Annotated in this window: 46 protein-coding genes (1 of these 46 running past the window's edge); 24 read left to right on the top strand and 22 right to left on the bottom strand. The window is 59.2% G+C overall.

The window, feature by feature from the left end; all coding sequences use genetic code 11:
* The 6 genes from VH599_05585 to VH599_05560 all read left to right on the top strand — a co-directional run.
* Positions 1 to 1,358, top strand: the 3' portion of a protein-coding gene (locus VH599_05585; GenBank protein HEY7347771.1) for an ABC transporter substrate-binding protein. Its footprint begins 334 nt before the window's first position; 1,358 of the gene's 1,692 nt are visible here — the last part of the coding sequence; the start codon falls outside the window, past its left edge; it ends in the stop codon at positions 1,356 to 1,358.
* Between the two features lie 91 nt (positions 1,359 to 1,449).
* Positions 1,450 to 2,430, top strand: coding sequence for an ABC transporter permease (locus VH599_05580; GenBank protein ID HEY7347770.1), 981 nt, complete (start codon positions 1,450 to 1,452; stop codon positions 2,428 to 2,430).
* Positions 2,431 to 2,437: 7 nt separating this feature from the next.
* Positions 2,438 to 3,388 carry an ABC transporter permease gene (locus tag VH599_05575; GenBank protein ID HEY7347769.1) on the top strand — a complete coding sequence of 317 codons (951 nt, stop codon included), beginning with the start codon at positions 2,438 to 2,440 and terminating at the stop codon, positions 3,386 to 3,388.
* A complete protein-coding gene (locus VH599_05570; GenBank protein ID HEY7347768.1) occupies positions 3,388 to 4,479 on the top strand; it encodes an ABC transporter ATP-binding protein in 1,092 nt (363 codons plus the stop codon). The genes VH599_05575 and VH599_05570 overlap by 1 nt, the downstream gene beginning before the upstream one ends.
* Positions 4,480 to 4,493: 14 nt before the next feature.
* On the top strand, positions 4,494 to 5,792 hold the full coding sequence (locus tag VH599_05565; GenBank protein HEY7347767.1) for a hypothetical protein: 1,299 nt from the start codon (positions 4,494 to 4,496) through the stop codon (positions 5,790 to 5,792).
* Positions 5,793 to 5,820: 28 nt separating this feature from the next.
* Complete coding sequence (locus VH599_05560; protein HEY7347766.1) at positions 5,821 to 6,900, top strand: BadF/BadG/BcrA/BcrD ATPase family protein; 1,080 nt, start codon at positions 5,821 to 5,823, stop codon at positions 6,898 to 6,900.
* On the opposite strand, the gene fgd is transcribed toward VH599_05560, so the two are convergent.
* Both fgd and VH599_05550 read right to left on the bottom strand, forming a co-directional pair.
* A complete protein-coding gene (gene fgd, locus VH599_05555) occupies positions 6,881 to 7,894 on the bottom strand; it encodes a glucose-6-phosphate dehydrogenase (coenzyme-F420) (GenBank protein ID HEY7347765.1) in 1,014 nt (337 codons plus the stop codon). The genes VH599_05560 and fgd overlap by 20 nt on opposite strands.
* Before the next feature lie 163 nt (positions 7,895 to 8,057).
* Entirely contained in the window at positions 8,058 to 8,402 is a 345-nt protein-coding gene (locus VH599_05550) for a hypothetical protein (protein ID HEY7347764.1), read from the bottom strand.
* 274 nt (positions 8,403 to 8,676) lie between these two features.
* Between VH599_05550 and VH599_05545 the strand changes: the two genes are divergently transcribed.
* From VH599_05545 to VH599_05520, 6 genes are all read left to right on the top strand, one after another.
* Complete coding sequence (locus tag VH599_05545) at positions 8,677 to 12,009, top strand: AAA family ATPase (protein ID HEY7347763.1); 3,333 nt, start codon at positions 8,677 to 8,679, stop codon at positions 12,007 to 12,009.
* A 210-nt stretch (positions 12,010 to 12,219) separates the two neighbouring features.
* Positions 12,220 to 13,374, top strand: coding sequence for an iron-containing alcohol dehydrogenase (locus VH599_05540; protein HEY7347762.1), 1,155 nt, complete (start codon positions 12,220 to 12,222; stop codon positions 13,372 to 13,374).
* Positions 13,375 to 13,461: 87 nt separating this feature from the next.
* A complete protein-coding gene (locus tag VH599_05535; protein ID HEY7347761.1) occupies positions 13,462 to 14,283 on the top strand; it encodes a maleylpyruvate isomerase N-terminal domain-containing protein in 822 nt (273 codons plus the stop codon).
* Positions 14,284 to 14,328: 45 nt separating this feature from the next.
* Positions 14,329 to 14,901 carry a VOC family protein gene (locus VH599_05530; GenBank protein ID HEY7347760.1) on the top strand — a complete coding sequence of 191 codons (573 nt, stop codon included), beginning with the start codon at positions 14,329 to 14,331 and terminating at the stop codon, positions 14,899 to 14,901.
* A gap of 5 nt (positions 14,902 to 14,906) precedes the next feature.
* Complete coding sequence (locus tag VH599_05525; GenBank protein ID HEY7347759.1) at positions 14,907 to 15,521, top strand: GNAT family N-acetyltransferase; 615 nt, start codon at positions 14,907 to 14,909, stop codon at positions 15,519 to 15,521.
* Positions 15,522 to 15,523: 2 nt separating this feature from the next.
* Positions 15,524 to 16,198, top strand: coding sequence for a phospholipase (locus VH599_05520; protein ID HEY7347758.1), 675 nt, complete (start codon positions 15,524 to 15,526; stop codon positions 16,196 to 16,198).
* A 133-nt stretch (positions 16,199 to 16,331) separates the two neighbouring features.
* Here VH599_05520 and VH599_05515 read toward each other — a convergent pair whose 3' ends face one another.
* From VH599_05515 to VH599_05495, 5 genes are all read right to left on the bottom strand, one after another.
* On the bottom strand, positions 16,332 to 16,940 hold the full coding sequence (locus tag VH599_05515) for a hypothetical protein (protein HEY7347757.1): 609 nt from the start codon (positions 16,938 to 16,940) through the stop codon (positions 16,332 to 16,334).
* A gap of 132 nt (positions 16,941 to 17,072) precedes the next feature.
* Complete coding sequence (locus VH599_05510) at positions 17,073 to 18,434, bottom strand: cytochrome P450 (protein ID HEY7347756.1); 1,362 nt, start codon at positions 18,432 to 18,434, stop codon at positions 17,073 to 17,075.
* A gap of 117 nt (positions 18,435 to 18,551) precedes the next feature.
* On the bottom strand, positions 18,552 to 19,112 hold the full coding sequence (locus VH599_05505; GenBank protein ID HEY7347755.1) for a histidine phosphatase family protein: 561 nt from the start codon (positions 19,110 to 19,112) through the stop codon (positions 18,552 to 18,554).
* A 39-nt stretch (positions 19,113 to 19,151) separates the two neighbouring features.
* Entirely contained in the window at positions 19,152 to 20,078 is a 927-nt protein-coding gene (locus VH599_05500) for an SAM-dependent chlorinase/fluorinase (GenBank protein ID HEY7347754.1), read from the bottom strand.
* 33 nt (positions 20,079 to 20,111) lie between these two features.
* Positions 20,112 to 22,685, bottom strand: coding sequence for a tetratricopeptide repeat protein (locus VH599_05495; protein ID HEY7347753.1), 2,574 nt, complete (start codon positions 22,683 to 22,685; stop codon positions 20,112 to 20,114).
* A gap of 707 nt (positions 22,686 to 23,392) precedes the next feature.
* Here VH599_05495 and VH599_05490 point away from each other — a divergent pair.
* Both VH599_05490 and VH599_05485 read left to right on the top strand, forming a co-directional pair.
* Entirely contained in the window at positions 23,393 to 23,734 is a 342-nt protein-coding gene (locus VH599_05490; protein HEY7347752.1) for a hypothetical protein, read from the top strand.
* Between the two features lie 220 nt (positions 23,735 to 23,954).
* Positions 23,955 to 25,250 (top strand): hypothetical protein, encoded by a 1,296-nt coding sequence (locus VH599_05485; GenBank protein HEY7347751.1) that lies wholly within the window; start codon positions 23,955 to 23,957, stop codon positions 25,248 to 25,250.
* A 30-nt stretch (positions 25,251 to 25,280) separates the two neighbouring features.
* Here the strand turns inward: VH599_05485 and VH599_05480 are convergent, their stop codons facing one another.
* The 4 genes from VH599_05480 to VH599_05465 form a co-directional block, all read right to left on the bottom strand.
* Entirely contained in the window at positions 25,281 to 26,027 is a 747-nt protein-coding gene (locus VH599_05480) for a hypothetical protein (protein HEY7347750.1), read from the bottom strand.
* 264 nt (positions 26,028 to 26,291) lie between these two features.
* Positions 26,292 to 28,526 carry an ATP-binding protein gene (locus VH599_05475; protein ID HEY7347749.1) on the bottom strand — a complete coding sequence of 745 codons (2,235 nt, stop codon included), beginning with the start codon at positions 28,524 to 28,526 and terminating at the stop codon, positions 26,292 to 26,294.
* A 4-nt stretch (positions 28,527 to 28,530) separates the two neighbouring features.
* Positions 28,531 to 29,277, bottom strand: coding sequence for a response regulator transcription factor (locus tag VH599_05470; GenBank protein HEY7347748.1), 747 nt, complete (start codon positions 29,275 to 29,277; stop codon positions 28,531 to 28,533).
* Between the two features lie 104 nt (positions 29,278 to 29,381).
* Positions 29,382 to 30,965 carry an MFS transporter gene (locus VH599_05465; protein HEY7347747.1) on the bottom strand — a complete coding sequence of 528 codons (1,584 nt, stop codon included), beginning with the start codon at positions 30,963 to 30,965 and terminating at the stop codon, positions 29,382 to 29,384.
* A 352-nt stretch (positions 30,966 to 31,317) separates the two neighbouring features.
* On the opposite strand from VH599_05465, the gene VH599_05460 reads away from it, so the two are divergent.
* The gene (locus tag VH599_05460) at positions 31,318 to 32,151 is read left to right on the top strand and encodes a hypothetical protein (protein ID HEY7347746.1); all 834 of its coding nucleotides are present in this window, start codon (positions 31,318 to 31,320) and stop codon (positions 32,149 to 32,151) included.
* 13 nt (positions 32,152 to 32,164) lie between these two features.
* Here the strand turns inward: VH599_05460 and aceB are convergent, their stop codons facing one another.
* Both aceB and aceA read right to left on the bottom strand, forming a co-directional pair.
* On the bottom strand, positions 32,165 to 33,775 hold the full coding sequence (gene aceB / locus VH599_05455; protein HEY7347745.1) for a malate synthase A: 1,611 nt from the start codon (positions 33,773 to 33,775) through the stop codon (positions 32,165 to 32,167).
* A gap of 99 nt (positions 33,776 to 33,874) precedes the next feature.
* Positions 33,875 to 35,149 (bottom strand): isocitrate lyase, encoded by a 1,275-nt coding sequence (aceA, locus tag VH599_05450; GenBank protein HEY7347744.1) that lies wholly within the window; start codon positions 35,147 to 35,149, stop codon positions 33,875 to 33,877.
* A 405-nt stretch (positions 35,150 to 35,554) separates the two neighbouring features.
* Here aceA and VH599_05445 point away from each other — a divergent pair, with 405 nt between their 5' ends.
* The 3 genes from VH599_05445 to VH599_05435 all read left to right on the top strand — a co-directional run bounded on the left by VH599_05445 (position 35,555) and on the right by VH599_05435 (position 38,276).
* Complete coding sequence (locus tag VH599_05445) at positions 35,555 to 36,475, top strand: LysR family transcriptional regulator (GenBank protein HEY7347743.1); 921 nt, start codon at positions 35,555 to 35,557, stop codon at positions 36,473 to 36,475.
* A gap of 74 nt (positions 36,476 to 36,549) precedes the next feature.
* Entirely contained in the window at positions 36,550 to 37,998 is a 1,449-nt protein-coding gene (locus tag VH599_05440; GenBank protein HEY7347742.1) for an alpha-amylase family glycosyl hydrolase, read from the top strand.
* A 152-nt stretch (positions 37,999 to 38,150) separates the two neighbouring features.
* Positions 38,151 to 38,276 carry a hypothetical protein gene (locus VH599_05435; GenBank protein ID HEY7347741.1) on the top strand — a complete coding sequence of 42 codons (126 nt, stop codon included), beginning with the start codon at positions 38,151 to 38,153 and terminating at the stop codon, positions 38,274 to 38,276.
* A 98-nt stretch (positions 38,277 to 38,374) separates the two neighbouring features.
* On the opposite strand, the gene VH599_05430 is transcribed toward VH599_05435, so the two are convergent.
* Entirely contained in the window at positions 38,375 to 38,959 is a 585-nt protein-coding gene (locus VH599_05430; GenBank protein ID HEY7347740.1) for a PadR family transcriptional regulator, read from the bottom strand.
* 209 nt (positions 38,960 to 39,168) lie between these two features.
* Between VH599_05430 and VH599_05425 the strand changes: the two genes are divergently transcribed.
* Positions 39,169 to 39,765: a hypothetical protein gene (locus VH599_05425; protein HEY7347739.1), complete on the top strand. Its 597-nt coding sequence runs from the start codon at positions 39,169 to 39,171 to the stop codon at positions 39,763 to 39,765.
* A 160-nt stretch (positions 39,766 to 39,925) separates the two neighbouring features.
* Here VH599_05425 and VH599_05420 read toward each other — a convergent pair whose 3' ends face one another.
* The 7 genes from VH599_05420 to VH599_05390 all read right to left on the bottom strand — a co-directional run bounded on the left by VH599_05420 (position 39,926) and on the right by VH599_05390 (position 49,098).
* On the bottom strand, positions 39,926 to 40,795 hold the full coding sequence (locus VH599_05420; GenBank protein ID HEY7347738.1) for a TIGR00730 family Rossman fold protein: 870 nt from the start codon (positions 40,793 to 40,795) through the stop codon (positions 39,926 to 39,928).
* Between the two features lie 101 nt (positions 40,796 to 40,896).
* The gene (locus tag VH599_05415; GenBank protein HEY7347737.1) at positions 40,897 to 42,417 is read right to left on the bottom strand and encodes an O-antigen ligase family protein; all 1,521 of its coding nucleotides are present in this window, start codon (positions 42,415 to 42,417) and stop codon (positions 40,897 to 40,899) included.
* Between the two features lie 5 nt (positions 42,418 to 42,422).
* A complete protein-coding gene (locus VH599_05410) occupies positions 42,423 to 43,382 on the bottom strand; it encodes a hypothetical protein (GenBank protein ID HEY7347736.1) in 960 nt (319 codons plus the stop codon).
* 47 nt (positions 43,383 to 43,429) lie between these two features.
* Positions 43,430 to 44,215, bottom strand: a complete 786-nt coding sequence (locus tag VH599_05405) for a class I SAM-dependent methyltransferase (protein ID HEY7347735.1) — start codon at positions 44,213 to 44,215, stop codon at positions 43,430 to 43,432.
* Positions 44,212 to 45,813 (bottom strand): radical SAM protein, encoded by a 1,602-nt coding sequence (locus VH599_05400; GenBank protein HEY7347734.1) that lies wholly within the window; start codon positions 45,811 to 45,813, stop codon positions 44,212 to 44,214. The genes VH599_05405 and VH599_05400 overlap by 4 nt, the downstream gene beginning before the upstream one ends.
* On the bottom strand, positions 45,810 to 47,618 hold the full coding sequence (locus VH599_05395) for an oligosaccharide flippase family protein (protein HEY7347733.1): 1,809 nt from the start codon (positions 47,616 to 47,618) through the stop codon (positions 45,810 to 45,812). The genes VH599_05400 and VH599_05395 overlap by 4 nt, the downstream gene beginning before the upstream one ends.
* Positions 47,608 to 49,098, bottom strand: a complete 1,491-nt coding sequence (locus VH599_05390) for a radical SAM protein (GenBank protein HEY7347732.1) — start codon at positions 49,096 to 49,098, stop codon at positions 47,608 to 47,610. Before VH599_05390 ends, VH599_05395 begins: the two co-directional genes overlap by 11 nt.
* A gap of 230 nt (positions 49,099 to 49,328) precedes the next feature.
* On the opposite strand from VH599_05390, the gene VH599_05385 reads away from it, so the two are divergent.
* The 5 genes from VH599_05385 (at position 49,329) to VH599_05365 (ending at position 56,827) form a co-directional block, all read left to right on the top strand.
* Positions 49,329 to 50,630 (top strand): amidohydrolase family protein, encoded by a 1,302-nt coding sequence (locus VH599_05385; GenBank protein HEY7347731.1) that lies wholly within the window; start codon positions 49,329 to 49,331, stop codon positions 50,628 to 50,630.
* A 110-nt stretch (positions 50,631 to 50,740) separates the two neighbouring features.
* The gene (locus VH599_05380; GenBank protein HEY7347730.1) at positions 50,741 to 52,759 is read left to right on the top strand and encodes a DHH family phosphoesterase; all 2,019 of its coding nucleotides are present in this window, start codon (positions 50,741 to 50,743) and stop codon (positions 52,757 to 52,759) included.
* A 1-nt stretch (position 52,760) separates the two neighbouring features.
* Entirely contained in the window at positions 52,761 to 53,900 is a 1,140-nt protein-coding gene (rnhA, locus tag VH599_05375; GenBank protein HEY7347729.1) for a ribonuclease HI, read from the top strand.
* Positions 53,901 to 53,918: 18 nt separating this feature from the next.
* Positions 53,919 to 56,006, top strand: a complete 2,088-nt coding sequence (locus VH599_05370) for a molybdopterin oxidoreductase family protein (GenBank protein ID HEY7347728.1) — start codon at positions 53,919 to 53,921, stop codon at positions 56,004 to 56,006.
* Between the two features lie 35 nt (positions 56,007 to 56,041).
* Complete coding sequence (locus tag VH599_05365) at positions 56,042 to 56,827, top strand: glycerophosphodiester phosphodiesterase (GenBank protein HEY7347727.1); 786 nt, start codon at positions 56,042 to 56,044, stop codon at positions 56,825 to 56,827.
* On the opposite strand, the gene VH599_05360 is transcribed toward VH599_05365, so the two are convergent.
* Positions 56,817 to 57,464: a response regulator transcription factor gene (locus VH599_05360; protein ID HEY7347726.1), complete on the bottom strand. Its 648-nt coding sequence runs from the start codon at positions 57,462 to 57,464 to the stop codon at positions 56,817 to 56,819. The two genes, VH599_05365 and VH599_05360, sit on opposite strands and share 11 nt — an antisense overlap.
* Positions 57,465 to 57,671: the final 207 nt, after the last annotated feature.

Below are 57,671 nucleotides of genomic sequence, written 5' to 3'. Positions count from 1 at the left end.
ACCAGGGTGTGAATTGGTCAGATGGGAAGCCGTTCACCAGCAAGGATGTGGTGTTTACACTCAATCTCCTCAAGAAATATGATGCCCTGGATACGAACGGCTTATGGTCACAACCGATACTCAGTAATGTCAGCGCGCCTGACGACAATACGGTTGTGGTCACGTTAGCCAGCCCGAACGATGACGCCCTGTTCTCGGTGGGTGGGCAGACCTGGATGGTACCCGAACATATCTGGTCTACGATTGCGGACCCGACCACGTATGCCGATACCCAACCAGTCGGCACAGGGCCATTTATGGTCGAGTCATTCACCCCCCAACTTGTCAAGATGAAGAAGAACCCCAACTACTGGCAGCCGGGCTTGCCGAAAGTGCAAGAGATTCGCTTCCCGGCGTACAAGGACAATTCGACGGCAGAGCTGGCAATGGATCAGGGAAAGGTTGATTGGAACAGCATTTACGCCCCCAACCTGCAAAACACGTTTGTGAAGCGCGACCCGGTTCACAATCACTTCTGGTTCCCGCCCAGCGACGTGTTGTACATTCTGGTGAACCTGACGAAGGCGCCTTTCGATCAGGTTGCGGTTAGGCAGGCGATTAGCCTGGCAATTGACCGCGATAAGTGGTCCAAGATCGCCGAAAGCGGCTATGAAACTCCAGCCCACCCCACCGGCCTCTTACCGGTTGACCAGAAATACCTTGACCCTGCCTACAAAGACCTCAAGTTCACGGTGGACACTGCCAAGGCCATCCAATTGCTTGAAGGCGCTGGCTTCCACAAAGGGTCGGATGGCATCTATGTTGATTCAGCAGGACACAGAATGTCATACTCCTTCGAGATACCAGGGGGGTACTCGGATTGGGTGGCAGGCGCTCCGGTCATAGCAAGCGATCTCAAGGCTATCGGCATTGAACTCAAGGTCAAAACAGTCTCGGAAGACGCTTTCTATACCGATGTAGCGAATGGCGATTACGAAATCTCCATGCAAGGAACCTACGCTGGGCCGTCGCCCTACAACCTGTATTCCTCGCTTTTGCTCTCCACAAACTCAGCGCCCATTGGAGAATCAGCGAATGGTGATTGGGAACGCTGGATAGACCCGACCACAGATCAATTGCTGAATCAGTTCATCACTTCCCGCGACCCTGCTGTTCAGCAGCAAGCGATCTCTGGGATTCAGAAAATCATGGTTGAGCAGATGCCAGCCATTCCGCTGACAAATGAGCCATACTGGTATGAGTACAACAGTACCAACTTCACCGGATGGCCCGACGAGAAAAACGCCTACGCCTTGCCTTCCCCGTATCAATACCCGGACAGTGAGATCGTCCTGTTGCACCTGCAACCGGCTTCTTAGCGACAGTTTTCCCTTCGTTCTACAGAGGGGGATAACGCTCCCGGTTTCCCGTTATCCCCCTCGCATCACTACTTCGCTAAGGAGGGTCGGGATGCGCCACCTGCTACGCCGTCTTCTTTTTTATCTGGTCGCGCTCTGGGTTTCGGTGACGCTCAATTTTCTCTTACCGCGTCTTTCGCCCGGCGACCCTGTGCGGGCGCTGATAGCTCGTCTGCATGGCAGGGTCGGCCCCCAGACGATCCATTCGCTGGAGGTGCTGCTGGGTGTCAATAACCATGACTCGTTGTGGACACAATACCTCCAGTACCTTAACAACCTGGCGCATGGCGACCTGGGCGCCTCGATTACCTATTTGCCCACACCTGTCTCCAAGATTATTGCCCAAGACCTTCCCTGGACACTGATGCTGGTGGGTGTTACGCTGGTTATCAGTTTTGCCTTGGGGACGTTCCTGGGTGTCATTGTCGCCTGGCGGCGTGGCAAAGCGATGGATACGATCTTCCCGCCGGTATTCACGTTTCTCTCAGCTATTCCCTATTTCTGGTTTGCGCTGATTATTCTCTACGTCTTTGGTTTTCTCCTTAACTGGTTTCCTACCCTGGGCGGCTATGACATAGATAACACCGTGCCTGGCTGGAATATGACCTTTATCCTCAGCGCCATTGAGCATGCGATCTTACCAGCCATCACCATCATCGTAAGTTCTATTGCCGGTTGGCTGCTGGGAATGCGCAACATGATGATTACCACGCTCTCTGAAGATTATGTTCTGATGGCTGAAGCGAAAGGTCTGCCAGACCGGCGCATCATGTTTGTGTACGCGGCGCGCAATGCGATCTTGCCAAATATCACCAGCTTCGCGCTCTCACTTGGTTTTGTGGTCAGCGGCGCTTTGCTGACAGAAATTGTTTTTAATTATCCGGGCATTGGCTATGCGTTCCTGGTAGCTGTCAATAATAAAGACTTTGCTCTGATCCAGGGTCTCTTTCTGGTCATTGCCATCGCGGTGCTGGCCGCCAATTTCCTGTCCGATCTGCTCTATGTCGTTCTTGATCCGCGAGTACGCCAGTAAGGAGGGAATGATGATACAAACAGCTTCGCCCTTTGCCCAGGGGCTGAATACCCTCTGGCGGCTGGTAACGCTGAATCGCAAGGTGACATTTGGGGTTGGTATTGTCGGGTTCTTTGTTTTGCTCGCGCTGGTTGGCCCGCTCTTTGTGCGACAAGACCCCATTGCGATTACCGACGATATTTTGGTTCCACCATCATCTGCCCATTGGCTGGGTACCACGCTGAGCGGGCAGGATGTCTTTGCTCAGGTAGTCGTGGGCGCGCGCTTCTCTGTGGCGCTGGGCTTCATCGCGGGGGGCTTGACAACGCTCCTCTCGGTGGTGGTTGGCCTGATCTCTGGCTACTATGGAGGCGTCATTGATGAGATGTTCCAACTAGCTACGAATGTGTTCCTGGTCCTTCCAACGCTGCCGCTCGCTATCTTGCTGGCTGTTTACCTCCCCTTCAATGGGACCGTGACCCTGGGCATTGTGATTATCGTCACCGGTTGGTCCTGGGGAGCAAGAGTCTTGCGCGCGCAGACGCTTTCGATGTGTAGCCGGGACTATGTAGAAGCTGCCCGCGCCAGGGGGGAAGGTTCACTGCGTATCATCTTCTTCGAGATTTTTCCGAACGAGATTGCGCTGGTAGCGGCGGAACTCCTGGGGACGATTATTTATGCTATTCTGGCCGAGACAGGTCTGGAATATATTGGTCTGGGCAATCTCAATGGGATTAGCTGGGGAGTGATGCTCTTTTTTGCACAGAATGGCAGCGCGCTGCTGCAAGGGGCCTGGTGGTGGTTCCTGCCGCCTGGTCTGTGTATCGCCTTGTTGGGCGCAGGACTTGCCTATCTCAATTTTGGAATTGATGAGGTTGCCAACCCTCGGCTGCGCAAAGAATCCACACCGAAATTGGCGCTGCGCAAGGCAATGCAGCGACTTGGGATGCGTAGGGCTACCGTAGAGGAGGCGGCGTAATGACGATTGCTCAGCCAGACGTGCTTTCCGCTTCGTCGCCAGTATTGGAAGCCCGAAACTTACGTAAATATTTCCCTTTGCGGCAGGTCAGGCTTTTTAGTGGACAGAACGTCGTGCATGCTGTCGAGAATACCTCGTTGGCGCTGTATCCGGGCCGCGCGCTGGCGCTGGTGGGGGAAAGCGGCAGTGGCAAAAGCACGATTGCTCGCCTGCTCGCGCGGCTCTATGAACCGACCTCTGGCATCATGACCTTTCGAGGGGAACCTGTGAAACCTGGGAAGGGCGCTGCCCTGCGCGCCTATCGGCGCCATGTGCAGATGGTCTTTCAGGATCCCTTTTCATCGCTCAATCCGGTGCATAGTGTGCGCTATCACCTGTCGCGCCCGCTGCGGCTGCACAAGCTCGCGCGCAGCAAACAGGAGGAGACCGAGCAGATTCTGGCGCTGCTTAATCGGGTAAGCCTCAGCCCTGCCGAACAATTTATTCAGAAATATCCGCACCAGCTCAGCGGAGGCCAGCGCCAGCGTGTAGCTATCGCTCACGCGCTGGCGGCGCGGCCAGAGGTGTTGCTTGCTGACGAGCCGGTTTCGATGCTGGATGTCTCTATCCGCCTGGACATCCTGAACCTGATGCTGCGCCTGAAAGATGAGGAGCAGCTTGCTTTGCTCTTCATCACGCATGATATTGCCAGCGCCCGCTATTTTGCTGAAGATACGCTGGTCATGTATGCCGGGCAGACGGTGGAGGGAGGGCCGAGCGAAGAAGTGATTCAGCGGCCAAAGCACCCCTATACGCAACTCCTGCTCTCCGCTGCGCCAGACCCCGATAGTCTGCAATCGGATGGCAAGGTGAAGTCGCTGCCTGCGCGCGGCGAGATTCCCAGCCTCATCAACCCACCCAGCGGCTGCCGCTTTCATCCACGCTGCCCCTTTGCCATGCCAGTCTGCCGCGAACGCTTTCCTGAACGTACCCTCTTCGAGGACGGACACTGGACGCATTGCTTTCTCTATGGCGATGGAGGAGCAGCGGCTGTGCTCCAGAAGGCACAGAATAACATGGCAACGAGTAGCGATGCTTCAACCCATATTTAGAAAGAGAAACGGTGATGGCACGTATTAAACTGGCGTATATTGGTGGAGGAAGTACCCGCGCTGCTGGCACGATGGCCTCATTTGTCCAGCAGGGCGAAAACTTCAACGGGTCGGAAGTGTCGCTGATTGATCTTGACCCGGATCGGTTGGATGTCGTCCAAACACTTGCTTGCAAGATGGCGCGCGCGCGCGGGCTGGACCTGACGATTACCACGACGACAGATCGGCGCGCGGGCCTGCGCGATTGCAACGCGGTGCTGACCAGTTTCCGGCCTGGCGGGTTCGAGGCGCGTCATCTGGATGAAAGTATTCCGCTCAAGCATGGTGTGATCGGCCAGGAGACGCAGGGACCAGGCGGTTTCTTTATGGCGCTGCGTTCCATTCATGTGATGAAAGACATCATCGCCGATATGGAAGCGGTCTGCCCCCATGCGCGCCTCTTTAATTACACCAACCCGATCAATATTGTTTCGGAAGCGGTGACACACCATACGGCCATCCCGACCATCTCGCTCTGCGAGGGGCCGATTGCCAGCAATCGAGATTACCCGGAGATGATTGGTCTGGACCCTGATAGGCTGGATGCCGTTTCTATCGGGCTGAATCACGGGTCGTGGAGCGTGCGTCACCTGTACGATGGGCACGATTTCATTCCCATCTTGCGCCGGGCGCGCGAGGAACTGCTGCATGATCCTGAGACGCCTGCCTATGAACTGCGCATGATTGATTTGGCCTGTCAGATGGATGCGCTGCCCAATCATTATTTCCAGTATTATTACTTCAGAGAAGAAGTACTGGCGGAACAGCGAGCAAAAGCGACCACGCGCGCACAAGATATTATGGCGAGTGTGCCAGACTATTGGGCGCATTACCGCGAACAAGCCGCTCTAGATTCTCCAGAACTCGATCCGACGCGCTCGCGGGGAGGCATTCACGAGTTGGAACTAGCCATTGATGCGATGGATGCCATCTACAATGACCGTAAAGAAGTGTTATATGTCAATGTGCCCAACCAGGGGGCCATCGCTGATTTCCCGGATGATCTGGTGGTCGAGCTTCCGGGGTTTGTAGATCGTCATGGCGCTGTTCCGTTGATGCAAGGGCATATGCCGCGCCATCTGGTCGGGCTGGTGCAGATGCTTGGCGAATATCAGGCGTTGACTGCCGAGTCCGCCTGGAGCGGAACTCGCATTGACGCGATTCGCGCGCTGGCGAGCCATCCATTGGTGTTCTCGCTGCATACAGCAGAAGCGCTTTATGATGAGATGGCGGCGGCGCATCAGCGTTATTTGCCAGAGCGCCTGCTCCGCTAGCGGAGAAATGAAGCTGGAGAGATGCGTTATGCAATGCGTGCTGGGTGTTGATGGCGGCAATACCAAGACTCTGGCGCTGGTGGTGGCCCTGGACGGAACGATTCTGGGGGTTGGGCGCGGGGGCTGTGGAGACATCTATAACGCTCCAGTGACGCCAGAGTCTGGCGACTCTGCCGCTGCGGCGGTTGCCAATATCGAGCACGCGGTGACGAGCGCGTTGAGCATAGCGCATGTCGAGGCGTCTGATCTGGTGGCGGGTGTGTTCAACATGGCTGGCGCTGACTGGCCGGAAGATTTCGCGCTGCTGCGTGCTGCGCTAGAAGCGCGCGGTTTCGGACGCACGATCATCGTGCAGAATGATGCGCTGGGCGTCTTACACGCGGGTGTCTCTAGCGCGGTCGGTGTCTCGTTGATCTGTGGCACTGGCGCGGCGGTCGGCGCTCGCGCGCCCGATGGCCGCACCTGGCATACCAGCCACTGGCAGGATGATACCCAGGGCAGTCATCAACTCGCGCGGAGTACCCTGGTGGCGGTCTATCGCTCGGAGTTGGGCATTGAACCCCCGACGACGCTCACCGCGCGTGCGCTGGACTTGTTTCACCTTGATTCCGTCGAGGCGCTGCTGCATCTGTTTACGGGCCGCGAGCGTCAGGCTCCCGATCATATGAGTCGCCTGACACCTATCCTGCTGGATGAAGCGCAAGCCGGTGATCTCGTGGCGCGGCGTATCGTGCAGGAGCATGGGCGGGCGCTGGGTGAGTATGTGCTGGCGGCGGCGCGGCGCGTTGGCATAGAAGGGACAGCGTTCCCCCTGGTTCTGGCTGGTGGTGTCTTTCACCATCCCGCGTCTGTCCTGCCAGATGCGGTTCTGGAACGGGTTCGGCAGACAGCGCCCTTTGCGCGCCTGGCGCCCTGCCGCTTCGAGCCGGTAATTGGGGTGGTCTTTGCGGCGCTCGAAGCGGCAGGGGCGCGGGTGGATGAAGTGCTGATAGAGCGCCTGCTCCCGACCATGCCGCCCACGTCATTTTTTACGACTGACCCTGATGATACGCCTCATCCGGCGGCACTGCAAGCGGATGGTGTGTTGTTTAACCCCAACGATTTCTGAGCCGGGGTAAGATGTCTTTCGCGTAGAGTTGTAGGAAGCGGGATTGGTCGTCTCCTGGGGCATGGAAGATCAGATGGGTGAAGCCCAGTTCGATATAGGGACGAATCTGTTCGATATGCTCATCGGGGTCGTTCGAGACGAGCCAGCGGCGATGCGCCTGGTCGGCAACGCTGGCGGCTTTTTGCTCCATCTCGCGTGGGTCGTGAATAGCCACCTTGTCTTCTGCGGGAAGCGCCAGCGCGGCCCAGATGCGCGTATCGGCCATCGCTCGTTCGCGGTCTGTATCATAAGAGACTTTAACCTCAATGGTGCGCTCAATGGCGGCTGGATCGCGCCCTGCTGCTTTCGCCCCTTCCTCCAGCCCTGGCAGGAGTTGATCGCGATAGAGGGCATCGCCTTTTCCAGAGGTGCAGATAAACCCGTCGCCAGCGCGGCCCGCGAACCTGGCGGCGACAGGGCCGCCCGCGCTGATGTAGATGGGGATGGACTGGTCGGGGCGATCATAAATAGTGGCATTGCGCGTTCGATAATAGGTTCCCTCGAAGCTCACAAATTCGTCAGTCCAGAGCCGCCGAATCAACGCAACCGCTTCGCGCAGGCGATCTAACCGTTCTTTCGCTGGCGGCCACTCGGCGGCTGTGACGGCAATCTCATTGAGCGATTCGCCGGTCCCCACGCCCAGGATCACTCTCCCAGGGGTGAGTACGCCCAATGTCCCAAACGCCTGCGCGATGATGGCTGGCGGATAGCGGAAGGTGGGCGTCAGCACGCTCGTCCCCATCAAAATGCGCTCGGTGCGCTGTCCCAAGGCCCCCAGCCAGGAGAGCGCAAAGGGCGCGTGTCCATCGGTGTGTCGCCAGGGCTGGAAATGGTCGCTGATCCAGACGCTATCGAAGCCAAGCTGCTCGGCCTGAATGGAGAAGTCGAGAAGCTGGCGTGGCCCAAACTGCTCTGCCGAAGCCTTATACCCCAACTTCAAGGGGTGGTTGCTCATGATGTACCTTGCCTTTCACAGTGTCATGAGTGGACTGGCACGAGTTCCATTGAACCAGCATATCTCCAAAAAACAAGCTTCGCAAGAGGAAAAAAACCATAAGCAGTGTTTTCCTCAAGGGGGGAACTGCTTATAGCAGGAAAGAGTATCTGAAGCCTATCGCCTATCGAGGCTCGCGGTCATTCAGGGGTCTTTTCACAAAAGATGGCCCGGCTCCTATAGAGTCGGGCCGGGTCTGTGGGGGTTGATTCTTGATACGCTCTGCGTCCTCCCGCTGGAGGATTGGCAGCGCCTGGGCATACGTGCCGTGCCAGACTTTCACATCATGGCCTTCCAGGTCTACCCACCTGATGGTATACGGTGTATTGGCGCTGGGCAGAGGCGACGTTGCTACGGGGTTAGCCTGACTGGCGGCTTTTGCTACAGAGGACGAGGGGAGAACTCCGAGAGCCAGACCATTGAGCGCAATGGCTAATGCCAATACAATGATGAGCTTCTTGTGAAACATGGTGTCTTCCTCCATGAGTTTGCTAGATGTACATCTGGCAAGCGGATAAGCTGGCTCCTACCAACATAGGCAATGATCTTAGACTGTTTGCCTCCTTCCTGCGAGCGCTAATCTACTTCCTCATTCGTACTCTATTCTAACCTGGAGCATATCACCTGTCAATCCCCTCTTGTCAGCCAGCCAACCAGGACAGCAGAGCAAGAACCTCTCTGTGCAGGTCTGAATGTTCGGTGTACAATGGGGAAGCGTTGTTGGAACACCAGGAGGTCTGCTCATGGCTGATGGCCTCACTCCCATTGCAATTCGTTTGTTGGGGGCAGCGCATATCGAGATCGCGGGCGCGCCCCTGGCCCTGCATCACCAGAAAGCGCGGGCGCTGCTGTGCTATCTGGCGGCTACTGGGCATGCCCACACGCGCGATCACCTTGCCGCGCTGCTCTGGAGCGATTCGCTGGAAAAGAATGCGCGCCACTCGCTGCGCTCCAGCCTCTACCATCTGCGCCAGGCACTCCAGGCCAACGGCGCGGATGCCGCGCTAGTTGGGGATGGGGAACTGGTCTCGCTCCAGCTTGCTGAGGACGCCTGTGATGCGGTTCGGTTTCGCCGATTGATCGCCAATGGCGCTGAGGGCGCGCTGGACCAGGCATTCACGCTCTATCACGGCCCCTTCTTGCAAGGCTTTACGCTCGATGATGCCCCGCTGTTTGAGGAATGGATGCGCTTCGAGCAGGCTGAACTGCGCCAGAGCTATCTTGATGCGCTCAATCGCCGGGCTGCTGAGGCGGAGGCCAGCCAGGCATGGGATGCAGCCATCGGCTATCTCCAGCGGATCGTGCAGCTAGAGCCTCTGGCGGAAGAGGCGCAGCAGCGGTTGATTGGCTGCTATCTGCGCGCGCGGGCTGTTGGCCCGGCCCTGCGTCAGTATCGCCAGTTCGAGATGGAACTGAGGCAAGAATTGGGGTTGGCGCCGTCCGCTGAAACGCAGGCGCTCATCCGTGAAGCCTTGACATCGCGCCTGCGAGTGCCGTCGCCTGCTGGAACACCTGCGCGGTTGACCAGCAGCCGCCCGCAGGCGCTCCCGCTGATTGGCCGCGATGCGCTCCTTAAGACACTGCTGACGCTCGGCCAGGGTCCGGCTGCTGGCCGGGGCGCTGCTGTCTTGATTCAAGGCGAGGCTGGCAGTGGCAAGAGCCGCTTGCTGGATGAATTGGTGAGCAGGCTGTCGGAAGAAACGCCGCGCTGGATCATCTTGCAAGGCTCCTGTTCACCGTTCGATGATTTGCTCTCCTATGGGCCGATTCTCGAAGCCTTTCAGAGCGCCGAACTAGGCGATTTGACCGATCTCCTGGCCGACGCTGGCGGTCCGGCCTCCGATAATCAGGAGCGTTTCTTCTGGCGGCTGATGCAGGCGATGCGCATGCTCGCCCGCGATGGGCCGCTGCTGCTGGCTCTTGATGATCTGCATTGGGCCAACAGCTCAACGCTGCATCTGTTCAGCCTGCTCGCCACGCGGCTGCGCAGCCTGCCAGTGCTGCTGGTCGGGACGGTTCAGCGCGCTGAGGCAATTCCCGCGTTGCAGCGATTGGTCCTGTCACGGAGCCATCAGGGCGACCTGCACCTCTTGTCGCTGCCACCCCTCGCGCTCGAAGCGGTGACGGCGCTCCTTCAGTCATCGGGCATCAGCCCCATGTCTGTGGCGCCCGTCGCGGAATGGCTGCATGTGCGTTCAGGGGGCAGCCCCTTTGTCTTGCTGGAAATCCTGGCTCAGTTGCGCGCTGAAGCGGTGCTTACGCCGGTAGGCGATGGCTGGCAGTTGGATATGAGCCGCTGGCTGCGTTGGCGCACGACCAGCGCCCTACCCGATACGATTCATGACCTGCTGGCCTGGCGGCTTGCCAACCTTTCGGATGAAGCGCGCCATGTGTTGGACGTGCTGGCGGTGGCCGACGCGCCGCTGCCGTTCGAGTTGCTGTGCGAGTTCCTGGGCGTCCAGCCCGATCAACTGCTGGCGATTCTGGATGATCTGCTGGCGCGGCAGTTGGTAATTGAGACGAGCAGCGATACCTTCGCTCTGCCCCATCACCTGCTGCGCGAGACGGTTGCCGCTCGCCTGAGCCATCTGCGCCGCAGGAGGATTCACCGTCGGCTGGCCGAGATGCTGGAAGCCTGCCCGGCGCTTCAGCAGCACTTTCCGCTGCGCCAGACAGCCTTGCATGCGGTGCTGGGGGAAGACGTGGACCGCGCTCGGCGGTATGGGCTGCGCGTTCTGGCGGAACTGCCGCGAGAGTACGACGGGGCCGAAGCGTTAGATTTTCTGCGTCACCTGCATGACCTGCTCGCGCCGATGGCTACGGCTGAAGAGATGCTTCAGTTGAGCGCCACGCTGGGGCTGCTGCATCAAGGGCTGGGTCAGCTTGATCTGGCGGCGTACTGGCATCAACAGCGCCTGGAGTGGTCCCGCAAAACCGCAGACGTGGCGGCTCAGGCAAGCGCCCACCTGGAGATGGCTGAACTTGCGCTCGTTACCACCGATTACCAGGGTGCCATTGCGGCGGCTGAGGCTGGTCTGCTCGCCTGCGCGGCGCTTCAGGAGGGCGAGCAAACGGGCCTGGTGGAGCGAGGCCACCGGCTGCTTGGCGCGGCCCTGGCGATGGAGGGGAGCGATCTGCCTGCCGCTGAACGCCATCTTCAGGAAGCTGTCAATGCTCACAAGCTCGCCAATACTTCCGAAGAACTCTACGCCACCCTCTTTGAGCTTGGGAATGTCGCCGCGCAGCGTGGCGAACTCGCACGCGCTGTAGACCTGTACACGGAAGCGGCAAATCATGCCGCGTCGTCGCGCGCGCACTATTTCCAGGCGCTTGCCTATAATAACCTTGCTTATCACAGTCTCTTGCTGGGGCAGCCTGAAGCTGCCCGGCGGGCACTGGCGCAGGGACAGCAGTTGGCCGAGGCTCACGAATTGCTTGGCGCTCTCCTCCATCTTTTAAGCACGCAGGGCGAGATTCACCTGTATCTGGGCGAGTGGGCGGCGGCAACAGAGTGCTTCCAGCGCGGCCTCATGCTTGCTGAAGACCTGGGCCATCTTGAACGGCAGGCTGGGTATCGGGCAGGTCTGGCACTGGCGGCGCGCGGCCAGAACGACCTTGAGCGTGCGAGGACGCTGCTGGAGGAGGCGCTGGCGCTTATCACCGACAAGGGCTACTGGCATTTACGCACGCGCTTGCTGCTCTGGCTTGCCGAGACGCTGCTGCTGGATGATCGTCTGGACGAGGCTGAGCCGCATCTGGATGCGGCGTTGGAGACGTGCCGCGCTCAGGGGCGCGTGCTGTTGTGCATGCAGGCTGAGCGCCTCTGTGCGCGTGCGCTGGCGGCTCGCCGTGTCTGGTCGGATGCCGATACGCTTTTTGCCGGGCTGATGGAGCGTGCAGACAAGCTCAGCCTTCCCCTGGAACGAGCGCGCACCCAGGCAGCGTGGGGCGAGGCGCTGCTTTTCGCTGGCTCATCTGCTCAAGAGGGGCGCATTCTGCTTGGCGAAGCGCGCAAAACGCTTGAGGCGCACCAGGCCCGCGCCGAACTGGCTGCGCTGAGATTGTATCAGGCGTGACGCGGTGGATGACGTTTGGTTGACGCGCTGTCTGTATACTCTAGTTGGCGACGATGTGATTCCGCTTTTTGTGGAAGCAGTCGTAACTGGCGATTGAAACTGCTCCTGGCAATGTCATCCGGCCCGCAAAGCCCTTCCTTTGCAGGTTTGGCAGCCACTGCTTTCAGGAGTGGTTTCAACCGCCAGCCTCCTTGAAGTCGAGGGATGCTGATGCAGGAGTTTCACTACACCAGCTATGCCCAGGAAATTATCTTTGGCGCTGGCGCGCTGGCTCAGCTAGGTCAGACGGTGGATCGCTTTCACTGGCAGCGGCTGATGCTCTGCTCTACGGGTTCACTGCGGCGCAGCGGCCAGCTTGCCGAAGTTCAGCGCGCTCTGGCTGGGCGGTTAGTGGCGACTTACGAACCTATCCAGCCGCATGTCCCTGATTTCCAGGTGGCTGAGGCGCTGGCGCTGGCTGAGACAAACAGGATTGATGCCGTTATTGGGTTTGGCGGCGGCAGCGCGATTGGCATGGCGAAAGCCGTCAGCCAGGCATTGGAGGAAAGGCGCGGCGGGCAGCCCGAAAGCCACGCCTCTTCTATACAGCAGCCGTCGGCGCCGGTCATTGCCATTCCGACGACCTATGCCGGATCAGAGATGACGCCGGTTTATGGCGTCACGCGCCAGGTTGGAGGGGAGTCGCGCAAAATCACCGTCACTGATGCGCGCGTAACGCCCAGGCTCACTCTCTATGATCCGCTGCTGACGCTGAGCCTTTCGCCGGAGTTGACCGCTTCAACGGGCATTAACGCGCTGGCGCACTGCATCGAGGCGCTCTATTCAATCACCCGTAACCCGCTCTCGACGGCTGCGGCGCTCCAGGGGATACGCTTGATTACCTCTGCGCTGCCTCGCTGCTATGCGGTTGGCGATGATACAGAGGCGCGTACCGAGATGTTCAACGGCTCGTTTCTTGCGGCAATGGCTCTGGCGCACGTGACGATGGCGCTGCATCATGGCCTCTGCCATGTGCTGGGAGGGACGGTTGGTGTGCCGCATGGGGTGGCAAACGGGATCATCTTGCCCCACGCGATGCGCTTCAATCTGGATGCGACGGCCCCCCAACTGGCTCAAGCGGCTGAGGCAATGGGTATTGCAATCGCTGGCCGCAGCGCCGAAGCCGCTGCTGAGGATGCCATACAGCATATCTCGCGCCTGATTGGTCAGATGAATCTGCCCCGGCGATTGCGCGATGCCAATGTTCAGGAAGCCGACCTGCCGCGCCTGGCGCAGATAGCGTTCCAAAGCCGAACAGTCCAGAGCAATCCGAAACCAGTGGCCGACGTGGCGCAGCTTGAGGCTATCTATCGCGCCGCGTGGTAACGGCCAGAAAGGGGGTGGAGATAGGTACTTATCAAGAGGATACTCACCGACGACTATCGCTTTGCACCACAAAGGAGGGTTTTTCTCATGACAGTCAATCCAATGGATTTCGGTGGCAAGGATACGGTACTTGATGTGGTTCGCACTGAGCGAGCCAAGTTCTTCAGGATTCTGGATGACTCCAGGAACTGGCAGGTGCAGACGCGCTGCGATGATTGGGAAGTACGCGACATCGCCGGGCACATGATTGATGTGACTGAAGGCTATCTTTCGCGTTGGGAGATGGCGCGCAAAGGCGAAGAGGCCGGGGCGCTGGGCCTGGTGGTCATGGGCGAGAAGCTCAATGAGGCGGCTCAGAAGTTCCGCAGCCTGCCGCGTGAAGAGGTGATCTCGCGGCTCAAAGACGATTCCAACAAGATGCTTACCATTTTTGATTCGCTCTCCGCCGACGAGTGGAGCGGCTTCATGGTCACGCACCCCTATATGGGGCCGCTGCCAACGTTTTTCTATCCTGCCTTCCATGTGATGGACTATGGCGTCCATACCTGGGATATGAACTGGGGCCTGGGCGAGAAGACTGCCAAAATGGACGAGCGGTCAGCGGGCGTCCTTGTGCCCTATATGTTCATCCTCATGCAGTACACGGTAGATCAGGAATCTGCCAGGGGGCTGGATACCGAGTTTGGCATTAAGGTGGATGGTGAATGGGGCGGCGAGTGGCGCGTGACGGTGAAAGATGGTACGTATACGGCTACGCCTGCCGAGAACCTGGATGGGGTGGCGGCGCTGTTCCACTTCAGGGACGCTTCGGATTTTGTGCTGACCTCGTTCCAGCGTTTCCCCGGCGGGGAGACAAGCGGCGACCCGCAGGTGATTGACCGGATTCGCCACCTCTTTTTCAGGATATAATGACCTGAAACGCAGACCTTTTCGAGACAGCCTGGAGGCACACGTATGGGCAACATCCAAGCGCAAGGCGTTCATCACATTACCTTCGTTGGCTCGAACCGGCAGGCCACGATTGACTTTTACCAGGGCGTGCTGGGAATGCCGCTGGTGATGGCCCAGCCGAATCTGGATGTGCCGGACGAAGAGCACCTGTATTTCGATACAGGCGACGGGCGGCTGATTACGTTCTTTGTGCGCCCATCGCGTGTCAATGATCCCGCGCCAAACCCGGAAGGAATTGGGAACCTGCATCACCTGGCTTTTACGGTTTCGCGGGCAGTCTATACCCAGGTGGCTGGGCGGCTCAACGAGCGCGGCATTTGGAACACGGGAGAGATTGATCGCGGCTTTATGCATTCGATCTACTTCCGCGATCCCAACGGGCAACTACTCGAAATGGCCTGTTACAAGTTTGTGCCGCCGGAGGGCTGTACCGTTGCCGATGTTCTCAACACGGCGCATCGTATCCGCGTGGCGGCTGGCGCGTACAACATCGAGGATAGCCACCTGGCCGACGCGATTACCGAGTTGACCCAACGCAGAGCGCCCTCTCTGACGGGAGTGGCAGCAGAGGTATAGCCGAGATGACGCCTGCCTCCGAGTTCGACCCGCAGCCTGCTGGCACGTTCTGGATGCTGAATCTGGAGGAGCCTTTGCCAGATGACCTCAAACCGCGCCTCCAGGCGCGGTTTGAGCGGGTGAATGCGGAGGCGGCGCTCGCGCTTTCCCAGGCGATGGGGCTGGAAGAGCCAGCCCTGGCGCTTGAGCGTTTCGCGGCGGGGCGGCGCTGCTATGTCGCCTGGGTGGAGGGAACGCTTGCCGCCTATGGCTGGGTGACGTTTGACGAGGAGGGGATTGGAGAGTTGGGCCTGCGTATCCGCCTGGGGCCAGGCGAAGCCTATATTTGGGATTGTGCCACGCTGCTTGCCTATCGCGGGCAGCGCCTTTATCCCGCCTTGCTGGTATATATCAGCAGCGAACTGCGCGCCCAAGGGTTTCGTCTGGCCTTGATTGGCGCGGATAGTGATAATGTTGCCTCACAGAAAGGCATGATCCTGGCAGGTTTCCAGCCGGTAGCTGATATGTTCAGAATGCCTGGTCAGCCGAACCATCGGCTCTGCCTGCGTGGCCGACCGGGCGCTCCTGAGCAACTTGTAAGCCACATTCGCCAGGCGCTTTCTGGCGATGAGGTTGGATGACTATGAGTGATTTGACTCCTGAGATTACCGGCCCGCATCGCGGCCAACCGATTCTGGCCGCTGGCGCGGCGCTCGTAGAGGCGCGGCTGGCGATGATACTGGCACATGGGCGCGGGGCGTCTGCTGCTGATATTCTAGAAGTGGCTGCCGAACTGGCCCGGCCTGACGTTGCCTATCTGGCTCCGCAGGCTGCGGGGAATACATGGTATCCCAATCGCTTCACGGAACCGTTTGCCAGCAATGAACCCTGGCTCTCTTCTGCTCTGGCGTTTCTGGCCCACGCGCTGGCTCAGGTGTCGGGGGCAGGCATCCCTGCCGAGCGCACGATCCTGCTGGGGTTTTCGCAGGGCGCGTGCCTGACGCTGGAGTTTGTGGCGCGGCATGCCCGGCACTATGGTGGAATTGTAGGCTTGAGCGGCGGGCTGATTGGCCCAGACGATGCCCCGCGCGCGTATCCGGGGGCGCTGGCGGGTACGCCGGTCTTTCTGGGGTGCAGCGATGTTGACCCGCACATCCCCAAAGCGCGCGTAGAGCTTACGGCTGACGTGCTGCAACGCCTGGGCGGTCAGGTGACGATGCGTCTCTATCCAGGCATGGGCCATCTGGTCAGCCAGGATGAGATTGCCTTCGTTCAGGGAATGATAGCGGCGCTGCTCGGCGAAGGGCCGCGAGGCTGAACGCTCATTCCTTCGGTGCGCCAGCGTTCGCGTTGGCGAACGATGCGCTGCCGTCCCTGGCAGCGGTACACGCAAGTAGCACCCCCGGCTTTTGAGTAGAACCTGAAGAGAAAGACGGCGATAGCGCGTGACCTTACTGCCTGTGGGCGAATCGCGCAAAGAGGCGCAGCCCGGCGCGAAGCGTGACGACTGGGATGAGGACGGCGTGCGCATAGAACATGCTGTTGGCGATAACCGAAGGCCAGGCGAGCCGCTGGTCTATCAGATTGGGATGCTGGCGCATCAGCGCATACACCTGGCTCCACGAGAGATAGTTCTCTGATACAAAAGAGTGTACCGCTGCTGGAAAGGGATAGCCGTAGCCAATCTGGTAGGCGAACATGCAGCAGGTATACTGATAAGCAACGTGCTGGAGACTGAACGCCAGCCCCAGCGAGATACCGAGCAAGATCAGGGCGCTCTGCCAGAGAGTGAGGCGCGCAGCGGGAAAACGCCAGCCAGCCGCCAGCAGAAGCGAGCCACCTGCCACGACGAGGAGATAGAGCAGGGAGGTGGGCTGGGAACCTACAGGCGAAAACGGATCAGCCAGCAGATCATCAAACAAGATAGCCGCAGTTAATGCCAGTATGCTGAAGACGAGCAGCGTGATAGCCAGTATTTTGGGGAGCGCCTGAAGCGTTTTCAAGAGCGGTTGATGGGGGAGCCGTTGGAATTGTTTCCCGATGAGAGTGGACTGAGCCATACAGTTCCTCAACTTTCTGATACTGGTTTCTTATGCTGAGTTCCTGCTACTCTATCTCCCTTCTCACAGGGAGTCTGTGAGCTAGCTCACGTTTGGGTCAACACGGCGGCTCTGTGTGCTGCTTTTCCCCTTTCAGGCTGGCTGCATAGCTTCCACTTTCGCGGCTGGCTCCAGAATCATCTGCAAGCCAAACTTGGGGAAGAGCGTGACCATCGGCTGCGGCACGACGGGGAAGCCAGGGGCCAGGCGTGGCACGTATCGCTGCAAGATGGCGCCAAGCAGGATGCGAGCCTCCAGGTTGGCGAAGGGCATGCCGATGCAGATACGCGAGCCTGCGCCAAAGGGGAAGTATGCTTGCGGATGATATTTCTGGCCGGTTTCGGGGTGGAATCGCTCCGGCTTGAATTGGTCTGGCTCCGGCCAGAGGTCAGGCAAACGATGCGTCACCCACTGGCTCATCAGGATAATCGTGCCGCGCTTGATATGATAGCCGCCATACTCGAAGTCGTCCACAGTGTAGCGCGGCTGCATCCAGGCGGGCGGATAGAGGCGCATCGCTTCTTTGACGACCATATCCAGATAGGGAAGCCGGGCCAGATCGTCCACCGTTGGCGCTCTGCCGCTTAGCACGCGCTGAAGCTCGTCGAGTAGCGTCTTTCGCTGCTCTGGATGATTGGAGAGCAGATAGAAGGCCCAGGAGAGGGTATTGGCGGTGGTGGCGTGTCCGGCAGCCAGCAGCGTTAATGTCTCGTCGCGCACCTGTTGATCGGTCATAGTGCTGCCGTCTTCATCCTGCGCCTGAAGCAGCATGGAGATAACATCGCCGCTGTCTTCGCCGCTGGCGCGGTGCTGGGCAATGAGATCGGCCATCGTGTCATCCAGGTATTTGCGCGAGCGTACATATTTGCCATAGGTGGTGAAGGGTAGGTTGAGACGAAAGAACTGGAAGGGCGCGCGCGAGCGCCGGGAATAGGCGCTGGCCTCGGAGAACGCCTGGCTGATGGCGTCGATCTGGCTGACAAGATCGACGTTGAAGAGTGCTTTGGCGACAATGCGCATAGTGACGCGCATCATCTCGTTGGCGATGTCGCGCTGGCTGCCAGGGGTCCATTCTTCCAGCATGCGCTCGGCGCAGGCAACCATTGTATCGCGGTAGCTTTCCACGCGCTGCTTGTGAAAGGCGGGCTGGACCATGCGGCGCTGCTGGCGGTGGAAATCGCCATCAATGCTGAGCAGGCCATCACCCAGCAGCAGACGCAGCGTCTCGAAGACGGGGCGATTGATGAAGTTGCGGGCGTTTTCGATCAGTACGTAACGGATGGCTTCGGGGCGGGTGAAGAGGACGGCGGGCGTCTTGCCAAAATACATGGTAGCGGCGTCGCCATAGGTGCGCTGCAAATTGGTGATAAAGCCCAACTGGTCGGGGCGGAACTCCAGAATATTGCCGAAGAAGCGGCGCGGTTTCGGGCCAGGCGGATAGTGATAGGATGCCATCGAGTATCTCCTTTCTTCTTGAAAATACGTGGGGCGGGCGACTCGGTTACGTTTCTTCTCAACTATAGCGCATCCGGTCAGAAATTGCGCGTTTGCTGGCAACAGGTTTCTCTTCTGTCACGACTTCTCAAGGTTGTGGGCGTGCAGTTCATAGCGCCAGATGGGAATGTCTCGCCATTCCCAAGGCGCAGAGACAATCTCCTCAAGTGAAGTATTCCCACACCAGTACTCCAGGCCATATTTGGTGGCCCGATGGCCGATTACGACGATGGTTTTCCCATCATAGTCGCGCAGAACATCGCGCAGAAATGCGCCCACGCGCTGCACGACCATGCGCATGCTTTCGCCGTTGGGGAATGGCTCGGCAATACGTTGCAAGAACTCTGCTTCGATTTGAGCAGGCGGCTGCTGTGTCAGTGACCCATAATTACACTCACGCAGGCGGGCATCTGGTGCAAGGGGTAGTCCACGCCCGGCGAAAGCGATTTCAGCCGTCAGAGAGGCGCGCTGAAGGTCGGAGCAGAAGACGGCATCAAGGGCGGCTGTGGCGTAGTGCTGCCCAAGTTCGCGCGCCTGCTGAAGCCCAGCGTCAGAGAGTGGGACATTGGCATGGCCGGACGCGCGCCCGGCCTCGTTATCAACGCTGGTCATATGAGGCGAATAGAAAAGTGTGAGCATAAGCTATCCCTTCTGAAATTGTCGAGATAACAAGCGAAATCAACCGCTCGCGCTCCTACAGAATATGGTGTCGCTGACGCGCCCGCCTAGCTGATGGGCGGCGTGGCCTTCGCGGATGGCAATTTCCAGCAGGCCCGCGCTGTTGATAAGGGCCAGCGGCTGGCCGGGCTGCGCCGCACTGTAGGTGGTATGAACACCCGGCAGCCGATATGCGCCAAGCGATACCTGAAGCGCGTCCAACGGTCCCAGTGTGGGCAGCAGGCCCGCCGCGATGTTGCTGATCAGATTGCCGAAGTGATCAACGGCAATCACGCGGCCCTCGATGACGCCAGGCGAGCGGATGGGTCTCGATGTCGGCAGCAGCGTCAGGCTCTCCAGCGGGACGGGCTGGCCGAGTTCGGCGGGCGCGACGCCATTCGCCAGATGCGCCGCGACGGGCGCAAAGAGGTCGCGGCCCTGGAAGGTGACGCCTGCGGCTCGCGCGGGCGCGCCAGGCCCTTCCAGCCAGTAGGCCGGGTTGGTCAGCGCGTAGGCAGTGGGCAGGCGCTCTCGCGCCGTGGTGGATAGGACGGCTTCGAGGTCAAAGTCTGGATGCCAGACGGCGGGGACACTGGCGGGCGTGCCGGTCCATCCAGCGGCCAGGGCGATAGCCTCGCGCAGTACATAGCTGAAGAGGCCGTTATCTGGCCCGATAAAGCGACCCTGGCCTGTCATCAGCAGCAAGGCGCGCCGGGCAGTACCCACGCCAGGATCAATGACGGCTACATGGATAGTCCGGGGCGGGAAGTAGCGGTAGGCGCGATAGAGGACGAATGCGCCCGCCGCGATGCCTTGCGGGGGGATTTCATGGCTCAGGTCTATGATCTGTGCGTGCGTGGCGCGGCTGAGGATAACGCCCTTCATCGTGCCAACGTAGCCATCGGCCTGCCCGAAGTCGGTTGTCAGGGTAATCAGCGGCGCTGACATCTCGCTGTTCTTCGCTTTCCTCTGGTCATGAACCTATTGATCGCTCTGGCGCAAGGCATTCAGAATGGAGTCATAGGGCATCTGGCTGCCCTCTTGAAAGGCCGCCTCATAGCGTTCTGGCCCCAACTCCTGCTTCGCTTTGGAGAGATGGCGCTCCATCAGTATAGCCCGCAGAGTGGAGTCCTGGGAATTGGCGAGGCGGCGCACCTGATCGGCCTGGCCCCAGAGCCGGGCGGCTTCTTCCAGGCGGCCAGCGACACAGGCCCCCGTTGCCAGCCCTTCCAGCAGGCGGGCCAGCCCTCGCCGCGAATTGGTGCGCAGGATGAGCGGGATGGCCTCAAGGAACAACTGTTTCGCCTCCTCTTCGTGCCCCAATTCCCGCTCGGCGTTGCCCAGATTGCACAGCGAAAAGGCCACGCCATCAACATCGCCGAATTCGCGCCGCGCCTTCAGGCTGGCGCGATGATATTCCGCTGCCTGGGCGAATTCTCCATGCTCGAAAGCGTCATGTCCCAGGTGGGAAAGGAGTGTTGCGCTCCCAGCCCGACTGCCAATCCGCTTGCCCAGGCGCTGCGCCTCTTGCAGCATGGCAATAGCGCGCGGCCTGTCCGTCGCTTTGAGGATGGTACCCAGATCATTGAGGCTGCGCGCCATCTGTTCGAGATCACCGAGCTGGCGTGACAGCGCCAGCGCCTCTTCATAGCAGACGACCGCTTGCTTCGATTGCTCCTGATACAGAAAGGTTGCGCCCAGCAGGTTGAGCGCGAACGCTATCCCCTGAGTGTCTTCCAGGGCGCGGAAGAGCGCAAGGCTCTCTCGTAAGTGGTCTTCAGCTTCTTGATAGTAGCTCTGATCCATTTTGACTCTACCGATCAGGCACAGGGCAAAGGCGGTCCCTGGAGTGCTTTGCAGCGCGCGGCACAGGTCCAGCCCTTGTTCGCAAAATGCCTGCGATTCCTCATAAGCCCCCTGACGATAGGCGAGATCACCGATACAGAGCAGGGCGCGGGCAACTTCGGGAGCGAGCGCGCTCTGCTCTGTAGCCTGGGGAAGAAAGACCTCTAGCCAGCGCCGCCCTTCGGAGAGGAAGCCGCGCAATGTCCAGTAGCGAGTGAGCGCCGCCGCCAGACGCAAACCCTGTTTGATCTGCGCGTTCTCTAAGAACCACTGAAGCGCAGTGCGGATATGAGGCAGTTCGCGGTCCAGCGTGCGCAGCCAGTGTTCTTGCTGAGGGCTGGGAATGCCGCGCTCGGCTTCCTTTGCCAGCGCGCGATAATAGGCAGCGAAACGCGCTTGCATCTGTTCGGCTTCTCCCTGGGCGTATAATCGCTCGACCCCGTAGGCGCGGAGCAGTTCCAGGCAAGTGAAGCGGAGTGTTTCTGTGTCACGTTCGTCGCGCAGGGCCAGGCTCTTATCAACCAGTGAAGCCAGCGACGCGAGCATAGTCTGCTCGTCGCGCTCAGAAACGGAGCAAAGGGCAGCCAATGTGGCGCTGCTCTCGAAGAGGCAAAGTGTGTGAAAGACCTGCTGCTCCTGTGAATCCAGCAGGTCGTAGCTCCACTGGATAGCGGCGCGTGCCGATTGCTGGCGGTCAGGCAGGTCTTGGATGGGGCTGCTGAGCATATCCAGCGGGGAATCGTCCTGCGGGCCGATAAGGCGCTGCAACATGGCCTGGGGCGAGAAGATGTTGAGCCTGGCCGCCGCCAGTTCTATCGCCAGCGGCAGGCCATCTAGACGCTGGCAAAGCCGGGCGATAACCTGGGCGTCCTCCTGGGTGCGCAGGGCAAAATCCGGCGTGATGGCCTGGGCGCGCTGGCAAAAGAGGACCACCGCCGGATAGGAGGCTACTTCAGGAAGCGTCGGCAGATCGGTAGGATTAGGAAAGGCCAGTGGGGCCAGCGGGAAGCGGTGTTCGCCGCGCACGCGCAGGGCAGCGCGGCTCGTGACGAGCGCCTTGAGGAGCGGGCAGCGCGCCAGGAGTCTGCTGATACTGGCGCCAGCGGGCAGTATTTGCTCCAGATTGTCCAGTACGAGCAACATCTGGCGTTCACCGATGGCGGCGGCCAACGTTTCTTCGAGCGGTGTGGCTCCGCGTTCGGGTACGCCTAGATGCCGGGCGATGGCCGGAATCAGCAGCGCCGGATCACGCAGCGCCGCCAGTTCAATGAAGCAGACCCCATCGGGGAAGTCTTCCTGAACGGTCAGGGCAACCTGCATTGTCAGACGTGTTTTGCCCACGCCCGCCGAACCCATGAGCGTCAGCAGGCGCGTGCGCTCTTGCTGAAGCAGCCGAACCAGCGCGGCTTCTTCGCGCTCGCGGCCAATCAGCGAGGTCAGCGGTGGCAAGAGGTCTAATAAGCCGCTTACCCTGGCTGTGGCGGCTGTCCCCCGGCCCCTGGCCGCTTCAAGAAAGCTGGCGCGTTCTTGCGTCGAAAGCTGCAAGGCGTCGGCCAGCAAAGCGATGGTGTCTTTGTGCGGGCTGCGGCTGACTCCGCGCTCCAGATCGGTGACGGAGCGCACGCTGATGCGGGCGGATGCCGCCAGTTCTTGCTGGGTGAGTCCGCGCTGCGTGCGATAGCGTCTGAGCGTCTGCGCAAAAGAAGCCATCGGCTGCTCTTCTCCTCTTTCTTGCCTCAGAAGGGGTAAGCAGGAAAATCGCTCTTTCTGCCAGTGATTCTGCGAGTAGTTCTGCCAGTCAGAGCTTTTATCTGGCTGAGGTTTCCCTCATAGTAGATATGGCGTCGGGAGGATATGTTCACGGGCCAATACAAGCGAACGAGCAGACTAAGATGTTCATTGGATGAGGGGAACTGACCATGCGACCATTCATGTATCCCATTGTAGCAAACCGTTGCAAGCTACCACTTCTGGTTGAGCTGCTGACCCTGTGCGGTTTCCTGGCCGCTTGCAGTCTGGGAACTGCTGCGGGAACGTCGAACACGAATGGCGATCATTGAAGTCTTTACGCACCGCAGATCGCAGGAGGATCAACCATGCTATCAATACGTGTCAAGCATCTCGCATGCCTTCTCTTCGGACTTTTTTTACTTGCGTCGTGCGCCAGTTCTGTCAGCCAGGGAGGAGAAGGGTCTCAGACAGCTACTCCTTCAGGAGCGCCTCCCACACCTACCGCGACGGTAGACCCCTCCAATGTCAGCCAGTTGCTGGCTCTCTCGCATGAAAGAGGGCCACAGGATGTTACGTATACGCTGAGCGAAATGGTCCAATCACCTCAAGGCAGTGCTGTTGGTAGCGGAAAGGCTGTGTTCACGCGCTCTCCGCACCGTTTCTTGCTCGACGTGCAGTTTAGCAGTGTGCCATCATTATCACGCCATCAAATCTACGATTATACAACCAAGAAGATCACCACCACCCGGAATGGAGCCACACAATCGAACACTTCCAACATCGAACCCTATTATGAGCTGCACAATGGCAAATATCTAGGCAAAGAGACAGTGAATGGGGAGACGACCTATCATGTTTCGGGAATCCTTCACCAGGATAACCTTGCGGTTCCTACGGAACTCTGGATACGAGCGTCAGACCTGTATGTAGTCAAGACTACACAACACGTCCAGGCGCAGGGAATAACCGATGATATTGCTTATACCGATCCAGTTTTTAATGCGGGCGCCACGATTCCGGCGCCATAAGGATGGTCCTGCCTTCCTTTCGGAAATCCAGATCGCAAAGTACGCGCTCGTATCTTTGGGTTGACAGCCAGGGTTGACGTTCATCTAGAGAGAGGGGAGTGCTCCCATGCAGCAAGCAACACTCTGTACTCGTTGCAGCCAGCCTGTCCCGACAGGGGCGGGGTTTTGTCCAAACTGTGGCGCTCTCATGCAGGCGCCCTCTCAGAGTAAGGCTGCGCAGATGGCCGCGAACGCGCCTACACAGATGGCCTCGATGCCTCCAGCGTCAGCGGGCGATAACGCGCCAACCCAACTGGCGCCGCCTCCGCCCCCGCCTCCACCGCTTGTAGGCTCAACGCCACCCTATAGCCAGTATAATGGGCCAGCAGTGAACCAGGGAGCGCCAGGGGCGTATCCTTCGGGGCCGAGCCAGCCGTCGTATCTGCCGCCCCCGCCGGGGTATGCCTCTGGCCCGCCGCCGGTCATGACGCCAGGGGGCGGTGTTGCTCCCTGGGCCAAGCCACAGAAGGGGCGCGGCAAGCGGATGGTTCTAACCGTTCTGCTTATCATTCTGCTACTTGGCGGGGCGCTGGGCGCCGGGGCTTTTTTCCTGCTGCATAAATCCGCGCCAGCGAGCCACCCTGTCGCTGGCAGCACCCCTGGGGCAGCCTCTACGCCTGGCGCGGGCAATACGCCTGGGAGCAGCGCGGCTACCCAGACGCTTGATAACATTAACCGCACAGGTATCTATGCTGGGGTGATGTTTACTGTCGTGAGCGCGACTGAGGCTCAGCAGATGCCTGACTTCCAGAACTTTAATCCTGACCAGGATACTATTCTCAGGATTGTGGTCAACGTGGATTATGAGTCGTCCAGGCATGGCGGATTCCTGGTCACTGGACGAGTCATGGGTCCAGATGGACGCCTGATTGATGTTGGGCTGGGGCATGGCATCCCCAAGGATGAAGTTCCTGGGGAGTTTGGCGAACCCCTCAAAGCCACTGACGCTTTCTACTTCGAGGTACCCAAGGCCGTCAAGATCACGGATTGGACCCTGGTGATCGGCGAGACGAGCGAAGTGCTGGTGAACATCCCGCTGGGCGGGGACTATGACCCCACCCTCTATCAGGAGATTCCGCATACCATGGGGTTGAACCAGCCGATCAAGTATGACAATGGGAACATTACCGGGGTGATTACGAAGATTGTCACCGTGACCTGGAACCCCTGCGGGTGCCAGGCGCAAAAGGGGACGCGCTTCCTGCGGGTCTACTTCCATGTGACCAATAATACCGCCGCCCCAGTTCTTGTGGGGGATGGCGACTGGGCGCAATATCTGCTGATCTACCCCAACGGAGATCGCAAGCGGGCGGATACGCAGTTCAACGCGCCGATTGGGGTGATGGTGGCAGGAGCGGAGAGTAAGGATGTGGGTTTCGATTCCTGGGTGATTCCATCCGATCCGGCTCCCTATACGATAGTCTTTCTCAATCCTGATCTCTCGAAAGCTGGACAGGTGGATTTTGGGACTCTCTAGCGCGGATTCGGGATAAAGTGGGCCATCTGCCTAACGATCTGGCCTAATGCCAGGCTGGCGGCCTGTGGAGGACCACCAGCCGCTGGAGATGTCGCTGAGCTGATCAAGGTTGGCGCGCAGCAAACGCGCCCAGGCCAGATAGCCAGCGGCGACATCTTCCAGCGTTACTTCTTTGCGTAGCTGGCCCACGACCCGGCAGGAGGCCACGACGCGCACGAAGCCGCGCACATCCCCGACGGTGAGCAAAGCGTGTTCCTGGTCGGCAAGGGGTTGTCTTTCTTGTAGCCATGCTGATACTGCCTGAACAAGCTGCTCTGGAGCCGCAGCGCGCTCTGGCGCGGGCAGGCGTGCTAGCTGCTCCAGAAATGGGGCAGGTGGTGGTTTCAGAATCACCGTTGGCAATTCGCGGAATCGCTCAGACCCCCAGACCAGCCGGAGCGCAATCACCGATACTGGATGCGGCGCTCTGAGAGGCGGCTGCTGGACCGCATCATCTGCTGCACCTGCTCCCGCCTGGACGGTTCGCGCGAAGCAGGCCCAATCACTTTGATCAACGGCCAGCGACCTATCCCGCCGCTGATTCAGGGCTGCTTCGATGCTCTCCAATCCGGGCAGTGCCGCGCTGAACCAGGCAGTAACGGGTGGCGTGCGCGGCCACGCCAGTGTTCCGCGCTCCAGATCGCGGGCCATTTGGGCCAATTCACGGGCCATGACTCGCACCGACGGATGCGCAAAACGTTCAGCCAGGGCATCAAGCGATGATGTTTCACTAGCCATCTTGGCTCACTTTCCCCTTTTCGTTCCTTTTCCCCAATTATATGTCACTGCCGCTCATCACGGGGAGCAGTGTCGGGGGAACGTATCCTGCGGCATAGCAGCGTGAGGCGCTGCGTAGACAGGAACAAAGCGAGCAAAGGGGGTCTTTTATGCTGAGCGGTTTCTTGCAGTACCTGGCGTATGCGATTGTGTCTGCTCTGCTAGGTCTGCTTTCGATCACTGATATGTTGGGGGTTGATGCGGCGAGTGCTGCCTCGTCACAGTTCAAGCAGTTATTGAATGCTGAGCCGGAGCTGACGGCGGGTCTGGCAATGGCTGCCCGGTAGTTATGATGGCGCGCTGTTCAGGGCTGTTTACGCCCGTCTCGGCTAGCAGCGGAATAGAGGAGGGTTCTAGAGGAAGCGTCAGAGTGACACGCGTGGATAGCCCTGCTGGACCGCTCTCTGCGGTGAGTGTGCCGCCGATAATGGTCATCATAGTGCTGTGCAGCGCCAGCCCCTGGCCGCTGCTGTTGACGAGTGGATCGGCTGTATCCAGCCCTACGCCATCGTCCTCAATCATTATCTGGAGGCCATCAGCCAGGGCAACCGAGAGCTTCAGGTGCAAAGCGCGGCTGTGTTCTCCGTTGCGTCCATAGCGGGCCGCGTTGCGGATGGCCTCGCGGGCAGCGGAGAAGAGGACTTCGGCAGCGAGAGCGGAAATGTATTGCAGATTGTGCGCTGCCTGCGGGTCGATCTGCCAGGTGACGCTATCAAAGGCTGCGGCAAGTTCGGTATCAATGACCTGGCGAAGCGCGCCGATCAGGCCCAGGCGAGCGACTTCGCGGGTGGTTGTGATAGGCATGGCGCGCAGGAGATTGGCAATCTGATGATGTGTCTCTCCAAGCAGCTTGACGACTTCAGCCGTTGTTTCGGGGGCGCCTGCCTGTGGGCTGCTGAGCCGGAGCATAGCGGTGTGCAGGTGCGCCAATACGTCATCATGCAGCACCCTTCTGGTGCGCTGGTCGAGAATCTGGCTTTCGGCCAGCCGTTCGCGCTGCAAGGCCATCAGTCTGCGGGACATTTCGGCGCTGGCCTGCGTGTCAATTAAACGCTCGCCGGTGGCGCGGGCAATCTCCATCTCTTCTTGGGTATAAAGGCGGCCATCGCGCCTGTTCCCCAGCAGCAGTACGCCGATCAAGCCGCGTTCACTCCAGAGGGGAGCAGCCCAGACAGCGCCGCCATATTGGTTGGGATCAAGGGGAATGCAGATGTCCTGGGGAGCGTGAAAGCGGGTTGTGATGCTGGCGAGTGTTCGCAGCGCAAGCGAGGTGTTGGCAGGGTATGTAAGGATCACCCCACCAGACGGCGCAAGCGGTCCGACGGCGGCGAGATAGGCGACCTGGGTACCCAGTACGCCTTCACAGAGCGCCTTGAAGGGAGTGGCGACATCAACTTCAGGAGAGATGGTTGGCTTGAGGAGATGTTCGTAGAGTCGCTGGCTGGCGACAAACGGGCGCAGCCGCTCCATGCCGCGCTCGTGTTCGGCGTAGGAACGCCAGCTTAACAGGCCGTAAAAGGCGGTCATGATGAGGGTTGCCAGCACAAGAGGATACATAGGATTGATCGCCAGAACCAGGCTTCCAGCGACTGCTGCGCCGTAGCCTGCTGCCAGAATCAGGCTGTTGCGCCAGTGACGCGCTAGGCCACCGCGCGGCAGGACTTTGCCGGTAAAGATTTCATAAGCAACCATGCCTTGCCCAGCCAGGATCACTGCTGCGGCGATCAAGGTGGAAATGAGTATATCAAACGCCATGAGCAGTTGCTGAGTGGCTGGCGCGGTAAAGATGATCTGCCGTGACTCCAGGCCCTCAATCAGCCAGGTGGCAATACCGCCAACGCCAAGGCTGACGGCAAGCAGGACATACGATGCACCGCTGAGCCAGGGGAGCGCGCGGCGCTGCGCCAGGGCGCCCATGAAACGTTCGGAGCCTGCTGGATGGTGGAGAGCGAAGAGCGCGAGGGCAAAACACAGGACGCTGTAGATGGGATAGATGAGCATGACTAGCGGGACACCAGCGATAGAGAAAACGCTTTGCGGACTGCCCTCGGTCAGTTCTTCGTAGCTGGGCAGATTATGTGGGAAAAGCAGCAGCGCCAACGCTACGCAGCCTAGCGCACTGACCAGCAAGAGCCAGACACGATGGCCTCCCGCGCGCAGCACGCCGGTATAGCCGACGATGACCAGATACCAGAGGTATGGCGAGAAAATAAAAGGGAGCCAGATCAGCCGCCACCAGAAGGAGACCTGTGTATCCAGAGTGTCGAAGATGCGTCCCACGACAGTTGAATGCGCGGCGAAAAAAGCACCACCGATGAGCAGGCCGCCGGAGGCTACCCAGGTTCCCCAGCGGCGCCGTTCTGCATTGAGCAGGACGGTTAGCCCCAGCCATAGCAAGGTGATGGTATTAAAAAAAGAGACTGTTCGGAAGGCCCAGTTGAGGAAATAATAGAGGAACATGCTGTCACTCTTTTCCGAGGTCGTAAGGTATCCATTGGCCGCGTGTGTCAAGAATATGGGGCGCGCCCTGCTCATCCCAGTGGATGAGCCGCCCTTCGCGGATAATCAGGATAGCGCGCACCCGCGCCACTTTCTCATCGGTGGTACTTTCGTTGAGCCCCCAGGCCGTGTAGATTTGTCCGTTCGTTCGGCTGATAGTCCGTTTATCACGAAAACCCAGCCGCGCGGCGATATGTTCGTTGCTCATGCCTTGCGCCAGGAGGCGGGCAACCACCTGCTCATTCGGTTCTAGCAGGGCCATTGGCGATTCCTCGTCTTTCTGGCGCACTTCCTGAACGCGCGACTCAATCTCCGGGTCAATGAAGCTGCGCCCGGCGACGGCGTCTCGCAGCAAAGGTATGATCATCTGCGGCAGGAGGTAGTTGGATTTGCGCACGTAGGCATAGTGGCTGAGGATGCCAGAGCGGCGAAAGGCGCGATAATAGACGTCATCGTCCTGAATGGAATAGAAGACGACGGGCAAGCGCGGAAACTCGCGCCGGATGGCAATAGCAGCCTCAATACCGTTCATCTCGCCTGCCAACTGCACGTCCATCAGGATGACATCAGGCGGATCGGCCAGGCAGAGCGCCAGGGCTTCTTCGCTGCTGCCGCACGAAGCTCCGACGCGCACCGATCTGGTGTCTTCCAGCCCTCTACCCAGTGCAGGGCGCAGGTTTTCGTTATCTTCGACCAACAGCAGGTTCAGCATGGCTTTCTCGACGATGGGCTATAAAGCAGATTGATATGGACCTGCTATACAGCTACCAGAGGCGCTACATTCTGTCAAGCACCCGCGTGCGCGCCACCAGCTTTTTATAGGGGAGCGCCTTCGGGCATCTCATCGGCGCTGGCGTGCTCATCTATCCAGGGCTGGGGTAACTGATGTGGCCGCTTGCTGTGAACAGCGACAGGAAGCGAACCGCGATGAGAACGCTCGCGGTTCCTGAACAACGCCCGCAGGGTGGCGAGCAGCGCCACCGTAAGGCTGAGGCCCGCCATCAAATAGAGAACTACCACAATGCCGAGCAGGTCGGCCACTGCTCCCATAAAGAGGAGGACTGGGATAGAACCGCCATTGAAGAGGGCTTGATAGAGCGCCAGCACACGCCCACGCATCTCGTCGGGCGAGCGTTCCTGCATTTCTGCCTGCGCGGGGACAATGATGAAATCCAGACTGAAGCCAACGAGTGTAGTGAGGGCTGCTACGATGAGCAGGAAGGTGGGTTCTGTCCACCAATCGTCTGGAGCGGCCAGTTGTGCAATGTGCTGGGCCACCGGGAGCAGCCCTATACCTACCGCCATGCCAATCATTCCGACGATGATGGTTCGCATCTGACCCAGGTGAGAAACTACGACAGGAATGAGCAGCGAACCCACGACGATGCCAATGCCAGCCGGCGTGAAGATGAGGGCAGTATCTTTGCTGGGCAGGTTCAAGAAGCGTTCCACGAAGATCGTTGCCAGTCCGGCAATGGTCATCATCATCAGGCTGCCAAAGCAGGCTTGCAGAAGCGAATCGGACAAGATGCCATCTTTTCGGACGAGCTGCCAACCATCGCGTAAATCTGTGCGTAGCTGCTGCCAGTTTGGGATGGTTGGTTCGACATTGCTTGCCAGCGCCTGCCCTGAAAGCGGAGGATCGTGCAGCCGGTCTTCATCTGCTACTCTGCTTGCCAGCACTTCTGCGGAACGCGGGGCTGGTCGGCGGCCCCTGGGCAGACTGTGGATGAGAACGGCAGCCAGAAGATAGAGGAGGGTAATCAGGACAAAGAGTGTTTCAATGGGCAGAAGAGTCAGTTGATGCTGGCCTCCCAGCGGGATGATGATGGTTGGTAGAAGACTCAGCATGAGCGGCCCAAGCACCAGCAAACCTACCGCCTGGCTGACGTTCAGCGTCAGGTTATAGAGCGAGAGGGCGGGCAGCAGTTCTTCTTCATTGACGAGCGTGGGGATCAGCGCGCCCTCTGCCGGGGTAAAGAACAGGCCAACCAACGAAAATAACAGAGCCAGGAGATAGATCGAGTAAAATGCATGGGGAGTGGCGAGTAATGCCAGGACAAAGAGCGCAGTCGCCAGGGCGCGCAGGGCGTTGCTGACCCAGAGGACATTGCGGCGATCCATGCGATCTACCAGCGCCCCTGCCGGAGCACCAAGCAGGAATGGGGGCAAGGTCAGCGCAATCAGGACCAGCCCGACCAGGGTGGCCGAGCCGGTTTCATCGGTCATACGCACAATCATGCCATAACTGGCAGCCGATTGCACGCTAAGATAGATGACTTGAGCCAGCCAGAGTCGTAACATGGCCGAATGCCGCAGTACCCCTAAGACGGCCAGACCTTTTGGGGGAGGATTTCTGCGCTGCTCCTTCTGTTCGGGGGCTGGCTCTGCTTGCAACATACTTTTTCTCCCGCCGGGTTCCACAGAGGGCCATCGGGCGTTCTCGAAGAGGCTGTGTGTTTTCACAACCTTTCTGCCAGAGCCAGGCCATCGGGGGAAATCGGCATCTAAGATGCGTAACGTTTAGTGGTTTTACGTATGGAATAGGGTCCGGGTTATGCAGGGGATACAGCAAAACCTTGGCAGCCTCCTGCACCCGTATGCCAATGTGCAGGTATAGTATACCCTATCTAGAAAGCTCTATGGTAGCTCTCCTGCAAGCCTGCTCTGGCGGCGCTGGCGCCTACCTGGGAAAGCCAGACGAGAAGGGCATCTGGGGCAAGCCATCAAGTAGAAGCCAGGAGGTGAGATCATGGCTCAGGACACATCATTGGTACTGTTGGTTGGTGAAAAACTTGCGGCTTTCGAGCGGCTGCAACCGGAGTTTGAGGCCAGTTTTCAGTATGTTCAGGAGGTGCAGGGGCAGCGGCGCTTCTCGGCTTTTTCGGTTGCTGACTCGGTGCGCTATTTACATGCCCTGTGGGTGTGCGAGCGCAAAGATCGCCTGCTCAGTATACCCAGGACAGCAGAACGTTACGAGGGGCGGCGGTGCCTGGAACTTTTGCGCGACTGGCAGGCAGGAGAAACCGCCGGGGTTGTGGATTTTCTTCAGCACAGGCTGGATACGCTGCCCTTTGGGGATATTACGCGCCAGTTGGAGATAATCCAGCAGCAGGAAAGCGCCAGTCCGCTGGCGAAACGTCTGGCGCATGGTCGGCTGGTCCTGCTCAATCGAGGTATGAATCTGCTTCGGGCGCTTGAGCCGCTCTTTACGCTGTCGAGGAAAGCGCTGCTTGAAGAGGCGCAAGCTGCCTGCGCTCACTATGGGCATCGGCCCGACCAGATTACAGAGCAATTGGCCGCGCTCGATACAACCATCTCTATGTATGTCCCCCATCCTGCGCTGGCTCAGCGCAATATGCGTATTATGGACCGGCTGGGGGTCCGCCTCAGCGGCGACACCGCCGATCAGCCAGGGCGACGCTCCTGGCAGGTGGCTAAATCGGCGCTTCCAGCCAGCCCCTTTGCCGAGCAGATCATCGGCGGCTATGTGGATATGACCTCGGCGCGCCATAACAACCTGACTGACTATCGTTTCTTTTATCAGTCAGCGCCTCTGGTTGGCGCCGCCAATGCTGGCAAGTGAATCGGCTAGTTGCTCAGTCCAGGTATCCATAAGCGGGCAGGGTAAGGAACTCGACAAACTGGTCTGACGTGGTGATGCGGTCAAAGAGTTCGCTCGCCAACTGGTAATGGCGGGCGGCGTAGCCCTCAGCGCCGACGATGGATGTGATCTTTTCCATCTCTTCGGCCAGCATCTGGCGGAAGAGATCAATGGTCACTTTGCGGCCATCGTTCAGGACGCCTTTAGGGTGACGAATCCATTGCCAGACCTGCGCCCTGGAGATTTCGGCGGTTGCGGCGTCTTCCATCAGGTTATAGAGCGGCACGCAGCCCAGGCCACCAAGCCAGGCTTCCAGATACTGGACGCCGACGCTGATATTGGTGCGCAGCCCCTTCTCGGTGATTGGCCCTTCGGGAACGACTAGCAGATCAGCGGCGCTGACCTGCACATCCTCGCGCTTGCGGTCAATCTGGTTGGGCTGTGGCATGGCGGCATCGAACGCCTCCATTGCCGTAGCGACCAGGCCAGGATGCGCTACCCAGGTGCCATCGTGTCCGTCATTGGCTTCGCGCACTTTATCGGCCCGAACCTTCTCCATTGCTTCTTCATTGGCTTTGGGGTCGTTTTTAATGGGAATCTGTGCCGCCATGCCGCCCATCGCGTGCGCGCTGCGGCGGTGGCAGGTCTGGATGAGCAGCAGCGAATACGAGCGCATGAAATGCGTGGTCATCGTCACCAGGGCGCGGTCCGGCAGCACAAAGTTGGGGTCGCTGCGGCGCTTTTTGATGGCGCTGAAGATGTAGTCCCAGCGGCCACAATTCAGCCCGGCGGAATGGTTGCGCAGTTCGTACAAAATCTCGTCCATCTCGAAGGCGGCCAGGATGGTTTCGATGAGAACGGTGGCTTTGATGGTTCCCTGCGGGACGCTAAGTTGGTCCTGCGCTAGGACAAAGACATCGTTCCAGAGGCGCGCCTCCAGGTGGCTTTCCATCTTGGGCAGATAATAATAGGGGCCGGTCCCTTTTTCGAGCAGGGTTTTGGCGTTGTGGAAGAAGGCCAGCCCAAAATCAAAGAGGCTGGCGGAAACCGACTTGCCGTCGATCAACATATGCTTTTCGAGCAAATGCCAGCCGCGCGGGCGGACCATCAGGGTAGCGATCTTCTCCTGTAGCTGATACGTCTTGCCCTCCGGGCTGATGTAGCTGATTGTGCGGCTGACAGCATCACGCAGATTGATCTGGCCCTCGATGGTTGCCGCCCAGGTGGGCGCGTGGGCGTCCTCGAAGTCGGCCATGAAGACTTTGGCGCCGGAGTTCAGGGCGTTAATCATCATCTTGCGCTCAACCGGTCCGGTGATCTCGACACGGCGGTCTTGCAGATCAGGGGGGGTGGGAGCAATCGTCCACGCGCCGCTGCGAATCGTGGCGGTTTCGGGCAGGAAATCGGGGAGCTGGCCCGCGTCAATTCTGGCCTGGCGCTCTGTGCGCGCTTGCAGCAGGGCTTCGCGCCGCGCTCCAAACTCGCGGGCGAGCATCGCCACAAACCCCAGCCCATCGGGGGTCAGTATCTCTGCAAAGGCTGGTGAGACGGGGCCAGTAATCTCCACTCCATCAATGGAGCGGTGAAGATGCGCAGATGTCGTCATCGTTTGCTTCTTTCTGCCAGAAGGCTCTTCTCAGAGACAGGAGAATACCGGAGCGATTTCGCTCCGGTATCATTATAGAATATGTGGCCGGTCATTGGCTTATGCGTGGAATTGGGCCAGTTCGGTTGAGCCGGTCAAAGCCAGGGTAGAGGCTTCGCCACCGGAAATGGCGAGCGCGACCTCATCGAAGTAGCCGGTGCCCACCTCGCGCTGATGGCGGGTTGCGCTGTAGCCATCGGCTTCGCGGCCAAACTCGGCCTGTTGCAGTTCGGAGTACGCCTCCATGCCGCGCGCGCGGTATTCGCTTGCCAGATCGAACATGCTGTAGTTGAGGGCGTGGAAGCCCGCCAGCGTGACGAACTGGAACTTGTAGCCCATCTCTCCAAGCTGCTGCTGGAAGGTGGCGATGGTGCGCGCGTCCAACTTTTTCTTCCAGTTGAAGGAGGGGGAGCAGTTATAGGCGAGGAGCTTGCCGGGGAACTGCTCGTGAATGGCGGCAGCGAAACGGCAGGCCTCATCAATATTCGGCTCGGAGGTTTCGCACCAGATCAGGTCGCAGTAGGGAGCGTAGGCAAGACCCCTGGCTATGGCGGTATCCAGCCCGGCGCGTATGCGGAAGAAGCCTTCGGAAGTGCGCTCCCCGGTGAGGAAACGATGGTCACGGGAGTCAATGTCGCTGGTAATCAGGTGCGCGCCGTTGGCGTCGGTGCGGGCGATAATGAGTGTGGACACGCCCATCACGTCGGCGGCCAGCCGCGCGGAGACCAGATGCTTGATGGCGGTTGCAGTGGGTACCAGGACTTTGCCGCCCATATGGCCGCACTTTTTCTCGGAGGCAAGTTGGTCCTCAAAATGGACGCCAGCGGCTCCGGCCTCGATCATGGCTTTCATTAGCTCAAACACGTTCAAGGGACCGCCAAAGCCTGCTTCGGCGTCGGCGACAATCGGCGCAAACCAGTGGATGCCGTTCTTGCCTTCGGCATGATGAATCTGGTCGGCGCGCTGCAACGCCTGATTGATGCGACGCACGACCTGTGGAACGCTGTTAGCGGGGTAGAGGCTCTGGTCGGGGTACATGTGTCCGGCAAGGTTGGCGTCAGCCGCTACCTGCCAGCCGCTCAAGTAAATGGCTTGCAAGCCTGCTTTCACCTGCTGCATGGCCTGATTGCCAGTCAGCGCCCCCAGGGCGGCAATATACGGCTCCGTATGCAGAAGCTCCCACAGGCGTTTTGCGCCCAGGCGAGCCAGCGTATATTCGATGTGGATGGAACCACGCAGGCGCACTACGTCCTCCGCAGCATAAGGTCGAATGATGCCCGCCCAGCGCGGGTCTTCTTTCCATGTGGTAGCCAGTTCGGCAAGGTATTGGGTCATCGGGTATCTGGTCCTTTCTGGCGATTTTGCTCGTTCATCTGCCTGACACTGGCCCGCTAGCGCCCAAAGCAGCGGGCACAAAACGTTGTTATTAGAGTCATAACAGGGTTTTCCTATAAAATCCAGTCTCTGTTACTTATCGAATCAATAAATATTTCCTTATCTCCACGAGGCGCGGCGATGTATCTGCCTCAAGATCGTATGCTTATGAAGCCTGATGTTGATTGGCCTGAGGTAGCCGCATCTATTGTTTCGCTTTTTTACCAGGAGCCTGCCGCTGCCATTATAATCGTTCATATAAGTTTTTTATCCATTTGATAATCTATAGCTTATAGATGAAAGCTCTGGTGTGTATTCGGTATAATTTTCCATATCACTTTTTTGTCAAGGGATAAGGGGAACTAAATGCTTATTAATCTGCACCAACTACGCATTTTTCAGGCGGTGGCGCAGCAGCGCAGCTATTCGCGGGCAGCGGAAGTGCTGTTTCTCAGTCAGCCAGGGGTCTCTTTGCAGGTCAAGGCGCTGGAGCGCAGTGTTGGCCTGCCGCTCTTCGAGAAAGTTGGCCGAACGCTGCGGCTGACCGAGGCTGGCAATGAACTCCTGAGTTATAGCGAGCGCATTTTTGCGCTGATGGATGAGACACAGCTTGTGCTGGAAGAGCTAAGCGGCGCGCGACGTGGGACGGTGAAGGTTGCGGCCAGCACGACGGCGGGCATTTATATTGTCCCCGCAGTGCTGGGGGCCTTTCATCGTCAGAACCCTGATGTGAAGCTGACGCTGGATGTGGTCAATCGCTTTACGGTGCAAGAGCGGCTGCTGAATGACGAGGTGGATATGGCTGTTATGGGGTTGATTGAGGATACCCATGATCTGGATGTCGCTGAGTTCGTACCCAATGAACTGGTGGTGATTGCTTCGCCGCGCCATCGCCTGGCGGGCATGAAGAATATCCCCCTTGAGGAACTGAGCAAGGAGGTTTTCCTGCTCCGCGAGGCAGGATCGGGAACCAGAACCGATGTGGAGCATCATTTTCTGGGAAAGGGCGCGCCGGTTCATGTGGGGATGGAACTACGCAGCAGCGGCGCAATCAAACAAGCAGTAACGGCTGACCTGGGCATTTCGGTCATGCCGCTGCGCGCGCTGGAGCTAGAGTTGATCGTCGGGCGGCTGGTGATTCTGGATGTGGTGGGCTTCCCGGTCCATCGCCATTGGTCGCTGGTGCGGCGGCGCGGCAGGCATCTTTCCGCTGCGGCCCTGGCGCTGTGGAATTTCTTATTGATGTACCGCGATGAGGCGGTGCGGGTGGCGCGGTTTTCCCACTGAGGAAGGGAAGCTGGAAGCGCCACGCGATACAATGCCGACACAATACAAGGAGCAATTTGTTTGAGGAGGACCACTTGAGGATACGAACGCATCCTCTGATCTACGAGATCAATACCTGGGCCTGGCTGACTGCCCTGAGTCGCCGCTATAGTCGGCCAATTACACTGGAATCTATTCCAACGGAAGTCTATGACGCGCTGGCGGCGTGGGGGTTTGACGCTATCTGGTTGATGGGTGTCTGGGAGCGAAGTCCGGCGGCGCGCGATCTGGCCCGACGCCCCCAAACGCTCGATGAATACCGCCGCGCGCTGCCTGACCTCAAACCAGAGGATGTGGTGGGATCACCCTACGCCGTTCATCGCTATGTGGTTGATGACTATCTAGGGGGGGCAAGTGGTCTGGCGCGCTGTCGGAAGGAGCTTGCCCGGCGGGGCTTGCGCTTGTTGTTGGATTATGTACCCAACCACGTCGCCTTTGACCATCCCTGGCTGACGACACACCCGAACGCCATTATTCACGGAGACACAAAGGCGCTGGCCGCCGATCCGGTGACGTTTTTTCAGGGGCCGCTCGGTGATGTTGTGGCTCATGGGCGCGATCCTTATTTTCCCGCCTGGAGCGATACCGCGCAGATCAACGCCTTTGCCTCTTCTGCTCGTAACCTGGCTCGCAGCGCGCTTGAGACGCTTGCCAATCAGTGCGATGGGGTGCGCTGTGATATGGCAATGCTGCTCTTGAATCGTGTGTTTGGCACTACCTGGGGCGCTGCTGCCGGGCCAATACCAGAGACCGAGTTCTGGGCCGAGATCATTCCTGTTATCAAGGCAACTCATCCCGACTTTACTTTTCTAGCTGAGGCGTACTGGGAGACTGAGCCTGAATTGCAGGCGCTCGGCTTTGATTACACTTATGATAAGGGTTTGTATGATCGGCTGCTTGAAGGCGACGTAGAAGGTCTGCGTGTGGCGCTGGGCAGACCTCTGGACCTTCAAGCGCGGATGGCGCATTTTGTCGAGAACCATGATGAGGCGCGCGCGGTGGTGGCGTTTGGCCCACAGCGCAGCCTGGCCGTGGCGGCGATAAGCTTGCTCATTCCAGGCGCGCGTTTGCTACATGAGGGGCAACTTGCCGGATGGCGCGTGAAAACACCTGTGCAGCTTGGCCGCCGTCTGGAGGAGGCGACTGATCTGCTGATTGAGCCATTCTATCGGGCGCTGCTCGGTGAGACGCGGCAGGCGATTTACCACGATGGTCTTTTTACACTTATTGATGCACAGAATGAAGCCGCGCTGGCGTTTTGCTGGACGCTGGAAAACGATTGGCGGCTGGTCGTTGTCAATGCTGCCAACCACAGGACACCTGTTTCTGTTGCACTGCCAGACGGTCTCTTCCCAGCCGGTCTGATGCCTGCACGAGAGGTGTTGAGCACTGCCAGCGCGGTGCTGGGCGGGAAGAGCCAGCCAGATGTGGCGCTTCGTCTGGACTTGCCAGCGTTTGGGGCGCAAATCTGGCGGCCACGCTGAGCGCCTATACGAGTGCTCTGGCGCGCTTTGTGCAGGAAATAGCTCGTTGCCAATGACGCCAACGCTGATGCTGCCTGCAAGCAGGTCTGTTTGCGAGGCGTTGAGGCAGCGACACGTATCGCTGAATCGCTTGAAGCAGAAAAGGAGCCACCATGGTCAGATGGTACGGCGTCTCGGTTATAGCCCTGTTGGGTATTGCTTGCCTGGGATTTGCCGGTTTGTGGGCCTATCATATTCGCACAGGCGATCCCAAGGTTGGCTTGCCTTCGCACCGCTAGGCCGCCGGGAGTTCATTCAAGCAGCGTAGGTTGTCGAAGCCGGTATACTTTCCTCACTTCTCTGCAAGCGAGGGGGTTATTGGCTTTTTCTTTTTGTGTCAAGGCGTCTGGGCGCTTTTCTCTTTGGTCGGAGAGAGGGCTATGGCTTGCGCCTGTTGTTGCAGTTCTGCCAGCCAGCCAATCGTTGCTTCGATCTGCCGGATGCGCGCCCGGTGGACAATGACGCGAAAATCCTGAAGCGCCTCGCTGGATACAGAGCCAGGGGGCGCTTCATGGAGTTTTTTGAGAAAGGCTTCGCATGCCTCGATTTGTCGGGTGATGAGGGTGAGAATGGTTTCTGCCCCAAACGCGCGAGCAAAATAGAGCTTGAGGAGGAAGAGGAGTCGCACCTCGCGTGGGCGGGGGACGGGAGCTTCGATCCATTGGCGAAACATTTGTCGGCCTTTTCTGGTCAGACCCACCACGCGCCGGGGCGGACGCCCCTCCTGGGGTTCGAGCGTGCTTTCGAGGTAGCCCAGCTGCTCCAGCTTTTTCAGAAAGGCATAGAGCTGGCTCTGTTCCAGGCGGCAGATGCCGCCTAATTCCTGGTCGGTAGCAAAGGCGCGATGCAATTCGTAGCCATGACGAGGTCCATCCCAGAGCAAGCCCAAGAGGGCGTATTCAGCCGGTTCGCTAATTTCCATCCTACTGATCCTTTGCTTCAGCCCTGGCCTGGCCGCCAGTGATGGCCCTTCGGTTTGTCCCGTTGTCAGTATAGCCAACGGCTGCAAAAGGGTCAAGGCGTGGTCAGTGGAAAATGTGAAGCTTTGGCAGTAGCGAAATCACCCCCTCAGGCGTTATAATACGCATAGAAGACCAAATGAGCAAGCAGGTCTTCGTGAGGAGAATATCTATGCCAGAAACGCTGCTAGATGAGGAGAATGGGGAGTTGTCCTCTGGTGACGCTGCTCTATTTGAGGATGCAGAGACGATAGTTTCTGCGGAGGCGCCGAAGCGTATGCTGGCTGTGCTGCCTGGTATAGGCCGCCAGTTGCATGTAGAACGACGCCAGGCATTGGGTCGGGAAATGTGGGCGGTTGCGGAGGAAGAGTGCTGGCCGGGCATGGTGATGGAGTTGCGGCGTTTATCGGCTGATATGACAGTGATGACCTGGGAGGGGGAAGTGGTGCTTTTTGGACCTGATCTGGTCCTTCGTCCGCTGCCAGCCGAAGCTCATCAAGACACAGCGTCTGATCGCCTTGAGGGATTGGGTCTGTATCTCGTGGAGCAGGATGTCGTTTCTAATGAAGTTCTGGCAGTGGATCGCGCCGTTGTGCGAGCCTCCAGCAAAGAGGAAGCCTGTGAATTGGTGGCTGAATGGCTGAAGGATGAGGCCAATCGGCTTGATCGTAAGCTTGGCGACCTGGATGGTCTCTTTGCGATGGAGCTTGGGGCGGCTGATCCAAACGACGAGGAGCATGGTGTCGTTGTGGCGCGTTCACGGGAATAATGATTGGTTGTCACCTATTTATCTGCGCCGCCTGGAGTGCACTAAGGCTCCAGGCGGCGTTGTTTTTCTCGCGCCACAGGAGCTTTGCAGCGCCGACATTTACACTAGCTGACGTTGAGTCGCCGAGACGCGGCTCTGCGGGCAAGCTCGCATGAAGCAGCTAGCGCAGCGTGCCAGGGATTGGTGGTGAGCCGTTCTGCCTCGTATGGTAGTTGCTCAAGATGATCTGACTGACTTCTTCTGGCGAATCGGTGATCTGCAAGAGATCGAGGTCTTCAGGCGAGATTTTGCCTTCAGCCAGCATGGTTGCTTTGATCCAGTTGAGCAGCCCTTCCCAATAGCGCGAACCAAAGAGGATGACGGGGAACATCTCCACTTTGCCCGTCTGGATGAGTGTGAGCGCCTCGAAGAGTTCATCCATAGTGCCAAAGCCGCCAGGGAAGATCACGAAGCCCTCGGCGTATTTGACAAACATGGTTTTGCGTACAAAGAAGTAGCGGAAGTTAATGGAGATTTGCACGTAGGCGTTGAGGCTCTGTTCGTGTGGTAGTTCGATATTGCAGCCAACCGATTTGCTGCCGCCGTCCGCCGCTCCACAGTTCGCTGCTTCCATGATGCCGGGTCCGCCACCAGTGATAATATTAAAGCCTGCCTGCGCTAAGCGTTTGGAGGTCTGGTAGGCTGCCTCGTACATGGGGTCGGCTGGATGCACACGCGCCGAGCCAAAGAAGGTCACGGCAGGATGGATATGGGCCAGCGTATCGAAGCCCTCGACAAATTCGCCTATAATTCGCAGGACACGCCAGGGGTCCGTGTGGGTAAAATCAATTGCGAGCGCTTCTTCCTTGCGCGTGGGCCGCTGGAGAAGCTGCTCGTCAGAGGTTGGTCGCCCCAGGCGAGCGCGTCGGCTCAGACTCGGATTTGGTACAGGCGGCACAGCATGATGCGCGGGCGGCGCTGTTTGCCTTGCCTGTTTCCTGGGAGGTTGATGGTCGTCAGATGGCGGCTCTGCCTGTTTATCCCGACGCATAGGATGGTAACTCCTTCTAAACTCTTTGATAGTAAGAAGATGGTGATAATGATAAATTGTAGCGCCGGGCGAGGTTTGCCGCCAGTGGCAGAGGCGCTCTGCTAGTGTATCGTGGCTTCGTTGCTGCTGCGCTCGCTCCAAAGAGCCACCAGTGTGACGGCGAGCCACCAGATGAGGCTGCCAGTGGGTTGTGTCCAGAGGTAATGGTCGAGCTGTGCGACAATGCTCAGAGCTATCAGCGCCACGGATGCGGCCAGCCCGGCGGCTGAGAGCGCGAAGCGGCGCTCCCAGGTGTACCAGAGCGTGACAATGGGAGGAAGCAGCCAGAGGAGCATGCCAAAGAGTCCGGTTTCGACGGCAATAGCGATGGGAACGTTGTGAGTGGATTCGCCTATATTGCGCGTTGGAGGGTAGGAGAGTTCGACAAGCGGCATGTTGCCCGCGCCAACCCCCAGCCAGGGGTGCTGTGTGAAGAAGGTTGCGCCCGCTTCTAGTAAGATCGCTCGCTCGCTCAGCGAACGCTGCTCCAGAGTCGAGTTGCTCAAGAGCAGCCGTGATTGTATTGCAGGGCCAAGCGTTGCTACCAGGCTAACCAGCAGCCCAGCACCGAGCAAGCACAAAAAGGCCAGGCGCCGCGCTGCTTCAGAGAGATGGAGCGAGGTGTTCTGAGGAGCGAATGATGAAACGGGTGGCTGGTGACGGGCGACACGACGCCTTTGCCAGAGGAGTAAGCCCGCCCAGAGTGCGGCGATGAAGACACCTAGCCAGGCTGCGCGTGAAAAGCTGAGTAAGAGCGCCAGCAGACCCAGCCCGAGCGATATGAGCAGGAGCCACGCCCGCCAGCCTGCGGCCAGGCTACGGCGGGGCAGGCGCAGATAGCTGCCTGCGACTACTGGGATTGCCAGACACAGCAGCCCGCCCAGGATATTGGGGTGGGGCAGGCTTCCATAGGCGCGCAGCCAGCGTGTCCCGTCAGGCAATTGTACGATACTGGCTTCGGGCTGCGCAGCAGTGATATTGTGGCTCCAGTTGAAGAGCAATGGACCCAGCAAAGTTGATTGCGCCAGCGTCTGCAACAGGCTCAGCAGCCCTTCTATTGCCAGCAGCAACGCTAATGGCGCCGCTACAGCCCACAGTGGAGGGCGTAGATTAATGATGGCTATGACCAGGGCTGCCAGGAACAACAGGTGCAGCGCGATTTCGAGAGATAAAATGGGAAGAACAGCCTGCGTGGCACTGAGAGCTGAAAGCGCCGCCATCCCGATCACTGGGAGCATCAAATAGAGCGGGCCGAAGCGCAGGGGTGCACGCTCCTGTCGGGTGATGCTGGCGGCAATGCGCCCAAGGAGGCAGAGCGTAATTGTTACAGCAGCGGCGATGTCGCTGGGATAGAGGATGATTGCCCGATATTGGGGATTGAAGAGGGTCACGAGTTGATATTGGCTGCTGACGGCCCAGCTTTGCGAGAACCAGCTAAGCGGTATGGCTCTCCAATAGCCGAGCAACAAGATGGTGATGATAAACGCTGCCAGAGCCAGGCGTTCCAGTCCCAGCGCCAGTCGGCCAATCAGATTAGCGCCAGTACCCGCTTGTCTCCACGTGAGTATTCCCCTGGCAGCCATGTGCTCTACTCCCCCTGGGCTGCTGACACGGCGTCAATGCGCTCGTGAAAGTGCTGAAGAATACGAGCGGCATGGCCGTTGAAATGCCCTTTGCACTGCGCGGGTGTGAAACTGGCTTCTTCAAGAGCAGCGGGCGCTCGCCCCCGAAGAAACTTGCGCACCTTGCGGCGCATTTCCCAGCGATCCATCGCTGTGCCTGGTTTCCCTCCTAGCAGACGTTCACCTAGCGATTTCAAGAGACGCGTGCTATATGGCAAGCGATCCAGTGGGAGGGCGGTAGGGGCAGCGGCGATCTCAGCGTTGGGCAGATAGTCCAGCGTCCAGCGGTTGTGCGCGCGTAGCTGCTGATGCCAGCCTGCGCCGTAGAGCGGCTGCATCTGGACGAGTTCGCGCGCGGTATAGAGGTTGCGCTCGGAAACCTCCAGCGCGTCTGTGGCAATCAAATAGTTGGGACAGAGGGTCAATCTGGACAACGCGGCCAGCCGCACGATGACGATGGTCAGAGCGCGTGCCAACCAGACACGGCCCGGCGCGGTAATGAGAAAGAGATCAATGTCGTCAGGGGCTTCGGCGCTTTGCACAGCGAGTGGTCCGGTGACGGCGACCATACGTATAAATGGCAGACAGCGAATCAACGCCGAATAGCGGCGGGCCGCCTGCCATTTCTGTGCTGATTGCTGCTGGCGGCGTCGCCAGATGGCTGAAAGCGCCTCTCGGCCCGCCAGCATGCATCGCTCGTCGTCAGCAATGATAGTCCCTTCTGCTTGCATTTCCTGGAGGGTTTGCTCGAAGCGAGCGCGTGAGATGCCTGGGTATTCCAGCGTGTAATAGAGTGCAGAGCGGTCTGGAGCGTAATCGAAAATATCCGAGTATGCCAACCCTCGCAGCACAGCCAGCCGCGCATCTGCTGCTGACGCTGGCTGCTGCTCGCTGATGGGGAGCGAGCGGGGTTTCGAGATAATCATACGCTCTGCCCTTCTGTTAATGGTTCTCTCTTCGTTCCGTCATCATGTCAGGTTGGCAGGTTCTCTGCCCTGGCTCGCCAGCAGCAGACCAGCGCGAGGGGAAATCCTGCAAACTGGCGGGCAAACGTACCCATATTGGCGCGCTCGAAGGCCGGGAAAAGATCGGGTGACAGGCGCGGCTCGCGCAGGGCTTCCAGAGCCAGACCAGCATTGCTGGCGGCGGCAAGATAGTCTTCGTGCAGATGGGTATGGGTCTGAATATGATAAATCTGCTGCTGGTTGTCCTGGCGTATCTCAAAGCGGCAGCGACCCCCGGTGAGCGCGCCAAAGGGGTGCATCTCTGACATGAGCAGCATGCCGCCTGGTTTGAGTATCCGACTTAGCTCAGCAAACGCGCGGCTGAGTTGCCTGGTTTCCAGATGAGCCAGCGCCAGCGCCACAATTGCCAGATCGCAAGAGTGATCAGCCAGCGGCAAATCGAGCAGGTTTCCCTGCTTGAAGAGCATCTCAGCGCCAGGCTCAGGCGTGTTGAGTTCGCGGGCGCGTTCCAGCATAGCGGTTGATTGATCAATGCCGATGACCTGCCGCGCGCCCCGCGCTGCCAGTATACGGGTGTAGCGGCCCGTTCCACAGGCGGCATCCAGGGCGATGATGCCCTGGCATGACGGCAGCAAGGCAAGAATAGCGCCGGACTCGGCCAGGGCCAGCGGGTGCCCTTCCATGTCCTGCTCGTAGGTGGCTGCCCAGCGAGCATACCCTTCCAGCACACCAAGCTGCTGAGGCGCAGCTGAGTATCGGCCCAGCACGCGGCGCAGGGATGTTGAGAGGGTCATGCGCGAGCCTCCTGAAATGGGGGGAAGGCTGAGCGGCTCTTGCCTGGTCGCGCCCGCCGCCAGCGATACTGCTTCCACGATGGGCGCGGTCCCGGCAAGGGAATCTCTCCATCGCGCAGCCGGGCGAAAGCACGCCCGGCTTTCCAGAGGAATTGCAACTCATAGGGATAGCGGAAAAAGCCGGTCTGCCAGCGCAGCGAACAGGAGGCTTTGAGCAAGGCGAAGGAGATTGGTCCAACCATCCCCGGCGCTTTGTTGGCCCAGACGCGGTTGCTGTACTGCACAACGATCTCGAAATCGTGCAGGAACTTGCCACGCCTGCCCTCCAGCCAGGGGGTGTGAGGATGGTGCATGCGCCCAAAGTCGCGCCAGCGGCCCTCCAGCCAGCCTTCCATCGTGGTTGGCGAGGCAAAGTGATGTTCGGTTGCCAGGTCAAAGTTGCCGGTGTCGGGCAAGGGTGTATAAACGTGAGGGATAAAGTGGCTTTTACGATTCATCGCGCGTAGGGTCTTCATCAGCGTTAGCGAGGCGTCAATATCTTTTTCGGGATGCGGTGGATAGCCCAGGACGAACGAAAACTCTGGTAGGATGCTGTGCTGCTTGAAGATTTCCGCCAGGCGCAGAGTATCAGCAACGGTGCTGGCCTTGCCCATGACCTGGAGCGTTTCATCAGAGCCAGATTCCGCGCCCACGAAGATGCCCGCGCAGCGGCTCTGCTCCAGAAGACGCCAGGTAGACTCTTGAAAGTGTACCAGCCGGGCAATCGTACCCATTGCCCACCACGTCACCGGGCTGCCCAGATCGATCAACCCCTGCGCGATGCCGCGCACGCGCGCTTCGCTAACAAAAAACTCGGTGTCGCCAAAGGTGATGCCGTTCGCATCATACTGCTCGACAAAGAACCTGACATCTTCGATCACTCTGTCGGCATCGTAGGCGGCCCATTTGCGCCCCCCGACAGCAGGAATGGCGCAAAAACCGCACTCATAGGGGCAGCCCTGGCTGGAGATGTAGAAGACGTTGCGGTCAGCGTGCCAGGTGGGCGCGATGTAGCGCGGCAGATCAACCAGATCATAAGGCAGCGACGGATAGCGGTTGAGGTCTTGCAGCAGCCGTCGGCGTTCGGTGACAATTTTGCCATCGCGCAGATAGATCGTGCCAGCAATGCCCTTCAGATCAGCGGCAGCGCCGCCGCTGGCATAATGTGCTATCAATTCGGCAAACGTTGGTTCGCCATAACCTTTGACCAGCACATCAACCGTACCAGTCTTCAGACAGGTATCGGGATACATGGAAGGGAAATAGCCGCCCCAGATGATGGGCAGATCAGGATAGCGAGCCTTCAAGAGTTTACTATGCTCATAGGCATTGCCCACTTGATCGCCGGGCATCACGCTCATGGCAATCAGCAGGGGATTATCGGCAGCAGCGGCCAGCAGCTTTTCTAGCGCGTCTTTATCAACGTTGGCATCGAAGATGATTGGCTCCAAGGTCTCACGATCTACCATGCGCGCCACCGACATCAAAGGCAGCGGCATGCGTGGGAAACCGTCGAAGCAATATGGCTGATAGAAAAGAACTCTGCGATGTACTTTCACGAAACCTCCGTTCCTTGAGATGCTGGCTGGCGTGTATTGACTATCGTATCGTCGGCTGGCGGCTGAGCGTTTGCGTGACCAGGCCCATCAGCACGGTCTTCACGTTCCTGGCCCGCAGTTTCTGTTCGTACTCGCTCAAACTGGCCCCGCGCCCCTTGTGGAGAGAAAAACTGCGGGTTTATCGGCCAGCCTGCCCAGGGACGAAACAAGGCAAACAGGGCTGCCCAGAGCATGAGCGTGGCTGGCATAATAAAGAAGAAGGGCAGCGCCTGCCCAATCAGCAGAATTGCTGCGAGCGGAGCGCAGATGGATAGCGGCCCGACCAGGCCACTTGCCCAGCTAACCCCTAGATTGGCGCGCCGCGCCATGCACACATAGCCAATGAGTCCAATAGCCTCTACAATCAGAGTAGCGATACTAGCGCCTGCTACTCCGTAGGGTGGGATGAGTAAGGCATTCAGCAGCAGCGCCAGCACCAGATTCGCCAGCAGCACGTACAAGACATCGCGCTGGCGATCATGCACGAAGAGGGCTGTCACCAGGGGAACGTAGCTGAAGAGGATGGGTACGACCCAGATCACCAACCGCAGCGGCAGCACTGCTGGCAAATAGGCTGGGCCAAAGACCAGCATGACTATATCATCGGCACGAAAGGTAATGACCAGACTGGCAGGCAGGCCGATACTAAGCAGCAGCGCAATCGAACGCTCAACGAATCGCGGCGAGTAATGCCGGGCCAGGACTGGGAGCATGACTGCGTTCCAACTGGTGGAGATAAGCCAGAAGGCCTCAACGATTTGGTAGGGTGCGTTGTAGTACGCGACGGCGCGTCCACCACGAGCGGCGCTGAGAAAGAGGGTATCCACGCGAAAATAGAAGGTGGCGGCCAGCGCCCCCAGTCCTAATGGCAGCGCCGCTGCCAGGGCATATTTCCAATCAGAGAGCAGGCGGTTGGGCAGTTGACGAACAATCTCCCATTTGAGCGCGCTCCGGCGCCAGGACCGGTTACGAGAAGGTTTTTCTCCTTCACGCGTCCCAGTCAGGAGAGATTCTTGCGCATGCTCGTGTGTCCAGATCGGCCTTATCTTCGATGAGCCTGAAAGGCCATCTGGTGTATCAGAGGGAGAGAAGGTACCTGAAGAGGGGGTAGTTGAGGAACCTCTCAGGCGCAGATGGATGCGCCAGTTTCCGGGGTTCCAGCGCCAACCTCTGTGGTTCAATCGCGTGCCGCGCCATTGGCTTACCAGCGCCAGCCCGTTGAAGAGCAGCGTTCCTGCGGCCAGCGCCACAGCCAGCCAGGCCAGCGCCAACACATCAGCGCGCCAGATCACCACAAGCGCCAGCGTGGCGATCAGGCCGATAAGTTTGCTGAGGGCGTCCAGCCAGCTTGCCAGCGTGGCCTGGCCTATCCCGCCGAGTGTGGCAGCCAGCGCCCCGGCCAGCGCGTCGGGCGCCAGGAGCAGCCCAGCCACCAGCGCCAGGCGTGGGTCTACCAGCGAAGGAACGAACAAAGCGATCACCACCAGCAGACCATACGCTCCGAGCGCCAGCAGCAGGCGTAAGGGCGCGATAGCTGTCCACCACCCCCACCCTTCTTCGCCGCGTCGGGCGATCTCGCGGGTAGTCAGCGGATTCAGCCCGGAGTTGCCCAGGATGGCGCAGAAGCTCACCAGCGTGAACGCGGCGGTGTAGCGGCCCATGTCTGCTGTTGGTAGCTGGCGAAAGAGCAGCAGCGCCGTGATGATAGCCGCGCCTTTGGAGACAATGGCGCCGGTAGTGGTGGCAAAGAGCCGTCTAAGCAACATGATGCAATTTGGCCTCGGCGCTTGCCGCTTGCTTTGCTCCGGCTTGCGTCGCTACAGTAAGGACACGGGCCAGCCGGGGGTCTTTGCCTTCGCTACGCCAGCCATGCCACCAGGTCAGCACGCGCAGCGCCGCCAGCTTGGGGAGGTCATACAGGTTGCGGCGGTCCAGCAAGGGACGCTGGCGGAAGTAGACCAATGTGGTCAGATAGCTGACCAGGCGTTTGTAGAAAACGCCTGAAAACTCCGCCGGGTGCATCAGGCGGTTCTCACTGGTTTCTTTCCAGTCCTCGCGCTCCTGCCCTAAATATTCTTCGACGGCATCATAGAAGAACGTGCCGCGAATGGGATGGGCGACGGAGATCGAGACAGTTTCAGGCAGGTTATCGAGCAAGAGCTTTTTGGTCCGTTGGATGTCTTCGCGTTTTTCTCCTGGATAGCCCAGCATGATATAGAAGGCGCGCTTGATGCCGCGTTCTTTCATCAACTGCGCGGCTCGATAGCTCTCCTCGACTTTGATGTTTTTATTCATTGCGTCCAGCACTTTTTGGGAACCGGACTCCACGCCGCACCAGATGCGCACGCAGCCAGCCGCTTTGAGGTTATCGAGCAGTTCGGGCGCCAGAAGGTCCACCCGCGAAAGGCACTCAAAAGGAATTACAGCGTCGTGCTCTTCCATTGCCTGCCGCCAGCGGATAATCCACTGCTTGTTGACCCCAAAAATATCGTCAGAAATGCGAATGTGATCTGGCTTCCAGTCATCTTTGATGCGCCTGATCTCCTGGGCAACCAGTTCGGGGTCGCGCAGGCGATAGTTGCGGCCAAACACGGCGCGACTGCACCAGGCGCACCCAAAGGGGCACCCACGCGAAGTGATGAGATGTAGCGACGTGAAGCCGTGATGCTTCTTCCAGGCGTGCAGGTACTCGCCCAGATCGATGAGGTCGCGGGCCGGTTCGGGCAGCGCATCCAGGTGTCGCATCAGGGCGCGCGAGGGTGTCTGCACAATTTCTTTGTTTTCGTCGAGGTAAGCGATGCCCTGGATACTGTTGAGCGGCGTCTGCGTCTTGCCGGTCAGATGGCCGAGCAGTTCTTCTATCGTGTGTTCGCCCTCGCTGAAGGCAACGTAATCCGCGCCATAGGTCTTCAGGTAGAGGTCAGGTGCGACGGTGGCATCTGGCCCGCCACAAATGACGGTGCAGCCGCGCTCTTTGGCTCCCTGAATAAGCCGTTCTGCGGACGAACGGCTGATAAACATGCTGTGGAAGCCGACGATGCGGGCGTTGCTCTCTTCCAGCGCGCGAAAGAAGGCGTGTTCGTCGGGGCGAAAGGTGTTGTCATAAACCTTGACAGCATAGCCTTGCTGGCGCACATGGGCAGCGAGATAGAGAATACCCAGCGGGGCATAGGGCCGCATATTGCGGAGTTCGGTGGGGTCACGATTCAGAAAATAGGTATTTGCTAGCAATATATCTGTACTCATACGCTTGCTTTCCTCTATCCAGGGAGCCGCTTTATGTAGAGAGCAGTTCCGTAAACACTCTTATAAGCTATTCGCTACGGTGTTACGCGCGGTTGGGGCTGGATGGCATGCCGCTCAGGTTGCAATGGTGCGAGAGACTACTGCATTTTCCATGCAAAAGCAAGGGCATCGGCAAGACCTCTTCTATGGTATGCTAGGGGTACAATTCTCTCTACAGAAAGGGACCGGCGATGTCTGCTGCATCACATACTCCTGCCTCTGAGCCAACGGTGATTCTGGGGGCAACGTTGCTTGATGGTACCGGCCATGACCCAATAAGCAACGCCGCGATCTTAATTGAGGGCGAACGCATTCGCGCAGTTGGCGCGCGAGCGGCGGTTCCTGTCCCCCAGGGCGCGACAGTGATCGAAGCTGATGGGATGACACTTCTTCCTGGCCTGATTGATTGCCACGTTCATCTGGCAATGCGCTCTGGCATGGGCCTGGCGGATCGCGTCATGACTCCGCCCTCGCTCAATCTGCTCTATGCCGTACCCAACAGCCAAGCCACGCTGGAGGCAGGCATCACAACGGTGCGAGACGCTGGTGGCACACCTGCGGGTGTGAAGGTAGCCGTCGAGCGCGGCCTCTTTCCTGGGCCGCGCATGCTGGTGGCGATCACGATTCTGAGCCAGACCGGCGGTCACGCTGATGGATATATGCCCTGCTGCGTAGACCTGCGCCTGGTTCATTACCCGGATGTGCCACATAGTGTGGTGGATGGTGTTGATGAGATGCGCAAGAAGGTACGCGAGGTACTGCGTGCTGGAGCCGACTGGATCAAGCTGTGTACCAGCGGCGGTGTCCTCTCTACAGGCGATGACCCGTCTTCGCCGCAATTTACTGTTGAGGAAATTAGCGCCGCTGTGTATGAAGCAGGCACACACTACAAGCGCGCAATGGCGCACGCGCAGTCCACAATTGGTATCAAGAATGCGCTGAAGGCAGGTATCGCCTCGATTGAGCATGGTATCTGGCTGGATGACGAGGCTATCGAGATGATGAAATCCAAAAGCGTCTATCTGGTCCCGACGCTGGTAGCGCCGCGCGATGTCATTGCTTTTGCTGAGGCTAATCCTGGGGCGCTGCCAGAGATTGTGGTGAATAAGGCTCGCGCTGTGGTCGCCGATCATTCCGCCAGCATTCGCAAGGCGATTCAGGCGGGGGTGAAGATTGCAATGGGGACCGATAGCGGTGTGGGACCGCACGGGCGCAACGCCCGCGAGTTGGGCCTGATGGTGGAACATGGAATGACGCCGATGCAATCTATTGTTGCCAGCACGAGTGAGGCAGCAAAGCTGCTGCATCTGGATAAAGAAGTGGGTACACTGGAAGAAGGCAAGCTGGCTGACCTGCTGCTCGTTGACAGCGACCTGCTCGCCAATATCACGGCAGTGGAAGATCAGGGCAAACTGGCGCTGGTGATGAAAGCAGGACAGGTGGTGAAGAGCCGAATGGAAGCTAGCAAGCGGTCAGACGCTGCGCTCTTCTAAGCAGGCTAGGGGCTTGACGTTTGCGGTATACTTGAGATGAGCGCTTTTGGGTCGCTTCAAGAGGTTAAGCGATGTATCGCTGCCTGCCCTTGTAGGAGAAGGAGCAGTTCTTGTCTACCCCTCAGCAGCCATCCGACCAACAAGCCAATGTGTCCAGCCGCGCAGCCAAAGGGGCCATTGATGAATGGCGGCTCCCTGATGGGCCGGCGCCGCTCTATCCGTCGCTCAGTCTGCAACAACTCGAAGACCTCTTGCCGCCAGGGCTGATCGTGCCGGGCGTGAATGGCAGTTCGGATGCGCGGCGGATTCTGGCGCAGCTCCTCGCTAATCGCCGCTTTACCTCTGCGGAGTCAGCAGCACGCCTGCTGGCAAGCGCGAAGGCGGCTGATGGGATTGCTGAGTTGCCCTGGCCGCCGAACCCTGCGCAGGCACGCGCCTGGATTGAGCGTTTGCGCCTGCCCGATCCGCACGCGCTGGCGACGATGCCCAGAGCGGTTGAGCGCATCCGTCGTGCGCTGGCGGCGAACGAGCCGATCATCATTTCTGGCGATTATGATGCCGATGGGTTGACCTCGCTGGCGCTGCTGGTCTCTTTCTTCCGGCTCGTTGGCGCGGATGTGCGCGCCTTCGTGCCTCATCGCCTGCTGCATGGCTATGGGCTGAACAAAGCCGCCATTCAACGCGCGCTGCTCGAAGGCTGCAAGCTGCTTATCACGGTGGATTCTGGCACAAGCGACGCTGCGCAGGTCGCTGACGCCCAGGCGCAGGGGCTGGATGTGATTATCACCGATCATCACACCCTGCCGGAGCAACTGCCCCAGGCTGTGGCAGTAATTAACCCTCATGTGGGGGGGTATCCAGGCGAGGGCTTGACCGGCGTTGGTGTCGCCTGGAAGCTTTGCCAGGCGCTCTGCATGGACATTGATGAACGCTGGTTCAGGCATCTGCCTGGCTTGCTTGATCTGGTGGCGATTGGCAGTGTGGCCGATGTGGCGCCGATGGTTCCAGAAACCGAGGTCTGGCTGCTGGCGCGCGCAGGTATCATGGCGCTGCGCTGTGGGCGCGCCCGCCCGGCGCTTAAAGTGATGATGGAGGCGGTGGGCCTGTATGGCGAAATGCGGTCTTATCTGGATGCTCGGCATATCGGTTTTCGCTTGGGGCCGCGCTTAAATGCGGTTGGTCGGCTGAGCGAGATGCGCCCGGATGAGGTGCTGGAATGTTTGCTCACTGAGGATGATGATCTCGTGCGCCAGCAGGTGGTGCTGCTGGACCGCGCCAACCAGGAGCGCCAGAACCGCGAGCGCAGCAGCCTGGAAGAGGCTGAGGCGGAACTGGTCGCCGAGCTAGATCGCCAGGGCGAACTGCCGCCAGTTCTGGTACTGGCGCGTGAAACCTGGCCTGCCGGGATTATCGGTTTGCTGGCCGGGCGGCTGGCGCGGCGCTATCAGCGGCCAACTATCTGTCTATCGGGCGAAAGTCCGGCGTCGCTGGGCAACCTTGCGCCTGGTGAGGAAGCGACAGTCGAAGTAACATCCGGCGAACTCTGGTGGCGCGGCTCCGGGCGCAGCGGCGGTGTGGGCGATCTGATTGCGATGCTGCGGCGGGTCCATCAGAGCTACCATTCGCTTGATGGTGTGGGCCTCTTCCTGAAGCTGGGCGGCCATGCCCCAGCGGCTGGCTTCACTCTGGCGGGCGAACGACTGGAACTGCTCAAACAGGGGCTGCTGGAGGACGTGCAGGCGCATCCGCTGGGGCCGCCGCCGCGTGAGCCATGTGAAGCGCAGCTTCGTCGGGCAGGGCGCTCGCTGGGTACGCTGGAGTGCTGGACGGCGCTTGATCTGCTGACGCCCACCGGCCCCGACAACCCTGAGCCACGCTTTTATCTGGAAGGCGCGGTGGTGGAAGATGCCCAGCCTGTGCGTGACCGCCCCGACCTGCGGCTGCGGCTCAGGGATAACGGGCGTGCCTATACGGTCTTTGTCAATGGCGCGCTGGAACTGCTTCCTGCCATCCGCTCGGCCCGCCGCATTGATGCGATTGTCACGCAGCGTCTTTCGCGTGACAAACTGAGCGGCCAGGTGAACTTTGGACTGGCTGTCGAGGCTTTGCGTGTTGGGAAAGTGATCTGAGATGGATATATTACCTTTGCTTGATGAGATTGCTACGGTTGCGCGCAATGGACTCAATTATTCAGAGAACCCCTATGATCAGGAACGCTATGAGCGTCTCTTAGAGCTTGTCAGCCAGTATTACGGCCAGGCGCTTGATCTGCCCCCGGAAGAGGTTCGTAAGCGTCTCTCTGGCGAGCTTGGCTACATCACCCCCAAGGTGGGCGCGGAGGCTGCGATCTTTGATGAAGATAATAAGATTTTGCTGGTGCGCCGGGCAGATGATGGGCGCTGGTGCCTACCCTGTGGTTGGGTCGATCCCAATGAAGCTCCGGCAGCCGCCGCAGTACGCGAGGTGAAAGAGGAGACGGGCTTGGATGCGCGCGTGCTGCAACTGGTGAATGTTTTCGCGCGCCCGTCAGGGGCTGGATTTGGCCCACACAGCGCCGTTGCTATCGTCTATCTCTGCGAGGTTACGGGCGGCGAACTGCGCCTCTCACACGAAAGTGTGGAGGCGCGCTACTGGCGCATTGAAGAGGTACCAACCTGGCATGAACTCCATCGCGTCTATGCTACGTCGGCCCATGCTTGCTGGCTGGGGCGCGCTGAACGCGAAAGCGATGAGATTGAAGGTGCGCCAGAGCTAAATGTTACTGGTGAACGCCCAACAGTGCGTATCTATACTGATGGCGCTTGCCTGGGCAGCCCTGGCCGGGGAGGCTGGGGCGCTGTCTTGCTGACGGGACTTCAGCGGGAAGAGATCGCGGGCGGCTTCCGGCTGACGACGAATGCGCGCATGGAGATGATGGCGGTCATCAAGGCGCTGAAAAAGCTGAGAGAGCCAAGCATTGTGCGTCTGTATACTGACTCGAAGATGATTGTCAACGCGATAGAGGAAGGCCAGGCGAAGCGCTGGCGTGACCAGGGCTGGAAGTTGAACGGGCACGATTCGGTGGCGGACGCAGACCTCTGGGAAAGAATACTCGACCTGTGTGCGCAGCATCAAATCACGTTCTTCTGGGTGAAGGGGCATGCTGGCAACAAAGAGAATCAGCGCTGCGACCGGCTTTCGGCGCACGCGGCGCGCAACAGCCGTCTCGCTGTTGATCTGGGCTTCGAGAATACGATTATTCAACGGCTGGGTCTGGCTGAGCTTGAATAAGCAAGAAGGATGACGGTTATGGCGAATGGCGAGAACAAACTGGTTCGCGGTGCGTGTCCGCATGATTGCCCCGACACCTGCGCTACGCTGACGGAAGTGCAGGATGGGCGAGCGGTGCGCTTCTTTGCCGACCCTGACCACCCTGTTACCGACGGCTGGCTCTGCGCCAAGGTGCGCCCCTATCTGGAGCGCGTCTACCACCCGGACCGACTCACCCATCCTTTGCGAAGGGTTGGGCCGAAGGGCAGCGGAGCCTGGGAGCAGATTTCGTGGGATGAGGCGATAGACGAGATCACTGCTCGGTGGAAAAGGATCATCGCCAGATACGGCGCGGCGGCGATCTTGCCGTACTCCTACAGTGGGACGCTGGGATTGCTGCAACTGCGCATCTGCAACGCCAGGCTCTGGAATCGTATGGGGGCCAGTGGGCTTCAGCGTTCGATCTGCGGCGCTGCTGGAGAAGCAGCAGTGGAGGCCACGCTGGGGGCGCGCTGGGCGCCCGATCCAGCCGACGTACTTCACAGCCGTCTGGTTATTCTCTGGGGACATAATCCGGCCAGCACCGGACCGCACTTTATGCCCTTGCTGCGCCAGGCCCAGAAAAACGGCGCGTATGTGATGGTGATTGACCCGCGCCGCACGCTCACTGCCCGCTCAGCGGATGAACATATTCAACCACACCCGGCGACGGATGGCGCTCTGGCGCTGGGTATCATGCACATCCTCTTTAGCGAGGGGCTGGCTGATGAAGCCTGGCTGGAGGCCAATACGATTGGCTGGCGCGACCTGCGTGAACGAGCGGCTCAGTACCCGCCTGAACGTGTCGCTGCTATTACCGGGGTTGCGCGCGAGACGATTGTGGCGCTGGCCCGCCGCTACGGAACGACCAGGCCAGCCCTGCTCAAGTTCGCTGATGGTGTTCAGCGGCATGGCAACGGCGGCCAGACCGTCCGCGCCCTCAGTTGTCTTCCGGCCATCGTCGGCCAGCTAGGTGTGCGTGGAGGTGGCTTATTTTACAGCATGAGCGGGCATGTACAATGGAACGCTGAGGCTGTCGGCCACACCTCGGAATGTCCACCCACTCCGCGAGTCATCAACATGAATCGCCTTGGAGCCGCGCTGATGGGTGAAGTGAGCGATCCGCCCATACAATCGCTGTATGTCTTTTGCGCCAATCCGGTTACGTCTGCGCCCAATGCCGGCCTGACCATTCAAGGGCTGCAACGCGAAGACCTTTTCACTGTCGTCCACGAGCTTTTCATGACCGACACCGCCCAGTACGCCGACATCGTGCTACCAGCCACCAGCCAGCTTGAGCAGACTGATCTGCACAAAGCTTATGGATACCGCAACCTTCAATACAATCACGCGGCCATTTCCCCCATTGGCGAAGCGAAAAGCAATTGGGATGTGATGCGGCTCCTGGCGACAGGAATGGGCTACAGCGAGCCGTGGCTGCATCAATGCGCCGAAGAAGCTATCGCTGAAGTGTTGGATGCGACCCGCGCAGAGAATCCGCTTTTGGAGGGCATTACCCTGGCGCGGCTTCAGGCTGAAGGAACGGCGCCGCTTCGATTTTCGCCAGAACGAGAGGTTCCCTTTGCTGATCTCCGCTTCCCCACGCCATCAGGGAAAGTGGAGCTGCGCTGTGAGGCGTTAGCCAGGCTGGAGCTTGACCCGCTCCCCGATTACGAGCCGCCAGCCGAGTTTCGCCGGGAGAAACGAGATGGGGCGCATTCGCCGCTTGTCCTGATTTCTGCCGCCTCGCATCACTTTGTCTCAAGTAGTATGGCGAATATACCCGGTTTGCTGGCGAAGGAAGGCGCGCCTTTTGTCGAAATCAATCCGGCTGATGCCCTGGCGCGCGGAATCGGCAATGGAGATGAAGTGCTGATCGAGAATGCGCGCGGGTCGTGCCAGATGCGCGCGGTGGTCACGAAGAATGTGCCGCCTGGCGTGGCGGCTGCGCCCAAGGGCCGCTGGGGACGGCTCAACCCTGGGGGGCGCAGCATCAACTGGACGACATCGGATGCGCTGGCTGATCTGGCGGGCCAGAGTACCTTTCAGAGTAATCTCGTCGAGGTCAAAAGGAGAAGTTCACCATAGAGACTACCGCCACCAGCCGCGCGCGACGCCCCTATGTGGTTCACAACAAGCCACTCTTTTTTGCACATCGCGGCGGCTCCGGCCTCGCGCCGGAAAACACATTGCCTGCCTTTGAGCGCGGCGTGGCGTTCGGCGCTGACGCCCTGGAACTGGACATTCAGACCACGCGGGAAGGCGAGATTGTTGTCATCCACGACCCGACGGTGGATCGCACGACCAATGGTGTCGGACCTGTCGTGAGCTACAGCCTTGACGAACTGCGCCAGTTCGACGCCGGATACCGCTTTAGCCTGGATGACGGCCAGACCTACCCCTATCGTGGGCAGGGTATCGTTATTCCCACTCTGCGAGAGGTTTTCGAGCGCTTCCCTACACTGCGCGTCAACATTGATCTGAAGGAGAGCAGCCCTGGCCGCGAGCGCCGTCTATGGGAATTGATACAGGAATACCAGGCCGAGGATCGCGTTCTTGTCGCTAGCGGCGATGTTCACCTGCCGATCATTCGCTTTCGCCAGCTTACCGCTGGCCGCGTGGCAACCTCTGCGAGCGAAAGGGAGATTCGGCTGGTCTTTTTTGCGACCAAAGCGCGGGCCACGCGCTGGCTGCATCCGGCTTATGATGCCCTTCAGGTTCCCGAAACCCATCGTGGAACTCTGATCGTCTCGCGGGCGCTGGTCGAAGCCGCTCATCGGCTGGGCCTCGACGTGCATGTCTGGACAGTAGACGAGCGCGGCGCTATGGAGCGGCTGCTGGCCCTGGGCGTGGATGGCTTAATGACAGACCTCCCCGATGTGCTGGCGGACGTGCTGTCTAGAGCTTAATCAGCCCCTGGCGGGCGGCGATGACGACAGCCTCGGTGCGATTGCCCGCACCAAGCTTGCTCTGGATAGAACTGACGTGGAACTTGACGGTGCGCTCGGCAATGACCAGTTCAGCGGCGATTTCTTTGTTCTCCAGGCCGCGCGCCAGCAGGCGCAGCACATCCAGTTCGCGGGGGGTCAGCGTTTCGGAGCCGACGAGCATGGTCTGCTCCTGGCTGACCTGGCGCAGAAGCTTGGAGGCGACGATGGGCTGTAAGAGCGACTCACCCGCGTGAACAACGCGGATGGCGTTGAAAATCTCTTCACGAGGTACACCCTTGAGGAGATAGCCTCGCGCGCCTGCCCGCACAGCGCCCAGGATGCGCTCATCGGTGTCGAAGGCGGTGAAGACGATGACGCGCACGTTGGGGCAGGTCTCACGAAGTTGCCGCAGCGTCTCGACGCCATCAATTTCCGGCATCTCCAGATCGAGCAAGACGACATCAGGGCGCAGCACCGTGACCCGCTCGACGGTTTGGGGGCCGTTGGCGGCTTCGCCGATGACCTCAAAGTCGGGCTGGGTGTTGAGGATGGCGATCAGGCCATCGCGCACAATCGGATGGTCATCAGCGACCAGGATACGAATTGGTGTTTGCATCTATCTCCATAACTGTAGCGTCTGTAGCGTCTGTAAAAACCCCCTCTAAGAAAGTATCGTTTATAAGTTAACCCGATGTGCGGGTTTTCTGAGCGAAGCAGCGGTGTCTGGTTTGGTATCCTTCAGGAAAAGCGATTTCCCTGACAGTGAGGAGGCCAGCCATGACCCGCGACGATTTGCTCATCAGTTGGTTCTGCATAATTGATG

Source organism: Ktedonobacterales bacterium (genome assembly GCA_036557285.1).
Taxonomy (GTDB): Bacteria; Chloroflexota; Ktedonobacteria; order Ktedonobacterales; family DATBGS01; genus DATBHW01.
The sequence above is the reverse complement of the archived record's forward strand: the minus strand, read 5'-3'. Positions and strand labels throughout refer to the sequence as shown.

What these genes read in the sequence shown, in the direction of transcription:
- VH599_05580 (HEY7347770.1), top strand. Translation starts at nt 1,450, where the DNA reads ATGCGCCACCTGCTACGCCGTCTTCTTTTTTATCTGGTCGCGCTCTGG.
- VH599_05575 (HEY7347769.1), top strand. Translation starts at nt 2,438, where the DNA reads ATGATGATACAAACAGCTTCGCCCTTTGCCCAGGGGCTGAATACCCTC.
- VH599_05570 (HEY7347768.1), top strand. Translation starts at nt 3,388, where the DNA reads ATGACGATTGCTCAGCCAGACGTGCTTTCCGCTTCGTCGCCAGTATTG.
- VH599_05565 (HEY7347767.1), top strand. Translation starts at nt 4,494, where the DNA reads ATGGCACGTATTAAACTGGCGTATATTGGTGGAGGAAGTACCCGCGCT.
- VH599_05560 (HEY7347766.1), top strand. Translation starts at nt 5,821, where the DNA reads ATGCAATGCGTGCTGGGTGTTGATGGCGGCAATACCAAGACTCTGGCG.
- fgd (HEY7347765.1), bottom strand. Translation starts at nt 7,894, where the DNA reads ATGAGCAACCACCCCTTGAAGTTGGGGTATAAGGCTTCGGCAGAGCAG.
- VH599_05550 (HEY7347764.1), bottom strand. Translation starts at nt 8,402, where the DNA reads ATGTTTCACAAGAAGCTCATCATTGTATTGGCATTAGCCATTGCGCTC.
- VH599_05545 (HEY7347763.1), top strand. Translation starts at nt 8,677, where the DNA reads ATGGCTGATGGCCTCACTCCCATTGCAATTCGTTTGTTGGGGGCAGCG.
- VH599_05540 (HEY7347762.1), top strand. Translation starts at nt 12,220, where the DNA reads ATGCAGGAGTTTCACTACACCAGCTATGCCCAGGAAATTATCTTTGGC.
- VH599_05535 (HEY7347761.1), top strand. Translation starts at nt 13,462, where the DNA reads ATGACAGTCAATCCAATGGATTTCGGTGGCAAGGATACGGTACTTGAT.
- VH599_05530 (HEY7347760.1), top strand. Translation starts at nt 14,329, where the DNA reads ATGGGCAACATCCAAGCGCAAGGCGTTCATCACATTACCTTCGTTGGC.
- VH599_05525 (HEY7347759.1), top strand. Translation starts at nt 14,907, where the DNA reads ATGACGCCTGCCTCCGAGTTCGACCCGCAGCCTGCTGGCACGTTCTGG.
- VH599_05520 (HEY7347758.1), top strand. Translation starts at nt 15,524, where the DNA reads ATGAGTGATTTGACTCCTGAGATTACCGGCCCGCATCGCGGCCAACCG.
- VH599_05515 (HEY7347757.1), bottom strand. Translation starts at nt 16,940, where the DNA reads ATGGCTCAGTCCACTCTCATCGGGAAACAATTCCAACGGCTCCCCCAT.
- VH599_05510 (HEY7347756.1), bottom strand. Translation starts at nt 18,434, where the DNA reads ATGGCATCCTATCACTATCCGCCTGGCCCGAAACCGCGCCGCTTCTTC.
- VH599_05505 (HEY7347755.1), bottom strand. Translation starts at nt 19,112, where the DNA reads ATGCTCACACTTTTCTATTCGCCTCATATGACCAGCGTTGATAACGAG.
- VH599_05500 (HEY7347754.1), bottom strand. Translation starts at nt 20,078, where the DNA reads ATGTCAGCGCCGCTGATTACCCTGACAACCGACTTCGGGCAGGCCGAT.
- VH599_05495 (HEY7347753.1), bottom strand. Translation starts at nt 22,685, where the DNA reads ATGGCTTCTTTTGCGCAGACGCTCAGACGCTATCGCACGCAGCGCGGA.
- VH599_05485 (HEY7347751.1), top strand. Translation starts at nt 23,955, where the DNA reads ATGGCCGCGAACGCGCCTACACAGATGGCCTCGATGCCTCCAGCGTCA.
- VH599_05480 (HEY7347750.1), bottom strand. Translation starts at nt 26,027, where the DNA reads ATGGCTAGTGAAACATCATCGCTTGATGCCCTGGCTGAACGTTTTGCG.
- VH599_05475 (HEY7347749.1), bottom strand. Translation starts at nt 28,526, where the DNA reads ATGTTCCTCTATTATTTCCTCAACTGGGCCTTCCGAACAGTCTCTTTT.
- VH599_05470 (HEY7347748.1), bottom strand. Translation starts at nt 29,277, where the DNA reads ATGCTGAACCTGCTGTTGGTCGAAGATAACGAAAACCTGCGCCCTGCA.
- VH599_05465 (HEY7347747.1), bottom strand. Translation starts at nt 30,965, where the DNA reads ATGTTGCAAGCAGAGCCAGCCCCCGAACAGAAGGAGCAGCGCAGAAAT.
- VH599_05460 (HEY7347746.1), top strand. Translation starts at nt 31,318, where the DNA reads ATGGCTCAGGACACATCATTGGTACTGTTGGTTGGTGAAAAACTTGCG.
- aceB (HEY7347745.1), bottom strand. Translation starts at nt 33,775, where the DNA reads ATGACGACATCTGCGCATCTTCACCGCTCCATTGATGGAGTGGAGATT.
- aceA (HEY7347744.1), bottom strand. Translation starts at nt 35,149, where the DNA reads ATGACCCAATACCTTGCCGAACTGGCTACCACATGGAAAGAAGACCCG.
- VH599_05445 (HEY7347743.1), top strand. Translation starts at nt 35,555, where the DNA reads ATGCTTATTAATCTGCACCAACTACGCATTTTTCAGGCGGTGGCGCAG.
- VH599_05435 (HEY7347741.1), top strand. Translation starts at nt 38,151, where the DNA reads ATGGTCAGATGGTACGGCGTCTCGGTTATAGCCCTGTTGGGTATTGCT.
- VH599_05430 (HEY7347740.1), bottom strand. Translation starts at nt 38,959, where the DNA reads ATGGAAATTAGCGAACCGGCTGAATACGCCCTCTTGGGCTTGCTCTGG.
- VH599_05425 (HEY7347739.1), top strand. Translation starts at nt 39,169, where the DNA reads ATGCCAGAAACGCTGCTAGATGAGGAGAATGGGGAGTTGTCCTCTGGT.
- VH599_05420 (HEY7347738.1), bottom strand. Translation starts at nt 40,795, where the DNA reads ATGCGTCGGGATAAACAGGCAGAGCCGCCATCTGACGACCATCAACCT.
- VH599_05415 (HEY7347737.1), bottom strand. Translation starts at nt 42,417, where the DNA reads ATGGCTGCCAGGGGAATACTCACGTGGAGACAAGCGGGTACTGGCGCT.
- VH599_05410 (HEY7347736.1), bottom strand. Translation starts at nt 43,382, where the DNA reads ATGATTATCTCGAAACCCCGCTCGCTCCCCATCAGCGAGCAGCAGCCA.
- VH599_05405 (HEY7347735.1), bottom strand. Translation starts at nt 44,215, where the DNA reads ATGACCCTCTCAACATCCCTGCGCCGCGTGCTGGGCCGATACTCAGCT.
- VH599_05395 (HEY7347733.1), bottom strand. Translation starts at nt 47,618, where the DNA reads ATGTTGCTTAGACGGCTCTTTGCCACCACTACCGGCGCCATTGTCTCC.
- VH599_05390 (HEY7347732.1), bottom strand. Translation starts at nt 49,098, where the DNA reads ATGAGTACAGATATATTGCTAGCAAATACCTATTTTCTGAATCGTGAC.
- VH599_05385 (HEY7347731.1), top strand. Translation starts at nt 49,329, where the DNA reads ATGTCTGCTGCATCACATACTCCTGCCTCTGAGCCAACGGTGATTCTG.
- rnhA (HEY7347729.1), top strand. Translation starts at nt 52,761, where the DNA reads ATGGATATATTACCTTTGCTTGATGAGATTGCTACGGTTGCGCGCAAT.
- VH599_05370 (HEY7347728.1), top strand. Translation starts at nt 53,919, where the DNA reads ATGGCGAATGGCGAGAACAAACTGGTTCGCGGTGCGTGTCCGCATGAT.
- VH599_05360 (HEY7347726.1), bottom strand. Translation starts at nt 57,464, where the DNA reads ATGCAAACACCAATTCGTATCCTGGTCGCTGATGACCATCCGATTGTG.